Source organism: Alcanivorax sp. 97CO-5 (genome assembly GCF_000524665.1).
Lineage (GTDB): Bacteria > Pseudomonadota > Gammaproteobacteria > Pseudomonadales > Alcanivoracaceae > Alcanivorax > Alcanivorax borkumensis.
The window spans coordinates 57,672-115,342 of sequence record NZ_KI965905.1; the positions used below are offsets into that span (position 1 = coordinate 57,672).

The following is a 57,671-nucleotide window of genomic DNA, read 5'->3' on the forward strand; positions in this document are numbered from 1 at the left end:
CACCGCAGAGTAGCTCACTGTGGGGCGACTATGCTTTTCCAGCAATGTATTGAGTGCCGTATAAAAGTCCGGGGCGGTATCGATAAGGGTGCCATCCAAATCGAAATAAACGGCTTCAAGGCGTTCCATTATTGGCTCCCGCAGGCAATCAGTCGCCCTTGCGGGCGTGCATCAAGTAATTCACCGATACATCCCGATTCAGTTTGTAAACCTGGGTGAGCGGGTTATAAACCATCCCGGCGGTGTCTTGTACATCCAGCCCCGCATCGCGGGCCCAGCCAGCCAGCTCGGAGGGTTTAATCAGTTTGGCGTATTCGTGGGTGCCGCGCGGTAGCAGGCGCAGCACATATTCCGCGCCGACAATGGCAAACATGAACGCCTTGGGATTGCGGTTGATGGTGCTGAAAAAGACTTGCCCGCCGGGTTTCACCAGGGTGGCGCAGGCGCGAATCACCGAGGAAGGATCCGGTACGTGTTCGAGCATTTCCAGGCAGGTGACCACGTCATACTGGCCGGCGCGCTGTTCGGCGATCTGTTCCGCCGGGGTTTGCAGGTATTCCACCGCTACGCCGGCGTGTTCTGCGTGAATGCGGGCGACCGCCAGCGGGGCTTCGCCCATGTCGATGCCGGTTACTTCTGCGCCGCGTCGGGCCATGCCTTCGGAAAGCAGGCCGCCACCGCAGCCGATATCAATGACTTTTTTGCCCGGCAGGCTGACGCGCTCGTCGATATAGTTCAGGCGCAACGGATTAATGTCGTGCAGCGGGCGGAATTGGGAATTGGGGTCCCACCACTGCTCAGCCAGGGCGTTGAACTTGGCGATTTCGCCGGCGTCTACGTTCGGGGTGTGGGTTTGCTGTTCAGTCACGGTCGGCTCCGGCGATTTTTTCTTGCCACTGCTGGGCATTCTTGAGGATCAGGGCTTCGTTGAGTGTGGTTAGCTGGCGGTTATCCATCAGGCAGCGCCCGCCCACCCACGTGTGGGTGATCTGGTCGCGGGTGGCAGCGTAAATCAACTGGGCCACTGGGTCATAGACCGGCTGGGTCTCCAGTCGGTTCAAATCCACAGCCACCATATCCGCCTGCTTACCGATTTCCAACGAGCCGATTTCGTTATCTCGACCCAATGCTTTGGCGCCATTCAGAGTGGCCATTTTGAGTGTTTCCATGGCCGGTTGCGCATCCGCCTGCAGGCTAACGCCCTTGGTTAAAAAAGCGGCGGTGCGGGCTTCACCCAGCATGTCCAGATCATTATTGCTGGCGGCCCCGTCGGTGCCTAGCGCTACGTTAATATTGGCTTTGCGTAGTTTCTCAACCGGCGCGAAGCCACTGGCCAGTTTCAGGTTGGATTCCGGGCAATGCACAACGTGGGTGCCGGTTTGTGCCACCAAAGCGATTTCTTCATCGGTGAGTTGGGTCATGTGAACGGCCAGCAGGCGCGGTGATAGCAAGCCCAGATTATGCAGCCGGGTCAGGGGGCGCTCGCCAGTGTTGCGCACCTCCATCTGGATCTCCCCGGCTGTTTCGTGCACGTGCATCATTATTGGTACGTCCAACTCTTCGGCGAGGGTGAGTACTTTCTGCAGAGGTCCATCGGACACCGTATAGGGGGCATGGGGGCCAAAGCCGATCTGGATGCGCGGCTCATGTTGCCATTCATCCATGGCGTCGGTGGCCAAGCGCAAATACTCCTCCGGCCCGGAGCCCATAGGGGTGGGGAAGTCCAGCAGCGGGCAGAACAGGCTGGCGCGCAGGCCGGCTTCAACCGTGGCGCGGGCGGCATGGGCGGGGAAGAAATACATATCGGCAAAGCAAGTGGTGCCGGAACGGATCATTTCTGCTGCGGCGAGCCGGGTACCGTCGTAGACAAAGGTTTCACTGACAAAGCGGCCTTCGGCGGGCCAGATATGTTTTTCCAGCCAAGTCATTAGCGGCAGGTCATCGGCGATGCCGCGTAGCAAGTTCATGGCCGCGTGGGTATGGGCATTGACCAAGCCTGGGATTAGCAGGTGATCACCCAGGTGCTGTTGCTCTTCGCTTTGCCACTTTACGTTAGCCAGGGCGCTGGGGAGCAGGTCGGCAATGCGACCGTCTTTGACCACCACGGCATGGTTCTCCAGCACCGCTTCCTGCGGGGCCACAGGGGCAATCCAGCGGGCGTGGACGATCAGGTCAGCCTGATTGTCGCTCATGCATAACTCCTTGCTCGAACTGGGGGCAGTAACCCCCGAATTGTGCGCCGCAGTATAGCGTGTCGCGGTGGATCTTGCCCTGACTGCGTGACGGTAAACTGTTTGCATGTTGGCAAGGGGCGCCATCTTGCGAGCTTCGACGCAGAGATGGCGCCGATACCCTCCAGCTGTGCTATCATCCCGGGCTTTTCCGGGCTTTATAGATCGGAATTCGCAATGGCAGTGGAGTCGGGCAGGGCGAATGTCCCCCGAAATACCTCGGCCTATAAGAACAGACTGCACGGGTGGCCATGGGCACCCCGTGAAATCGGCCCGAAAATGGGCCGGCTTGGGGAAGCCGCAGGGGCTTTCCCAACACCTTGTGGATAGTAAGGATCGCTATGACGGATCTCGCCAGAGAAGTTACCCCGGTCAACATCGAAGACGAACTCAAGCAGTCATACCTAGATTACGCCATGAGCGTAATCGTTGGGCGGGCGTTGCCGGATGTGCGCGATGGCCTCAAGCCGGTGCATCGCCGCGTGCTGTTCGCCATGCACGAGCTGAATAACGATTGGAATAAGGCCTACAAGAAATCGGCCCGTGTGGTTGGTGACGTGATTGGTAAATACCACCCCCACGGTGATTCAGCGGTATACGACACCATCGTGCGGATGGCGCAGCCTTTTTCCCTGCGCTACATGCTGGTGGATGGCCAAGGTAACTTTGGTTCCATCGATGGTGATTCCGCTGCTGCCATGCGTTACACCGAAGTGCGCATGGCCAAGATCGCCCATGAACTGCTGGCGGATCTGGACAAGGAAACCGTGGATTTCGTCGACAACTACGACGGCACGGAACGTATCCCCGATGTGATGCCCACCCGAGTGCCTAACCTGTTGGTCAACGGCTCTTCCGGTATTGCTGTGGGCATGGCCACCAACATTCCGCCCCATAACCTGGGCGAAGTGGTGGATGGCTGTTTGGCACTGATTGATGACGATAGCCTCACTCCGGATGACTTGATGGAATACATCAAGGGTCCAGACTTTCCCACTGCCGGCATTATTAATGGCCGTGCGGGAATCGTGCAGGCTTACCGTACCGGTCGGGGCCGCGTTTATATGCGCGCTCGTGCGGAAATTGAAGCCACCGACAAGAGCGGTAAAGAAGCCATTATCGTCACTGAGATCCCTTATCAGGTGAATAAGGCGCGGCTGATCGAGAAGATCGCCGAGCTGGTGAAAGACAAGAAAATCGAAGGCATCACTGAACTGCGCGACGAGTCTGATAAAGAAGGTATGCGCATCGTGATTGAGCTGCGCCGTGGCGAAAATGCCGAGGTAGTGCTTAATAATCTGTACCAACAGACCCAGATGGAGTCGGTATTCGGTATCAATACTGTGGCCTTGGTAGATGGCCAGCCGAAGATTCTTAACCTGCGTGAACTGCTGGATGCCTTTATCCGTCACCGCAGGGAAGTGGTGACTCGTCGAACCGTTTATGAATTACGTAAAGCCCGCGAAAAGGCTCACCTGCTGGAAGGCCTGGCGGTTGCCCTGAGCAATATTGATCCGGTTATCGAGCTGATCAAGGCCTCACCCAGCGGCGCTGAAGCCAAGGCCAAGCTGTTGGACAAGGGCTGGAAGCCCGGTGACGTGCTGCAAATGTTGGAGCGTGCCGGTGGTGAAAACGCGGCGCGCCCGGATGGCCTGGATGAACAATATGGCCTGGTTGATGGCCTTTATCACCTGAGCCCGGAACAGGCCCAGGCGATTTTGGACCTGCGCTTGCAGAAGCTGACCGGTCTGGAACGGGAAAAACTGATCAATGACTATCAGGAGCTGCTGGAGCAGATCGCTGAACTGCTGAAGATTCTCGGTAACCCCGAGCGTCTCATGGAAGTGATCCGCGAAGAACTACAGGCGGTCCGTGAAGAATACGCTGACGAGCGCCGTTCCGAGATCGTTGCGTCCCGTCAGGACTTCAGCATGGAAGACCTGATTGCTGAAGAAACCGTGGTGGTGACCCTGTCCAACGGTGGTTATGCCAAAATGCAGCCCATCGACACCTACCGTGCTCAGAAGCGTGGTGGTCGTGGCAAGTCTGCGGGCCAGCTAAAAGATCAGGATTATGTGGAGCACCTGCTGGTAGCCGGCACCCACGATACCCTGTTGCTGTTTACCAATGCGGGCAAGGTGTTCTGGTTGCGTACCTTTGAGTTGCCTCAGGGGGGCCGGGCATCGCGTGGCAAACCAATTGTTAACCTGCTGCCGGCATTGGGTGCTGACGAACGTATTACCGCTATTTTGCGTCTGGATGCCGACATGGTGCGCCAGCAGAAAGCCGGTGGCGAAGAAGACATTGTTGATGTAGATGACGCCGCTGACGTAATCGAAGACGAGACAGATAGTGATGTTGAGGTTGAGGTTGAGGGTGAAGTCGAGGCGGTGACTGATACCGTTCCTGGACCCTTTATCTTCATGGCCACGTCCAGCGGTATCGTTAAGCGGACCGCCCTGGCCAACTTTGCCCGTCCACGCAGCTCCGGTTTGATTGCGGTGAAATTGCAGGAAGGCGAACATCTGGTGAACGTGGCCATTACTCAAGGCCACGAAGACATCATGCTGGTTGCCCGCAACGGTAAAGCCGTGCGTTTCCATCAGTCCAAAGTGCGTGTTATGAGCCGTCTGGCTCGTGGTGTGCGGGGTATCAAGCTGGCCGAAGGGGTGGACGTTATTTCCCTGATTGTGCCGGAAGAAAATGGCCAGATTCTTACCGCCTCTGAGCACGGTTATGGCAAGCGTACCCCGCTCACTGACTATCCCACCAAGGGGCGTGGCGGCCAAGGTGTGATTGCCATGGTGATCAACGAGCGAAACGGTGAGCTGGTGGGCGCCACTCAGGTGTTTGGCGAAGAAGACATCATGCTGATTTCTAACCAGGGCACCTTGGTGCGTACCGGTGTAAATCAGGTGAGTACGTCTGGTCGTAACACTCAGGGTGTTCGCTTGATTCGCTTGGCCGATGGCGAGGCATTGTGCGGTCTGGCTACTATTCCTGAGCTGGAAGGTGTCGAAGAAGAGGACGGCGAAGCCGATGAGGTGCTGGACGGTGAAGCAACCCCAGAAGCGCCGAAATCAGACGCTTCGGACGACGCCGAGGAATGAGTCTGTAGGAGCACCATTTGAGGCGCGAATCTTCTCATTCAAAGGAGGGTTTGCATCTTGAAAGGGGCTCTTGCGCGGCTTTAAACCTGCTTTGTTGTTATACCCAAGCCCGGTGTTACCGGGCTTCTTTGATTAACCGGTTTTGTACTTTTAATTCAGTCACGGAGAAATATGCATGTCCCGCGCCTATAACTTCTGCGCAGGTCCGGCGGCATTGCCGCAGGCAGTACTCGAACAAGCCCAGCAGGAAATGCTGGATTATCGGGGTCTGGGTCTTTCCATTATGGAAATGAGCCATCGCGATAACGTTTTTGTAGAGATTGCCGAGCAAGCCGAAAAAGACCTACGCGACCTGATGGGCATCAGCGATGATTACGCTGTGCTATTTCTGCAGGGCGGGGCGTCCAGTCAGTTCGCCATGGTGCCTATGAATTTGTTAGGCGATGGGGAAACGGCGGATTATATCAACACCGGACAGTGGTCCAAAAAGGCCATCAAGGAAGCTGGGCGCTACGGCAACATCAATGTGGCTGCCAGCAGCGAAGACACTAACTTCTCCACGGTGCCGCCCCAGGAAAGCTGGAATCTCTCTGATAATCCGGCCTATGTGCATTATTGCCCGAATGAAACGATCGGTGGTCTGGAATACAGCTTTGTACCGCAAGTGGGGGATACCCCACTGGTAGCGGACATGAGCTCCACTATCCTTTCTCGTCCGATAGATGTGAATCAATATGGGCTGATCTACGCTGGCGCGCAGAAGAATATTGGCCCCGCCGGCCTTACTCTGGTGGTTATTCGTAAGGATTTGCTTGGCAAGGCAGCAAACAATGTTCCGGCCATGCTCAATTACCAGACCCATGCGGACAATGACAGCATGTACAACACACCGCCGACCTTTGCTTGGTACTTGTCTGGCTTGGTGTTCTCCTGGCTTAAAAAGCAGGGCGGTGTGGGTAACATGGGCGAAATCAATCAGCGTAAGGCGGAAAAGCTGTACCATTTTATTGATCACAGCGGCCTTTATAGTAATCCGGTAGAGGTGATCAGCCGCAGTCGTATGAATGTGCCTTTTGTTCTGGCAGATGATCGCCTCGACAAGCCATTTTTGGATCAGGCTCAGGCGGCTGGGCTGTTGAACCTCAAAGGCCACCGTAGCGTGGGAGGCATGCGCGCCAGCATCTACAATGCAGTGCCCGAAGCGGCGGTGGATGCACTGATCGACTTCATGGCAGAGTTTGAAAAGAAGAACGCTTAAGCGCTTCATGTAGCACGCACCACGCCCTGCTTGATGTGTTGGTGCCGTCGCGAAGCACAGTGATTGTTTGGAAGGTGGGTAAAACAATGAATTTGAACGGTCGGCGCCAGATCGTAATCAACGCTCCCACGCTTATTCGCGTGTTGCGGGAAGGGCGCCGCGTGCTTGCGAGGTCAATATGACCAATACCTTGGACGACTTGCGTAACGAAATTGATGAGCTGGACCAGAAGCTTCAGGACCTGCTCAACCAACGCGCGGCCTTGGCCCATAAGGTGGCGGAAGTGAAGACGGCCACGGACCCGAACCCGGTTTTCTATCGCCCAGAGCGTGAAGCTCAGGTGCTGCGCCGGGTGAAAGAGCGTAATCAGGGGCCGCTGGATGGCGAAACCATGGCGCGTTTTTTCCGTGAAGTGATGAGCGCATGCTTGGCACTTGAACAACGCATGAAGGTCGCGTTTCTTGGACCGGAAGGCACGTTTACCCAGCAGGCGGCGCTTAAGCACTTTGGCCATGCGGTAGAAAGCCTCCCGCTGGCTGCCATCGATGAAGTGTTCCGCGAAGTGGAGTCCGGTGCGGCCAACTACGGTGTGGTGCCTGTGGAAAACTCCACCGAAGGGGTGGTGAATCACACCCTGGATACCTTCATGACCTCCAGCCTGAAAATCTGTGGTGAAGTGGAGTTACGCATTCATCATCACCTACTGGCCGGGGAGCATACCCGCCAGGATAAGGTGACGCGGGTCTATTCCCACCAGCAAACTTTAGCCCAGTGTCGCCAGTGGCTGGACGCCCATATGCCCGGCGTGGAGCGTATTGCTGTTAGCTCTAACGCAGAGGCTGCGCGCCGCTTGAAAGACGAGTGGAATGCCTTGGCCATCGCTGGGGAAATGGCGGAAGAGCTGTATGGGCTTACTGCGGTGCAGCGCAATATCGAAGATCGCCCGGACAACACTACCCGGTTCATCATCATTGGGCGTCAAGACACTCCGCCCTCAGGCTGTGACAAAACCAGCCTGATGATCAGTGGCAAGAATCGCCCAGGGCTGCTCTATGAGGTCTTGTCACCTTTCCGGGATGAGGGCATCAACCTGACTCGCCTGGAGTCTCGACCCTCTCGCACCGCCAACTGGAGCTATGTGTTCTTTGTGGATTGCGAAGGCCACAAAGAAGATGACACCTTGCAGGCGGTGCTGGATAAACTAGAAGCCGCCGGCAACACCATCAAGCTGCTGGGTTCGTACCCCAAGGCGGTGTTGTAACCTGCCCTTTGGCACCGTAATCCCGGTGGGAGCCGTCGTTCGCCCATGATTGTTGGCCTGGGTGCGCTTTCGTGGTCGGGCGACCGCTCCCACAGTTCAAGGAGTCAACAATGACCTGTGACTACATCAAACTCGCCAACAGCGGTGTTCAGCAACTCAAGCCCTATGAGCCCGGCAAGCCCATTGCCGAGCTGGAGCGGGAGCTGGGCGTGACCGATATCGTCAAGCTGGCGAGCAATGAAAATCCGCTGGGCCCTAGCCATAAAGCGCTGCATGCGCTGCGCCATCTGGATGATCTGCATCTGTATCCTGATGGAGCCGGGTTCTCCTTGAAAGCCGCGTTATCGGAAACGTTGGGTGTGGCGAGCAACCAGCTGACGCTGGGGAATGGTTCCAACGATATATTGGAGCTGATTGCCCGCGCCTATTTGCAGCCCGGTGATGAGGCGATTTTTTCCGAATATGCCTTTGCCATTTATCCTTTGGTAACGCTGGGCTGTAGCGCCAAACCGGTACAGGTCTGCTCGAATCTTTATGGCCATGATCTGGCGGCAATGGCTGACGCCGTCACTGAACGTACCCGCGTAATGTTCGTTGCGAATCCGAACAACCCCACCGGTACTTGGTTCAACGCCCATGCGCTGGATGAATTTTTATCGCGCATTCCTGAGCGTGTGATTGTGGTGTTGGATGAAGCGTATTTTGAATACGTGGAAGAAAGCCATTACCCAAACGGCATCGATCGGTTGCAAAAATACCCAAACCTGGTGGTAACGCGAACCTTCTCTAAAATTCATGGCCTTGCGGGTTTGCGTGTGGGCTATGGGGTATCCAACCCGCAGATCGCCGATGTGCTCAATCGTATCCGTCAACCGTTCAACGTGAATACGCCGGCCATGGTGGCAGCGCAAGCGGCGTTGTCTGACGAAGATCATCTGGAAAACTCACGCAGTGAAAATACCAGTGGTTTGGTACAGATCGCGGAAGGCTTGTTGACACTGAATCTTGAGCGGATTCCTTCAGTGGCCAACTTTATTGCTTTTGATTGTGGGCGAGAAGCCATGCCGATCTATCAAGGTTTGCTCAAACAAGGCGTCATTGTGCGGCCCTTGGGTGGCTACGGCATGCCCAACCACCTTCGCGTCACCGTGGGTACCAGTCGTGAAAATGAGCGCTTCCTTGATGCGTTGAAACATGTGCTCAAGGAAATGGCGAATGAATAGGCCCCAACCTTTTTTGGGGTCCCTTGTAGAGGCGCCGTTCAGGACGCCAACCGTACCGGGCATGGCGGCTCACAACGTGGTTGGTACCCCGAAACGCGTTCCTGTAGAGAAACGGGAATGCCGTGATGCCTGAGCCTTTGTTTAATCGTATTGCGGTGATTGGCCTTGGCCTGATTGGTGGCTCCTTCGCCGCCGCAGCCCGGGAAAATGGCCTGGCGCGTTCCATTGTGGCGGGCTCTCGTTCTGCCCGTACCCTAGAGCAAGGCATTGCTTTGGGTATTGTCGATAGCGGCAGCCAGGATTTGGCAGAGGCTGTGGCCGGCGCCGATCTGGTGTTTGTTTCTACCCCAGTATCCGCCATGGGTACGGTGCTGTCGGCATTGAAGCCGGGGCTGTCGAACGGAGTTATCGTCACCGATGGGGGTAGCGTGAAAGGCAACGTGGTCAATGCGGCCCGCGATGCTCTGGGCGCCCACTACGCCCGCTTTGTGCCAGGACACCCCATTGCAGGCAAGGAAAAAAGCGGCGTAAGCGCGGCCGATGCGAAGTTGTACCGCGATCACCGGGTGATCCTGACCCCCACCGACGCCACCGACCCGGCAGCTACCGCCAGAGTGCGCGCCCTGTGGACGGGCATGGGGGCGGAAGTGTTGCAAATGGCTCCTGATTATCATGATCAGGTGTTGGCGGAAACTAGCCATCTACCGCATCTGCTGGCGTTTTCTCTGGTGGATACGCTGGCCAGGCAGGGAGATTCCACGGAGATCTTCCGCTATGCTGCCGGCGGTTTTCGCGACTTCACCCGTATTGCCAGCTCCGATCCGGTGATGTGGCATGACATTTTTCGTGAAAACAAGGCGGCTTTGCTGCAGGCGCTGGGACAGTTCAGCGATGGCATCGATCGCTTCCGTCAGGCAGTAGAAAACGAAGATTCTGATGCCCTGATGGGCATCATGACCCGGGCCAATACGGCGCGGGCCCATTTTTTGGCAATGAACGGGCGTACCTCTTATACCCGCGCCCATAGTGTTCAGAGTGTAGGTGACGACACAACCATGACAGACAATACTCACGCCACAACCAATCCCACTTTTGTGGTGGCCCCCGGTGGTCAATTGCAGGGGCGCCTGCGTGTGCCGGGCGATAAATCCATGTCCCATCGCTCCATCATGCTTGGTTCGCTGGCAGAAGGCGTTACTCAGGTGGAAGGGTTCCTGGAAGGGGAGGATGCGCTTGCCACCTTGCAAGCTTTCCGTGACATGGGGGTAGTGATTGAGGGGCCCCATAACGGCCAGGTCACTATCCATGGTGTGGGCCTGCATGGTCTCAAAGCCCCCGAGAAAGCCTTGTACATGGGTAACTCAGGCACCTCCATGCGGTTACTTACCGGCTTGCTGGCGGGGCAGTCCTTTGATGTGGAGTTGACCGGGGATGCGTCCCTGTCCAAGCGCCCCATGGAGAGAGTAGCCAAGCCATTACGCGAAATGGGGGCTCAGATTACCACTGGTACAGACGGTCGCCCGCCAGTGCGTATTCGTGGTGGCCAGTCCCTTAAAGGCTTCCATTACGACTTGCCCATGGCGTCTGCTCAAGTGAAATCAGCGGTGCTATTGGGCGGGCTCTATGCTGATGGCGAAACATCAGTAACGGAACCGGCGCCTACCCGTGATCACACTGAACGCATGCTGGGTGGTTTTGGTTATGAAGTGCGTCGAGACGGCGCCACCAGTGCACTGTCCGGTGGCGGCAAGCTCACTGCGGGCAAATTGGAGGTGCCCGCGGATATCTCCTCTGCCGCCTTTTTCCTGGTGGGCGCTTCCATTGCCGCTAATAGTGAAGTGACGCTACCGCACGTGGGGATCAACCCTACCCGGACCGGTGTAATCGATATTCTCAAGCTGATGGGCGCGGATATTCGCTTGGAAAACCAGCGCGATGCAGGTGGTGAGCCGGTGGCCGACCTGGTGGTTAATGCTGCTCCGCTTAAGGGTATTGAGATCCCCGAGGCGCTGGTGCCTTTGGCCATTGATGAATTTCCGGCCATTTTCATCGCCGCGGCCTGCGCTCAGGGCGACACCATTTTGCGCGGAGCAGAAGAGCTGCGGGTGAAAGAATCCGATCGTATTCAGGTGATGGCCGATGGCCTTGCTGCGTTGGGTGTGAGTCACCAAGTGTTTGATGACGGTATTCGTATTACCGGTGGTGAGTTTGGCGGTGGGGAGGTGCAGTCCCATGGTGACCACCGCATCGCCATGAGCTTTGCCATGGCGGCTCTACGCGCCACTGGCCCCATTACTATTCATGATTGTGCCAACGTGGCCACCAGCTTCCCCGGGTTCGCCCAGTTGGCGACCCATGCAGGCCTGAAGCTGGAGGTGAAATGACCCCGATTTTAACCATTGATGGGCCGGTATCCTCCGGCAAAGGCACGGTGGCCCGGCGGGTGGCAATCCGCTTGGGGTGGCATCTTTTGGATTCCGGTGCGCTGTACCGTGTGCTTGGCTATCATGCAAGAAATCAAGGGGTTGCCCTAGACGACGAGCCTGCATTAATTGCTCTTGCGCAAGATCTGCCAGTACGGTTTGTGGAGCAGCAAGGCAATACTGCGGTGATTCTTGCTGGCGAAGATGTATCCAATATCATCCGCCAGGAAAGTGTCGGCGAATTGGCCAGCCAGGTGGCGGTATTGCAGCCTGTGCGAGACGCTCTATTGGCCCGTCAGCGGGTTTTTGCGGAATCGCCCGGCCTGGTGGCCGATGGCCGTGACATGGGAACCGTGGTGTTCACCTCCGCACCGCTCAAAATTTACCTGACTGCCAGTGCTGAAGAGCGCGCCAGACGGCGTTTTGAGCAGTTGAAGGAAAAGGGCTTTGGTGCTACCCTCGCGACCCTCGTCGAGGACATCCGCACCCGGGATGACCGTGACATGAACCGGGAGGTGGCGCCGTTGCGCCCGGCAGACGATGCCGTGGTGATCGATTCCACCACCCTGACGGTTGATGAAGTGGTAAACCGGATTCTTGATGAGGCTGCCGCACGCCAGCTGGTGTAACGGTAGCGCACATTTCGTTAGCGCCCTTCGGTGGACCGCCCCGTGGGGTAACTCTGTGTTAAGCGGCCGATCTGCTCAACCCTGAAAAAGTAAGCCAGCTGGGGAAGGGCGGATCTCATCTATTGACTAACCCATGTCTGCTGGTTGGCATGTGCGAAAACTGAGTGAATTTCATGACTGAATCTTTTGCTGATCTCTTTGAAGAAAGCCTAAAGGACCTGGACGTTGCCCGTGGCTCCATTATCAAGGGTACGGTTGTATCCATCGATAGCGACTGGGTAACCGTTAACGCAGGCCTGAAATCTGAAGGCATTATTGCCCGTGAAGAATTCCTTAACGAGGCAGGCGAGCTGGAAATTGTCGAAGGCGATGAAGTAGATGTTGCCGTAGACGCCATCGACGATGGTATGGGCTTCACCCGTCTGTCCCGTGAAAAAGCCAAGCGCGCCGAAGTTTGGGGCGAGCTGGAAAAAGCTTTCGACGAAGACGAGATCGTAAAAGGTATGATTTCCGGCAAGGTGAAGGGTGGCTTCACTGTGGACATCGGCCCGATCCGCGCTTTCTTGCCCGGTTCACTGGTTGATATTCGTCCGGTTCGCGATGTTGCGCACCTGGAAGGCAAAGAGTTGGACTTCAAGGTCATCAAACTCGATCCTAAGCGTAATAACGTAGTGGTTTCCCGTCGTGCCGTGATGGAAGCAGAGCACAGCGCAGAGCGCGAGCAACTGCTGGAATCCCTGCAGGAAGGCATGGAAGTCAAAGGTATCGTGAAGAACCTGACCGACTACGGTGCGTTCGTAGATCTGGGTGGTATCGACGGCCTGCTGCACATTACCGACATGGCTTGGAAGCGTATCAAGCACCCGAGCGAGATCGTGGAAGTGGGTCAGGAAATCGACGTTAAGGTTCTCAAGTTTGATCGCGAGAAGATGCGTGTTTCCCTGGGTCTCAAGCAGCTGGGCGAAGATCCGTGGCACGATATCGTGGGCAAGTACCCAGAAGGCACCCGCGTGAAAGCCAAGGTAACCAACCTGACCGATTACGGCTGCTTTGCTGAAATCGAAGAAGGTGTGGAAGGCCTGGTTCACGTTTCCGAAATGGATTGGACCAACAAAAACATTCACCCGTCCAAGGTTGTAGAGATTGGCGACGAAGTGGAAGTGATGATCCTTGACATCGACGAAGACCGTCGTCGTATCTCCTTGGGCATCAAGCAGTGTCAGTCCAACCCGTGGGATGCCTTCGAAGAGAAGTATCAGAAAGGCGAGCGCATTAGCGGCAAAATCAAGTCCATCACCGACTTCGGCATCTTCATTGGCTTGGAAGGTGGCATCGATGGCCTGGTGCACCTATCCGACATTTCCTGGGAAGAGCAAGGCGAAGACGCCGTGCGTAACTTCAACAAGGGCGATGAGCTGGAAACCGTGGTACTGTCTATTGATGCAGAGCGCGAAAGAATTTCCTTGGGTATCAAGCAGTTGACAGATGATCCGTTTGCTCAGTATGTTGCTGCAAACGACAAGGGAACTATCGTTAAGGGTGTAGTGAAAGCAGTAGACGCGAAAGCGGCCATTGTTGAGCTGGCTGAGAACGTTGAAGCTACCTTGCGCGCCAGCGAAATCAGCCGCGACCGCGTTAACGATGCGACCGAGGTGCTTAAGGTCGGTGACGAGGTGGAAGCCAAGATCACCAACGTTGACCGTAAGAACCGTGTTCTCAGCTTGTCCATTAAGTCCAAGGACCAAGCTGATGAGCGTGAAGCCATCGAAGGCCATCAGGAGCAGCAAGACGCCAACGCTCCGAAGACCATTGGTGACTTGATCAAGAAGCAAATGGAAAGCAGCAACGAGTCATAAACGGCTCCTCCCAGGGGCCGGCATCGCGCCGGCCCCACTGGGCTAGGAGCCCAGGGAGTAAGCTGTAATGGCATTAACCAAGTCAGAATTGATTGAGCGCATCGCCGACCGGCAAGCGCAGCTGTCGCCCAAGGATGTGGAACTGGCAGTAAAAACATTGATTGAACAAATGGCCGATTCTTTGGCCGGTGGTGGTCGCATTGAAATTCGCGGCTTCGGCAGTTTTTCCCTCCATTTCCGTGCCCCCCGAGTGGGTCGCAATCCTAAAACCGGTGCCAGTGTTGAGCTGCACGGTAAGTACGTTCCTCACTTCAAACCTGGTAAAGAGCTGCGTGAGCGGGTCAACGAATCGCTAAGTGCAGATTCCGGCGAAGATGTTGATAATAACGGCAGTAACGGTAATCAAGCTGCCGCCAGTTAGTGTTGCCTGGCTTTCGAGCCTGGCCAGAAAAGGACGTTTCTGATGCGAAACCTTTACCGAATTTTGGTGATCTTGGCCGTTGTGGCCATTTTCCTTATCGCTTTTCTTTTTGTTACCAGCAATCGTGACCTAGTAATGATCGACCTGTTAGTAGACTCCTGGCAATGGCAGGTGTCCTTGGGTGTGCTGGTGATCTCTGTGTTGGCCATCGGCCTGTTGGTTGGGCTGTTGGCGGGGGTTGGCCTGCGAGGTATCAAGGGCCTGTTTTCATGAGTGAATCGTTGTGGCTGATTCCGCTATTTTTTGTAGCGATTTCTGCCGGTTTTTTTATGGGCCGGCGCGAAAGCAAGCGCCGCCAGCGCCGCCGCATGGCGTCCTTGTCCAAGGATTATGTGGCCGGCATCAATTTCTTTCTCAATGAAGAGCCGGACAAGGGTATTGAGACCTTGCTCAATGGCTTAGATGTGAGTGAAGAAGGGCTGGAAACCCATCTGGCACTGGGCAAGCTGTTTCGCAAGCGAGGTGAGTTTGACCGCGCTGCGCAGCTGCATACCCACTTGCTTGAACATGGCGACTATGGTCGTACAGTACAGGAAGAAATTCAGTTGGAGCTGGCCCAGGATTATCTGGCCAGTGGCATTTTTGATCTGGCTGAACAAGTATTGCTGGAAATGCTAGACCAGGACTGCCAAGCAAAGGATGACGTTTGCGAGCAGTTGATGGGCCTGTATGAACAGGAGCGTGACTGGATCAATGCCATCAGCATGGGCGAGCGTTTGCTCAAGAGCCGTGCGAACTTGGCGCCAGTGCTGGCGCAGTTCTGTTGTGAGCAGGCGGACAACCTGCGCCGTGATGGTGATACTAACCCGGCCCGCCGGATGCTCCGTCGAGCGCTCTCGTTCGATAATCAGTGCGTGCGCGCGAGTCTGGCCGAAGGTGATCTGGAAATGGCCGAGTCGCATTGGCAGGCAGCCATCGATGCCTTCCAGCGGGTGTGGACCCAAGACAGTGATTTCTTCGATGAAACCCTAGAGCGTTTGCGGCAGTGTTTTCAGCATTTGGAGAAAGAAGAAGACTTTATTCAGATGCTGGCCGATTACAGCGCTGAGAAACCCAGCACCACGCGGATATTGCTGCTCTCGGAAACGCTTAAAGAGCGTTATGGCGACAAGGAAGCGGCAGACTTTATTCGTGAATACATGAAGGCCAACCCGTCAGTGCGTGGGCTTAACCGCATTATCGACATGAGCCTAGCCAGCATTGCGGAGGGCGAAGCCCGTGAGCATCTGGATATGCTCAAGCAGGTGTCGGAGAAGTTACTCAACGACAAGAGTCTTTATAAGTGCCGTCGTTGTGGTTTTGAAACACCGCTGATGCAGTGGCGCTGCCCAAGCTGCAAACGCTGGGGCACCATTAAGCCGGTGGTGAAGGAAGCATAGCCCGCTACAATGCGAAACAGAGTGTCGCTCGGCTTAAAGCTTTTGGCCGTGAATACTTTGTGCCCTAATTGCGCGACCAACAGACAATTCGGTTTCGATATATTTTTTCGCGTTGCGCCGTGCTGCCCCGAATTCTTGAACCACTGTCTCGCAACGCCTAACATACCCGCGCTCCCACACCTGAGGATTCCCCTATGACGATTTCCAGCCCCGTTATTGTTGCTTTGGATTATCCGGATGCCGCTCAGGCTCTGGCGATGGCGCAACAGCTGGATCCGGCCAAGGTGCGGGTAAAAGTGGGCAAGGAAATCTTCACTCGCAGTGGCCCGGCGGTGGTCGACTCCTTGCACAAGCTAGGGTTCGAGGTGTTTCTGGATCTGAAATTCCACGACATTCCCAACACCGTGGCAGGGGCTGTGGCGGCAGCCGCAGACATGGGGGTGTGGATGGTGAACGTGCACGCCAGTGGCGGCCAGCGGATGATGGAAGGTGCAGCTAATGCCATTGCCAACCATGCCCAGCGCCCACATCTGATTGCGGTGACGGTACTCACTAGTATGGATGATAGCGACCTGCAGCAGGTGGGCGTTGTCGATGTGCCCAAAGTACAGGTGCAGCGGCTGGCAGAATTGGCGAAAGCGTCGGGAATGGATGGTGTGGTTTGTTCAGCCCAAGAGGCGGGGCTGTTAAAGCAAGCCTGTGGCGCCGCCTTTGAACTGGTAACCCCGGGTATTAGACCGCAAGGAACGGCGGCGGGGGATCAGCGCCGGGTACTTACGCCGGTACAGGCTCGTGATGCGGGTGTGGATTATATGGTGATCGGTCGGCCTATTACTCAGTCGGAAACGCCTACGGACGTAGTCGACACTATACTACGCAGCTTGGCATAACTGGCTTACAGCACTATTTGCCGTTGACGGATAACAGCGGTATTTCTGCCTCTTTAAGGTGAGATCTCCATTCAGAATAAAATTAAGGAGATTCCACATGAAAAAATATTACATTGCTATTCTCCCTCTGCTGATGGCGTTGGTGATGCCCGCTTGGGCTGCCGATCTGCAGGCTGCTTTCGGCACGGATGCTGCCAAAACTGCCACCGCCTCCAAAGCGAAAAGTCACACCATCAACCTGAATACTGCGGACATTACCGAACTGGAAAAACTCAACGGGGTCGGCCCGAAAACGGCCCAAGCGATCATTGATTTCCGTAACGCACAGGGTGGCTTTACTAGCCCGGATCAGTTGTTGGCGATTAAAGGTATTGGCGAGAAAACACTGGAAAAAATGCGCGATCAAATTGTGGTGAAATAACACTTGGAGCAAACAACCGGGCCGAGTTGCCGCAGCCAGGGGCTAGGTTCCAGGCTGCGGCTGAGCAGGTTCATCAGGGGTGCGGTTCGTTGCCCCCATCGTTCTGAGGATCGAGGGAGCTGATATCTTCAGCACGATCCACGTCACGCTCAGGCGGTGGCGCCTTGGGAGGCACAGGTTCACTTTCAAGTTCTGATTTATCTCCGTTGTTTTCCTTTTGTTCTTTTTTCTTGCTGGCTTTTTCAGCCTGGGCTTCGACTTCCTCGGTGCTCTTCACTTCACCGATTCTAAACGCGGCGAACCCGGCGTGAACCACTTGGTTCACCGCCATGCCCAGCACTCGCCCGTTATAGGGGGCGATAATGGCACTGCCAGTATTGCTGATCGGGTCGGTTACGGTGCCCAGTATCTGCCCTTTTTTCACTTTGTCGTTCAGTTCCACCTCAGACAACAGAATTCCACCTTGGCTTGCGCGGATCCATTCTGATTCGAAAAATACCGGTTGTGGTGCGCTCCAAAATCGGCTGGCTTTGCGCATTTCCAGGTTTTCCAGCAGGGTTTCTATGGCCTGCACACCATAGCTTACCGCCTGGGTTTCTAACCGGTTTGGGCCGCCGGCTTCCATGGTTACAGCGACAATACCTTCTTTTACCGCCGCATCACGGAGCATGCCGGTCACCCCGGGGCTGTGCAGTACGGTCATGCCGCCAAAGTGTTTCGCGAAAGCAACTACGTCCTGATTGTCTAAATCGGCACGTAGTTGGGGTTGGTTAATCCGCTTCTGGGAGCCTGTATGCAGGTCTACCAAGTAATCGCAGTGGCTGACGATATTTCCAAACAACGAGTGGGCGACACGGCTGGCTGCGCTGCCATCCTTATTGCCGGGGAAGTAGCGGTTGAGGTCGCGGCGGTCGCTTAGGTAGCGGCTGCCGCTGCGAAAACCGTCTAGGTTAACAATGGGAACGCCGATCACAGTACCGGCCAGTTCGTTAGGCTCCAGTTCGTACATGAGCCGCCGAACCATTTCTATGCCGTTTAATTCGTCACCGTGAATAGCGGCGGTGAGGCACAGCTTTGGACCAGGTTTTAAGCCATGGGCGACGAGTACTGGGACTGGAGTGGCAATGGAGGCGAACGACTGATCCGGCGTCCAGTGTAGGGTTGCGAAGGTACCGGGCTGTACTCTCTGGCCAAGCAGAGGTAGCGGGTCTGGCCCCGCAGGTTCAGCTTCGCCTGTTGCCTCGTTGGTATCCGAGTGATCGGTGTTTGAGCTCTCTATTCGATGAGGGGGTTTATTCGGCGCGTCCGCATCGGTTTCTTGCTGTCGTTCTAGTGCTCTCTCTTCATCTTCCACCTCGGTGGCCCAAACGGGTTGGGCCAGAGTGGCGAGTAATGACAGGGTGCCCAGCGTTATCCATGACAGAGGTTTGTGCACAATGGCTCCTTGCATATTGTTGTCCGTGTTTAGGGGGCCGCTGCGCTGCGTCAGTGCTAGCCGAGCTGGTCCAGTTCATCCCAGCGGGCAAAAGCTTCTGCCAGCTGCTGTTCCAGCTCGCTTTGTTGCGTTTGTGCAGCGCTGATTTGCGCCGCGTCACCCTTGTAAAAATCTGGGTCAGACATGCGGGTTTGTACCGCATCTAAGTCTGTTTCCAATTGTTCAATACGAGCGGGTAATTCTTCCAGCTCCCGTTGATCCTTGTATGACCGTTTTTTGCGCGGCGCAGCAGGTTTGTCCGCCATCACCTGCTTGGCAGCTTTGACGGCTTTTTCCCGTTTGGGTTCCGGGCGCTGCCGTAACCAATCCTGATAACCGCCCACATAGTTGTTCAACCCACCGTGTTCGAAAACCAGAGTGGAGGTCACCACATTGTCGATGAACTCACGGTCGTGGCTGACGAGCAGCAGAGTGCCTTGGTAATTGATCAGCTGTTCTTCTAGGAGTTCCAGAGTTTCTGCATCCAGATCGTTGGTGGGCTCATCGAGCACCAAAAGATTGAATGGCTTGGTGAATAGTTTGGCCAGTAAAAGGCGGTTGCGTTCGCCGCCTGAGAGCGATTTCACTGGTTGGCGGACCCGAGCGGGGTCGAATAGAAAATCTTGTAAATAGCCGATTACATGTTTGCTTTGGCCATTCAGGTTAATGACATCGGAGCCTTCCGCCACGTTGTCGATAACGCTTTTTTCTTCGTCCAAGGTATCGCGTAGCTGATCGAAATAGGCCACCTGTAACTGGGTGCCCTGTTTAACGGTGCCACTGTCCGGGGTCAGCTTGTCCAGTAGCAGGCGAATCAGGGTGGACTTGCCACAGCCGTTGGGGCCGAGAATTCCCACCCGGTCGCCGCGCATCAAGGCCACGGAAAAATCCCGCACAATTTGTTTGCCGCCCACGGCATAGCTGATGCTATCGGCCTCCACCACAATCTTGCCGGAGTTATCGCTGCTTTGGATGGTCAGGCTGGCGGTGCCCGTGCGGCTGCGACGCTGGGAAAATTCATCGCGCATAGCTTTCAGGGCCCGTACCCGGCCTTCATTACGGGTGCGGCGTGCCTTGATACCCTGGCGAATCCATTTCTCTTCCTGGCTAAGTTTTTTATCAAACTCGGCGTTGGCCCTTTCTTCCGCATCCAATGCTGCCTGCTTGCCGCTTAGGTACTTTTCGTAACTGCCGGGCCAGCTGGTCAGCTTGCCCCGATCCAGCTCGATAATACGAGTGGCCAGGGAGCGAATGAAGGCCCGGTCGTGTGAAATAAAGACCAGAGTGGTGCCGACGTTTTTCAGAAACTCTTCAAGCCACTGGATGGATTCCATATCCAGATGGTTAGTGGGTTCGTCCAGAAGCAGGATGTCCGGGTCTTGCACCAGTGCACGGGCGAGCAGTACACGCCGCTTCATACCACCAGAGAGGCCAGCGAAAGACATGTCGCCGTCCAGGTTGAGCTTGGATAGCACCGTATCCACTCGTTGGGATAGCTGCCAGGCACCACGGGCCTCAATTTCGCTGCTCAGCTCTTCAAAACGGGCCAGTACCTTGTCGTCTCCGTCGCCCAGATGGTGCACCAGTTCTGCGTGCTCGCTAAGCAGGGCGCCTTGTTCACCCAGCCCTTCGGCCACCATAAAATGCACACTGTGTTCTTGGTCGTCTGGCACTTCCTGTTCCAAACGAGCCACACTTAGCCCCTGAGTCTTCTCGATCTGGCCGTCATCGGCCTGGATTTCCTCGGCGATGACCTTCATCAGGGTGGACTTGCCGGCACCGTTTCGGCCGATTAAACACAGTCGCTCCCCTGTGTCGATGGATAGGTTAACGTGGTCCAGCAGCGGTTGTTGTCCGTAACTGAGTTGAATGTCGCGAAGCGTGAGTAAAGGCATACAGTCGGTTGGTCAAATATGTGAGTATTATGGGGCCAAGCTGCAAGCGACCAGCCACAAATCATAGGCCGCGATCACGCATCTATATCATTCTGCGTTTGTCTGCGCGCACGGATAGGGTGCGCAGAACGGGGCGATGATGAAGGCACGACATATTTGTGTGCTTTGTCGCTTGAGGCTGGTCGCTTGCAGCGCCTTATTGAACGCACAGTGTAGCAGCTTGTTACGGGCGTGTACTGGTCGTTGGGCCTTGGCCTGGGCAGTATGGCGGGGTGAAAAATAGCAGGTGGCTATGGCGTGCCACTGAGCAAGAAAGACCAAAAAAGGGAAGGGGAATGTCGGAATTTCTGCGTGAACGCTACGAAGAAGTGGACCTGACGCCGGGGCAGGGCAAAATCACAGCGACGATTTCCATCGGCCTAGGGTCGCTGGCGTTGTTAGGCAGCTTCTGTTTTCTTTATCCGGAACTGTTCACTACCCCGGAGTTTCGGGCTTTCTATAATGCCGATGTGCTGCGCATTGCCCTGTTTATTGGCATCGGGATTGGTTTTACTTGCGGTTTTTTCAGCGTTTTCCGGCATCAGGAACGGCGTTACGGCATCATCGGTATGGTGCTGGCCTGCATGGCTGCATTGATCGGCTCCGGGCGGCTGGATATGCCGCCGGTGGATGGCCGCAGCCTGTATGCCGGGCTGGATTATTTTATCTTGACCCTGCTGGTACTGGGGCTGGTGTTTATTCCGCTGGAACGCGCCTACCCGAAAAACCAGGAGCAGAAAACCTTGCGCGGTGGCTGGGTCACCGACATGAAGTATTTCCTGTTTAGCCATGTGGGGTTGCAGTTGATCAGCTTCTTTACCGTTATCCCGATTCAGGTATTTCTGCATGACAAGGTGAATATCGGTTTTCAGCAGACCATTGCGAGCCAGCCCTTGTGGTTACAGTTCATCGAAATCCTGATCGTAATCGATTTGGGCAGCTACTGGATTCACCGTGCCTTCCACGAGGTGCCCTGGTTATGGAAGTTCCATGCGGTGCATCATTCCACTACCCAGATGGACTGGCTGGCATCCTCGCGTTTGCATGTAGTGGAAATTCTCGCTAATCGTTTTGTGGGCTACCTGCCAATTTTTATTCTCGGTTTTTCGCCCTCGGCCGTGTATGCCTACTTGGTGTTTGTGTCGTTCCACGCCATCTTTATTCATGCCAATGTGCGCTTCCGTTTCCCGGGCGTGCGCTGGCTGATAGCCACCCCGGAATTTCATCATTGGCATCATTCTTCAGAAGACGAAGCGGTGGACAAAAACTACGCCGCCTTCCTGCCCATCTACGATAAACTGTTCGGCACCCTGATCATGCCGGATCGGCTCGCCGGTGAGTACGGTACCCGTGCCAGCACTCAAGTACCTGAAGGGGTGGTCAAACAGTTCCTGTTCCCGTTTCGCCGGGGGTAAAACAATTTCACCCAAAGGGCATAGGGAGCGCACAAAGAAAACGTTCTAAGTGCGCTCTGTACCCTCTGTGGTTAGCAAGGGTTTGATATGGATGACATCGTAGACATGCTGCGCGAACGCCATGACGGCGGCCTAATCGCCTTGGAGCTACCAGACGAAGACCGGCTGGTAGAGATTGAAGAACAGCTGTTGATTTCATTGCCGGCGGACTACAAAGCGTTCCTGCTTAGTGCCAGTGATATCGTGTGTGGCAGCCTGGAACCTGCCACAGTGATGGACGATTACGCCCACAACTTCCTCCCGGAAATGGCCGCTAATAGTTGGAATCAGGGCTTGCCGCGCTACTTGATTCCCGTCTGTGAGACTCCCAATGGCATCTACGCCATGTCACAGGAAGGTGAAGTGGTGCTGTGGCAGCCCGAGCAGGGGATCAACGAAGACGAGGTATGGGGTAGCATTTGGCAATGGGCCAGAGAGGTCTGGCTGGAAAGTTAAGCTCGCGCCATCAAAACGCGCCCGGTAGGTATTTCCTTCCAGAGACGAGCCCCATTAAGCGAAGAAAAAAGGGGCTGCTCTCTGCCTACCAAGATAACTGCCCGCCAAGATAAAAAGCTTTTCTTTACACGGTGCGCACCTCGAGGGGGCTCTTACAGTAGGCTGTGAAGATTTCTCAGAACCCCGCCAAGTCCAGTTCATTATTAATGAGCACCACGCACTGCGACGCAAACAACATGGTTGGCCCCAAACTGATTTTCTCCGTGCCCAGCCGCTTTAAACTATTAAAGCTCTTCTTGGGCATGGGAATATGGTCAGTGAGCAAAAAACAGGGTTTCTGCGCAAAGTCTAGTTCGCGAATGTTCTCGCCTTTCGGGTCCATCATGTATAACTGATGCCCATCCTCGGCCAGTTCCTTCACTACCTTCTCAAAACTCTGTGTGCGCACGGTAATGCCGCTTTCCACGGCCTTCATCTGCTCCTTGCCCATGCCGGCAGAGGCGTCCAGAGCTCGTACCACCTTGGCCAGCAATGCCTGCTCATGGAAGCCTCCAATATCTCGCATCTCCGCCGCCACAAAGGTGATGGTGCGTGAATAGTCCTGGGTGCTTTCCAGCACCAAATGCACCACCACGTCATCACGATGGGACTGAGCCACAAAGATCGCATTCATTAAAGTATGCGCAAGAATCTCGCTATGGGCATCGCCCCCTACATTGGCGAGCAGGGTTTGGCTGTGGGTAGAAGCGGCACGGGCGCGGAGAACGAAGGTACGCATGATCAGTGGCTCAAGAAAATGTGCAGGGGATTGTACATCACAGGAGGCCCGCCCGTGATGGCCCGCCCGTGAAGCAACGAGCCTAGCCCGTTTTCAACAGAACCTTCCTTTCAACCCCGTGTAAGACATTTGTCGTTCAGCCACTTTAGTGGACACCTTCTCTTAACCTGAGGAGGTGGCTAGCGCTCCGATACACTATCCGAGAAAGGCCTGACAATATTCTACAGACTTGCAAGTAAAGGCTGTTGAGCTTAGTTATCAGGAAGACATTCAGGTTCAGCGCATTGCGGCTGAGCTGGATATCCTCCCGATAATGCTTTCGAGGTGGTGTAGTGGCGCAAGGAATATCGAGACCGCAAGATCAAGCCAGATGTCCCCGCCGCCTCTTTATACCGGCTTAATTACTGGTCAGATCTAATCCACCAATGATGTACAGCCGGTTTCCGTCGATGGTGTTGGTGTCGAGCATTTTCTGCTCTAACTCACCGTCAGTGGACCAAGTGGCAAAATCGTCATCATTCAGAACACCAAGGTGGTTGTCGTCAATGACCCACAGACCTTCCATCTTGTCGTGGGGAAAATTCACTGCAGCGACCATATCGACGACCAGGCTCTTTTCCGCCGCTACAATGCCTGCGCTGGTCAACGTACTCCAGTCGCCGTCTGCAAGAACCACCTGCTCCAGGGTCTTGCTGTCGATGGTCAGGCCTAGCTGGTCGTCCTGTGCTATGTCTGTGGTGGCGGCTACCTTCTCAAGGTTGGTGGCGTTGGACAGGTCGATGCGGTAGACATGCTTCTGGGCGCTGGGGGTGACAGCACTTGCACCCTCGGGGCCACCATAAAGGAAGCTGCCGTCACGCTCGATGACCAGAAATTCGGTGTCGCTTAGGGCGACAATTTCTGAGTTGGAATTTTGAGTTTTTTCTTGTTTGTACAGGTACTGCCCTACCTCTTTTGTCTCCAGGTTAACCGTGACGATACGGGTGATGTTTAGATCTTTGACGCTACTGTCCGGGTTGTACAGAGTCGATTGCATAATGCCGACGAGGGTCTTTTCGTCCGGAGTGATCGCCAATCCTTCCATCCCGCGGTTGGCGCGGCGGTTAGCGAACTCCGCTGGCAGGTTGATGCTGGTGCGTGTGTCGTCGGCAAAGGCGTTGATACGGTCGATCTCTACGCCGTTGGCATTGTAGTGGACAATGTGCGGTCCATACTCGTCGCTTACCCAGAAGGTTCCATCGCTTAGCGCGACGAGACCCTCGCCATCGAGCCCGTAATTATCCAGTTTGAATGGGTTGGTGGTCTCGTTGTAGGGCTTGGTGTTGTCGATCACGATGGGATCGCCGTTATCGTCGTAGGGGGTCTCACCAGTGCCGCCCAGGGCGGCGCTATTGGGCAGGCCGCTGATGTTATTCCCGTCGCGGTCTTTGAGCAAAAGGGTGCTGACGTGGTTTATCTGGCCGTTCTGCATAACCTCGAATAAACCAATACGCGGGGTGTAGTCCGGGCTTGGAAACTTCTTTCCCTTGCCGTAGTCGCCGGTGAAAACGGCGTTGGGACCTCGGTCGGTAAGGGCGTAGAAGTGGGTGGGCTTGCTGGGATGGGCTGTCATTGCGGAGCCGAAACCCCCGTTACGTACTTCAAATGTTTGTTGGGTTTTGGCATCGATCAGGTCGCTGCGCAGCACATCATAGGATAAGAATACCCCTGCCGCCGGATAGCTTTCCAAGACCGCTGCAGTTTTTACACTGCCTGTTTCATCGTCACTGTCATTATCGCCACCGCAGCCGACGAGCACGGAAGTGGCCAACAGCGAGGTAAGCAACGCTTTTCTCTTAAACATCCGTTTTATTCCTTTTTTTTCAAAAAAATCGCTGAAATTATTCCGGCATAAGGCCACGGGGCACGAGCAGTGCTCGCGCTACTGACAAAATGTTGGGATATATTCGTAAACAAAGGTGGTCTTGGTTTTGGAGTCGGAATCAACCCACCCGCTGAGGCTCTTGAGTGCCTCGAAGGAGTCCTTGGCGCGGTTGACCACTTTGCGTGTGTAGTCCGCCGATACGTCTTCATACTTGAACGAGATTTCGGCGACTAGCGGTTTTTGGCTGCCCGAGGGGATGCCTTGGTACCAGAGGGTGACGCTGATTTGCGCATCGTGCTGCCCCAGGTCTATTTCGACACCGCGGTAGACATGTTCGCGCACGCTCAGGTTGCCGACTAAAGATAAAGCGAGGTCATCATCGAGCCCGTAGTGGGAATGAAATTCAGGGAAGTGGACGTTAACATCCTCTATTTTATTAATAGTGCGCGCGTTGGGGGCTTTGGTGGAGTGGCTATAGACGACCTTGAAGGGTTCGTTGGCATTGGCGCTCACGTCGGACTCAAGTTTCGTCTCGGCACCTGGAGTGTCGGAGGAGACATCCTCGAAATCTGAAAGATAACGGTCTGGGGAACGAAACTTCAGCGCGACCTCGGAGGCGCCGTTTTCAACTCGCTCTCGCAAAGAGTAGCCGCGGCGACGAAGCTCACAGCTGCCCTGCGTGTCGAAAAAACTGATGTCGCGTTGCTTTTCTAGCCACGGCAAGCCGCTCACGCTGCGGTTAATAGCGTGCTCTATTGCGTTGTGCGCATCATCGAGCAGCGAGGTGACGGTGGCGCTTTCAGTGCTATAGCTGAAGGGGGCGACATGTAGCATTAGCTTGTATTCGCGGGAGGTCACATCAGGGTTGGCCAGCGCACTGCCGACGGGCAACAACAGGAAGAGGGCAAGTAGCCGATAGCGATTTCTCATTGCCGTAATCCTTGTGTCTTGTTGTGCCTGATGAGGGAGAGCATTTTCTATGTCCACTGAAGGACTATCGGCATGCACTGAGTGGTGCAAACTGCTAAGTGACAACCGGACGGCGGTGAAACGCGTATTAATTTAGGCGCAAAAAATTACAGTACAGTGACGCTGGCTGAGAGTTTGCTAGCAGAGCTTGCGATTGAAGGACGGGGGGCTGGTCATGCTAAGGGGCATAGCCCGTTATCGACACACTGTGCATCGCTTTTAGTTCACATTCGTTATGCGTGTAGCGGGCTCTGCAAAAGGCTGTATCCAGAAAACCAGTAACTCAGGGGGCTTGGTTTATTTATTCGTTAGCGGCGCAGAGCGCCGCGTGTATTTTGTCGTCACAAGCGCCCCGGCAGAACGTTCGGGACATCCTGCTATCGCTGTTCGGATGGCCGATGATGGGCTCGCTACTGTTTTGTCGGTGTTGCTGATCAGGGTGGGCATTTACCCTTGCCGATACACACGACTTCCGGTTCGTGCAGACGGTTTCAGGGTTAATTGCCGTCTTCCAGAAAGCGATCAGGACAGGATGATGGTGTTAGCCGCTAATTAGCGCTCTCTCCTTTAGCAAACCCTCAATTTCCGGAATACTCGCTGGATCATCAATGGTGGATGGAATGTTGTATTGCTCGCCATTGGCTATCTGGCGCAGTAATTTACGCAGGATCTTGCCGGAACGGGTTTTGGGTAGGCGCTGGGTGATGAGAGTGTCTTTCAAGCAGGCGACAGCGCCGATCTCTTGGCGGATACGGGCGACCAGCTCTTGGTTGAGGGTGGCGGCGTTCACGTCTGTACCATCTTTGAGTAATACCAGCCCTAGGGGGACTTGGCCCTTCAGGTCGTCAGCAATACCGATTACGGCGCATTCGGCCACGGCGGGGTGGCCGGCGAGCACCTCTTCCATTTCGCCGGTGGAAAGGCGGTGGCCGGCTACGTTAATCACGTCGTCGGTGCGGCCCATGATGAACACGTAGCCGTCTGCATCTTTGTAGCCACCATCTCCGGAGGTGTAATAGCCGGGGAACTGTTCTAGGTAGCCTGCGAGGAAGCGAGAATGATTGCCCCAGATGGAGGGTAGGCAGCTGGGAGGTAGTGGCAGTTTGATCGCCACGTTGCCCTGCTGGTTGGGGCCTAGTTCGTTGCCGTTGTCATCTAGGATGCGTATATCGTAGCCGGGGGCGGGCAAGGTAGCGGAGCCGGGCTTGCAGGGCTTGGGATCAATGCCCATGAGGTTGGCGCAGATGCCCCAGCCGGTTTCAGTTTGCCACCAGTGGTCTACGACTGGCAAGCCGGTGATCCCCTTAACCCATTCGTAGGTGGGCGGGTCCAGGCGCTCGCCGGCCATGAAAATTGTTTCCAAGGCCGATAGATCATGTTGCTTGATGCCTTCGGCGTTAGGGTCTTCTTTCTTAATCGCGCGAAATGCTGTGGGCGCGGAGAACAGGGCTTTTACCTTGTATTCTTCTGCTACCCGCCAGAAAGCGGCGGCGTCGGGTGTGCGTACCGGTTTGCCTTCATAGAGCACGCTGGATAAGCCTGCGAGCAGAGGGGCATAGACAATGTAGGAGTGGCCGACTACCCAGCCCACGTCTGAAGCGGCCCAGAAAGTGTCACCTGGGTCCATATTGTAGATGGCTTTCATACTGTAATGCATGGCCACGGCGTGGCTGCCATTGTCGCGGATAACCCCTTTAGGTTTGCCGGTGGTGCCGGAGGTATAGAGGATATACAGCGGATCGGTGGCCAGAACCGGGGTGCACTCTACGGGGCTAGCGGCGGAAACAACCGCTTGCCAGTCCAGATCCCGATCGACCTTCAGTTCGGCTTTGGCCTGGGGGCGTTGGTAAATAATGTTGTGTTCCGGTTTGTGCTCTGCCTGCTCAATAGCAGCATCCACCAGCGGCTTGTAATGGATGAGCTTGTTCACTTCCACTCCGCAAGAAGCCGAGACAATGACCTTGGGTTGTGCGTCATCAATACGCACGGCCAGTTCATGGGCAGCAAACCCGCCAAATACTACGGAGTGAATGGCGCCAAGGCGTGCAGTGGCGAGCATGGCCACGGCGGCTTCGGGAATCATGGGCATGTAGATCAGCACCCGATCGCCTTTTTTCACCCCTTGTTGCTGTAGTGCGCCGGCGAAGATGGCCACCCGGTCGGTGAGCTCGGCATAGCTGATGGCTTGTTTGCTGTTGGTGACGGGCGAGTCGTAATAGATGGCCACCTGGTCACCACGGCCTGCGGCCACGTTGGCGTCTAGTGCCATGTGGGCGGTGTTCAGCACGCCATCGGTAAACCAGCGATCAATGCCGTTTTCATCTTTGCCGAGAATGGTAGAGGGAAAGCTGAACCAGTCCAGTTGGCGGGCCTTGGCGGCCCAGAATGCTTCCGGTGTGGTAATGGATGCGGAATATTCTTGTTGGTAGCTCATGCTGGACCTCTTTTTGTAGCCAGTTTCTCCCCCCGTTCTTATTGGGTAACGGGGGAGTCAATCTGGCGGGCATCGGGGCATTGTTGGGCAACTGTCGGTCAGAACACAGGGTTGCGTTGTGTGATCTTATGCTAGACGAGGGTGGACCTGTAAAAAATTAGACTTAAGTTCAAAATTGAGGGCTACGGTGGGCGGGCTCGTGAAAAAGTAGTGCGTGTTTACGTCAATGCACTTTTTGCGCGAGTGCGTCACCATGGGGCCACATTCACAATGACGGAGGGTGAGATGTATATCGCCATGAACCGCTTCAAGATCAAACTGGGCTGTGAGCAGGATTTTGTAGAGATTTGGAAAGGGCGCGACACTTTCCTGAAAGAGGTGCCGGGTTTCAAGAGTTTTCACCTTCTGCAGGGCGCGAGCAATGAGGAGTACACATTATTCTCATCCCACGCCACTTGGGAATCGCGTGAAGCATTTGAAGGCTGGACTAAGTCCGAGGCGTTCCGCAAGGCCCATGTCAACGCGGGTGCACGCCGGGATATCTACCTGGGGCCGCCGCAGTTGGAATGTTTTGAGGTGGTGCTGTAAAGCTGACTCCGCCGTAGGCGGCGCGATCCCCCTTGCAGTGAACTCAGCCAGCCATCGCGCCGCCAGCGACGCGCCTATGCTACGGTGATTATTTCGGATCCTTGGTCTGATTGGATTTGCCGTCGTTGGCATCCGAGGGGCGCGCGGTGGTGTCCCCACTGTCTTCAGCCGAATGGGTTTCCAGGTTTAGTTGCTCGCCGTTGCCGTTGCGGATATGAATATCCAGCTGGCTGAAGGCAATTTCCACGCCATGTTCGTTGCACATAGCATCAATGTGGCGGTTAATCTCATCGGTGGCGGCCAAGCGGTCGTTGATATTATCCACATGGACGCGCAGTTCGTGGTCCAGCGTGCTGGCACCGAAGCCCATAAACAGCACTACCGGTTCAGGGTCGTGTAACACTCGGCCATTTTCTTTGGCCGCTTGTAGCAGGATGTCGCGGCACTTCTGTAAGTCGGAACCGTAGGCAAAGCCCACCTTGAGGATGATCCGAGTCACGGTGTCGGATAGAGACCAGTTAATTAGCCGCTCGGTGACGAACACCTTGTTAGGAACCAGGATTTCTTTGCGGTCGAAATCAATCAGCGTGGTGGCGCGAATGCGAATGCGGCTGACCGTGCCGTCCAAGTTGTTAATGGTAATCACGTCACCAATGCGGATGGGCCGTTCGAATAGCAGGATGATGCCGGAAATAAAATTGGCGAAGATTTCCTGCAGGCCAAAGCCCAGACCCACGCCTAATGCCGCTACTAGCCATTGCATTTTGTCCCAACTGAGCCCTAGGGCGCCAAGGGTGAGTATGATGCCGCTGGCCACAATGACGTAGGAGAGCAGGGTGGTGGTGGCATAACTGGTGCCTTGGCGCAGGTCTAGCCGTGATAGCACTAACACTTCCAGGAGCCCAGGTAGATTACTGGCCAGCAGAAAGGTCACTACACCGATGATCAGAGAGGTCATCACATCGCCAAGGCTGATGGGCGAGGTGGTGGTGGCTTGGCCTGTGCCTTCCGCGGTTTCCCACAGGACAATGTTGTCGGTATAAGCTAAAGCATATAGCACATCTGACCAGACCCAGTAGACCAATAAACCAATAACAGCGACTAGTGCTAAGCGGATAAGACGCAGAGACTGCTCGTTGACTTGTTTTAGGTCCAATTGCGGCTCTTCGACTTCTACAGCTTCAGCGCTGCTGGTCTCTTCTTTTTGTTCCGCTTCGCGCTGGGCCACGGCCCGCTTATAGGATAGCCGCTGCGCAGCCACGGCGAGCCCGCGTACAGCGGTAGCATCTAGGATGATCCACAACGCAATCAGATAAAGGCTGTAAATCATGTGTCCGGTGAGCCGTACTGATGTGTAGTAGTAACCCACGCCAGTGAGCACGATGAGAGTGAGTGGGGCAAGAATACATAGCCCCGTGGCGAGGGTGCGCATGGTGCGGCTGTAATGACGGCCGGGGTATGACTGGGCCACCCAAGGCAAGCTCACCATGATGGTGATCATGGCCACCATCATAATCACTAGACCTAGCCGATCGTTGCTGAGTTGGGCAGGCCACTGATCGCCGAACGCGACCAGTAACGTGAGGGGGATTAACGCCAAGCCGGTTACTAGCAGGCGCCGGCGCATTTGTTGGTTGTATTCCCTACTCCAGCGGAACTGGCGTTGTGCGATGCCATTGTTCTTGAGTAGACGATAGAGCACTTCAAAAACTAGCCACAGCAAGGCGACTTGGGCCATGGCGGCGCCCATGACGCTAGTGAACGTGCCGGGCTGTACCCATAGGCCAGCAGCCAGCAAGACAAGGAAAAGCGGGAATGGGGCAGCAATTAAAAAAGTATAAAGCAAACTCAGGGGCGTATGGGCCTGGCTGTCACGGCGCAGGAAACCCACATCCTTATTCATTGTATCAATGCGCGTTTTCAGTTTATTGCGAATCAGCATCAACAACGCCGCCGGGAGAATTAGGCCGATCAACCAGGCCCATTTGCGAGTGAGCAGCTCGCTGGTGCCCTCCTGCAGATCAGCCCAGGGAATGGCTTTAAGTTGTTCCATTAACTCCTTAGGTAGCTTGCCGAGCCATTCGAAACTGAGAGGTTGGTTGCTGGGCATCCAGAAGGTTTGTTCGGAAATGGTGTTGTGTAAGCTGCGGGTGATTTTACGTAGTTGTTCATGGCTAAGCTGGGTACGCGTCAGGATCGCCAATTGGCGGCTCAGTTCTTGATCCAGTTGATCGTAAATGGCCAAGCGCTCTTCGCGCAGAAGGGCAAAGGCTTCCTCTAGGGCCGGGCTCAAGGGGGCGTCTATTTTAGCCTGTGAGGGCAGGGGCGCATCATTTAGATCTTGCATGGCCTGTTGGATTTCGAACTGATTCAGGCGGGTATTGGAAATCTCCTTTTCCAGGTTCAGCTCACCCTGATCCTGAGGCAGGCTTTTTTGTTGTTCGTAAAGAATACGCGATAACAGCAGGCTGCCATCGAGCATGCGGATTTGGTCGTTAACGGTGGATGAGAGAGAGCGGGCCTTGTCCAGTTCGGTTTTGGTCGTGACCGCCTCGCGTAACCGGCTGTTTACGCGTTCGCTGACGCGGGCCAATTGCTCGCGCAGCTGGCTATTTTTTGCCATGGCTTGCTTGACTTGCGGGTGGTCCAGCACGCTTGTGGGAAGGTCTGTATCCGGTGATTTAGCGGTCAGCTCCAGTTGGTTTAGGCGCCGTTCATTAATCAGTGGCTGCAGGGCATCCAGTTTTGCCTCGATGATGAGTTGTTTTTGTTTGTCGCTCTGTTGTCTCAGCCGGGCAATGTCCTGTTGCTTGTCGACGATAGCCAATTCCTGGTTGTAACGCTCGATGCGTGATTCCAGGGCGCTGATCTCCGTGTTTAGGCTGCGTGTCTGCAATTCAGATAAGGGCTCGCCATCTTCATCTATACCCTGATTGAGGCGTGAGCGGATGGTGTCGAGCCTGTCCATAGCTTTGCTGATTACGTTTTGAGCCTGCTCCGGAAGGGTCTGGGTACGGGTCAGGTCGCTGTTGGCGTCGGCTAGATCTTCTTGGTTCGTTTCCAGAGCGTTTAATTCATTGACCAGCGTTTGTACCAGTGTTTCAAGTGTTTCGCCGGCGTAATGCTTGCTCCAATCGGTTTCTCTCTGTTGACGCAGGCGTATAAGTTCCGCGTTTAGTTGCCGGCGCTCGCTAGCTGCTTTATTGGAAAAGCGTTTTAGCTCCTCGATTTTTTTCTGGTTGCTATCGATTTCCTCTCGGAATTTCAGTGTTTGCTTGAGCTGTTCCTTTTCAGGGTTTTGCGTGCCGTCGGATTGCTTGTCGTTGGTTTCAGTAAGCTGTTTTTGTAGGTCGCCAACACCGGGCAAGGTGAAGCTGGCGGACTGTGCCATGGCGAGAACGGGCAGCAATATCAGCAAGACGAGAGGCAGGCGTCGATCCATAATAAGGAGGGCTCTTGGAAAGTATGGGTATCTTTGTATCACAGGGTCGGGGCTATTGCTTTCCCTGCGATGATAATCGGCGAAGTAATTGGCGAACCAGGCCCAGTTCCCGGTCGTTAGCCAGCGGTAGTAATTCATCTACCCATTGGTGCAGGTTTTCATTGGGTTGTATGTGCAACGAGGCAAGCTGCTGATGCACGGCCTGACGCGTATGGGAAAAAGTGGCCGGGTCCGGTTCTGTTATTTTTACAGCGGGTTGCTTGCGCAATTCCCAAGCGTAGATCATTACCGCCTGCGCGAGATTCAGCGATGGCTGCTGCTGCGCCAGTGGAATACTGCTAGCCAAGTCGCAAAGGCCCAGCTCGTCGCCGGTGAGACCGCTGGCTTCCCGGCCAAAAACGATAGCCACCCGCTGTACGCTGTTTCCCTTGCCGGCCACCAGTGCGGCACAGTGATCTGCATCCACGTAGCGATCTTTTTGCAAGCGGTGCCGGGCGGTGCAGGCGATGCTTAGGTCTACATCAACCAGGGCCTGCGCCAAGGAATCCACGATCATGGCTTGTTCCAGCACGTCGTTGCTGTGGTGCGCCACCCAGTGGGCGGCGGTCATATCGCCGGGGTTTACCAGCCGTAACTGGGAGAAGCCCATGGTTTTAATAGCACGGGCTGCGGCGCCAATGTTTTCCCCGCGAGCGGGTTCCACCAGAATAAAAACAATATCCATTTATAGTCACTTGTTCAGGCTGTGTGTAACGCGAACCATTCTATACGAGCCGTTGGTACGGTTTGCAGAAAAGAGGGTTGTAGATAGAGGGGGGATAAAGCCCATGCTCAGACGGGGATTGTTATACGCATCTATTTTTGTGCGTAAATAATAGGGGGAGGGCTTCCACGGCGACGCTGGCACTCACTGGCCACGAATATAGCAACCGGCCGAAATCCTGCATGAACGGCGTGATCAGGGCGTGACACAGCAGCCAGAACCTTCGTTTTAAGGCGCCGCCGAAGAGGAGGGCGGCTCGCTGGTCTTTGGGCAGGGCTGGTTGCCGATTTCGCGGGCACTCGCCTGGATCTCTGGATCGTCCGGAGCCAGCGCTAAGGCCTGGCAGAGACTTTTGCTAGCCTCTTGTTTCTCTCCCATTGCCAACTGAGCATAGGCCAAGTTATTCCAAGCAGCGGCCAATTCAGGTTCATTGTGCACGGCCTTTTCAAAGGCTGCTCGCGCCTGCGCTTGTTTATTTTGTGCCCACAGGGCATTGCCATAGCCAAACCATAATGGGCCGTTTTGTGGAAATGCCTCTACGGCCGCTGGCCAGAAGTCGATGCTATTTGGTAATGCAGAGATGGCGCGCAATAGCGCATCCGGTTCGGCGCTGGCGGGGAGCTGGCCGGGGGCGACCAAGGTGAATCCCCATTGATCGGCTCTTGCCCAAGTGCGGATAAAGCGGTTCCAGTGGCTGGTGTCGCTCTGCGTTGCACCGCTGTGCAATACTACAGTATCGCCCTGGTTACGGTAGCCGGTAACCACCGCGAAGTGCCACTTTGGCCAGTTTGGCAGCGCCAAATTCTGCATCACCAGCACCGGCCGGTTAGCCTGCAACTCCTGGAACAGGTGGTCGGCAGATTCCACCGGGTAAGCCATTAAACCGCGGCTGCGGGCGGCGGCACGCAGTTCAATACCCAGCGATCCTTTGCGCTCCGGTAGCCAGACTTCGTCCACTAGGGCGTCGGCGCTGACAGGCTTACCCGCCCATTGCAGCATCATTGCCAGTGCGGCCGGGCCACATTGATAGGCGTCTTGGGGGACAAAGGGAACCACGACCTGCTGGGAGGTTTGCACTGTGGCACTTTGCGGAGGCGGCACACTCTGACAGCCACCCAAAGCGAGCAGGGCGGCTGTCAATAGAATGGCGAGAGATCTGGGCAGCGCTGTAGTTATCATCAGCTTGCCGGTCGCTTAATTAACCGGGTCGATTACAGGGAAGACATCGGTAGCGCCGAGCAAATCCAAAATCACCAGCACTAGAATGATAGCAAGCACGACGCCGAATACGCCTTGGCCGGCGGGTAACGCTTCGGATTTCTGGGCTAGCTGTTGCAGTTCAGTATGGGTGAGGCGATCCAGTCGCTGGCTCACTTGTTCTTGGTTGACGCCGTATTCGCTCAACGCCTGGGCGGCCACTTTATGATCCATTAACCGCATGACCTGCTGCTTCATGGCGGCGCGATCCTGTTGCTGGATTACAGTGTCATTACCAATCATGGCGGCCTGCGAGGCGGGTACAATGAGCACCTGCATAAATAGCAAAACAAAGGCACTAAGCATTCCGGTAACGCGTTTGGATGGGGTCATGAAGCAATCTCCTCAATGGTTGATGGCTATACTTTACCAGTGTGGCCGCTATTCAAAAGAATGGCGGCATCATTAGAAGGTTTTTTTACAAGAACTTTACCGATCTCCGCCGCTGCAATGCCTTTGCTATCAAGCCGTTGCAGTGCCTGTTTGGCATAGTCAGCGTGCAGGCAAAATAACAACCCCCCAGCGGTTTGCGGGTCGCACAGCGCGGTGAGTAATGCTTCGGCCACTGGTTGTTGCTGTTGGCAGTGCACCAGTATTTGGCGATTGGCGTCACTAAGAGTGCTGGCCACACCCTGCTCAATTAACGAGAGCGTGCCGGGTAGCAAGGGGACCTTGTGGCAGTCCACGGACAGACTAACTTGGCTTTGCTGGCTGATTTCATAGAGATGACCCAGCAGCCCAAAGCCGGTGATGTCGGTGCAGGCATTTACCGGTATCCCCTGTAGCGCTTGCTGAGCAAGATGGTTGCTGATCAGAAGATGGCGCAGGGTGGTGTCCAGCCAGGGGCCGTGGAACGCGGAGCTCGGCTCGCGGCTAACCTGCATCAAGGCGGCCAATTGCACCCCGCTACCCAGCGGCTTGGTGAGGATAAGGCGGTCGCCGTCACGGGCGCCGTGTTTGTGCCAGAGCTGTGCTGGGTCTGCCTGGCCATTGACGGTGAACCCGGCGGCCATCTGTGGCCCTTCGATGGTGTGCCCACCTACCAGGGTGCAGCCTGCGGCATTCAGCTCGCGAACCGCGCCTGCCATCATCCGTTGCAGGTCCCGGCTCTGCAGTCGCGGGTGGTGCCAGGGCAGGGTGATGTTGGCCAGAGCCGAATGGGGTTGGGCATTCATGGCGTACACGTCGCTGAGGCTGTGCAGCGCGGCGATACGGCCGAACAGGTAAGGCTCATCGATAAAGGCGGGAAAGAAATCCAGGCTCTGCACCAGTCGCTGCCCGGCAGGCCAATCAATAATGGCCGCGTCATCGGCGGCATCCACCCCGGCTTCGATGCCGGGGTTCACCACCGGTTGCAGCTCGGCCAGTGCTTCATGCAAGGCGTCACTGCCCACCTTGGCGCCGCAACCGGCGCAATGCAATGTATCTGGATCAGCGGGACCAGGGGGCATGCTCGGAAGCTGCTGATCGAACTTGGCCATGAACGCCCGGTCGATGTGATCCTTCCAGCGCCATACCCAGTGCCCGGCCACAGACAGCCTGCCGCCACGGCTGGCAATGGCGTCTTTGCCGCCGGTGGACAGCAGCGACAGGAAACGGGATTGCGGGCGATAGGCGACTAGCGGTTGCCCTTGAATGACGGCGCGTAGGTTGGTGGCCAGGGTGCGAGCCTGGCGAACAGCATAGACCCCGGCCTTGGGCAGCGGCGTAGGGAAGGCGGCACAATCACCTGCGGCAAAAATGCGTTTATCAGTGGCCGTTTGCAGGGTTTCCGTGACCCGCACAAAACCTCGTTCGTCGCACTCAAGGCCGCTGTTTTCCAGTATCGGTAAGCCCCGTACCCCGGTGCACCAGAGCACCCATTGGGCGGTGAGTGGCTGATCTCCCATATGCAGTTGCTGATGAGCATCACAATGAACGCGACTGTCGGTATGCAGGGTGACGTTGTGGGCTTGCAGCCGCTTGTGCATTTTCTCGCGCACGCTGGCAGGAAAGCCCGGCAGTAGATTGCCGCTGGTGATCAATTGAATCTGTGCCGGTTGCTGGTGGCGCTGGAAATGTTGGGCCATGGCCAGGGTCATCTCGGTACCGCCGGCCCCGGCGCCGATCACTGCCAACGAGGGCGATTGCCGTTCGGCGTGTTGGCAGAGTTGCTGCCAGCGGGCATAGAAACTGGCCACTGGCTTCACCGGGACCACACGGGGGTGGCTGCCGCCCAGAGGGCTCAAATCCGGGGTGGCGCCCACGTCCAGGCTTAACCAATCGTAGGCCAGTTGGCTGCCATCGCTGAGCTGTAATTGTCGCTGTTGCGGGTCCAGCTGGGTGACGCTGGCTTGAATAAAACGGCAGCCGCTAGCCTGGCACAACCGGTACACATCCACGTGGGTGTCATCCAGGGTGTAGTGGCCGGCGATCAGCCCTGGCAACATGCCGGAGTAGGCGCTAAGGCTGTCCGGTGAAACCAGAGTCAGGCGCACGCCGGGAATCGGCTTCATGGCCAGCATGCGCAGGGCCAGCGCGTGGCTATGGCCAGCACCGACAAAGACCAGGTCGTAGTGGGCGGAGGGACTTATCACAGTGGCATCATCACAGTTGCAGTTCACCTTGCAGGTAGCAGCGTGCGGTGCCGCTAAGTGTGACGCGGTCGCCTTTTAACTGACAGTGCAATTCTCCGCCCCGGGCAGATAGCTGGCGGGCATGAAGATGTGTTTTGCCGAGTTTTTCCGCCCAGTACGGCACCAGAGTGCAATGGGCAGAACCGGTGACCGGGTCTTCCGGAACGCCTTTGGCCGGGGCAAAAAAACGGCTGACAAAATCACAGTCGTTGCCGGGGGCGGAAATCATTACTGCGAAGGTATCCAGTGCCGCGATGGCGGTGAAGTCGGGCTGAAAATGACGCACCTGATCGGCGTTGTCCACGATAACCAGCGTGTCACGAGCCTGTAGCACCTCGCGAAGGGGTAAATCCAGCGCTTGGGAGAATGGGGTGAGATCGGTGAGCGCATGGGCCGGCCGGGACGGAAAGTCCAGGCTCAGTGTTTGCCCACTGCGGGTGACGAACAAGGGGCCGGAGGCTGTGGAAAAGCGTACCCGTTCACCGGGAAATCCCAGAGCATGGAAGACCACCCAAGCAGCAGCGAGCGTGGCGTGGCCGCACAGATCCACTTCGACTGTTGGGGTAAACCAGCGCAGCGCGTAGCCCTGTTCGTCGGGCACCAGAAAGGCGGTTTCCGAGAGGTTGTTTTCCAGTGCGATGTTCTGCAGTAGGGCGTCATCTAGCCAGTGTGTCAGCGGCACCACGGCGGCGGGGTTGCCGGCAAACAACGCATCGGTAAAGGCGTCCACTTGGTACAGTTTCATAGTGTGACTCGTGTTTGCATGTTCCGAGTGTGTTTTGGTTAGCGGCGTGCCGGGGCATTGCTTGCTGAAACACCGTGGCCCGGCTGCAGCCTCAGGCGCCGTCGCAGTGTTCGCGACAGAGTATCTACGCCTAGATTGAGCAACACCGTGGCCAGGATCAACAGGGCGGTTCGGTCAAAGCGGAATTCCGCCACGCTAGAGTCAATATAAAAACCCAGAGTGTGAATGCCAAGAATCCCCAGCACCGCCGTTTCACGCATGATCACCTCCCAACGATAGAGCAAGAACGCGAGCAGATTAGGGCTGATGCGTGGCAACACTTCGTAGGCGTAGCGGTTGATGCCGGTGGGAGCATCTGCGCGCAAGCGCAGTGTCTCACTGAAGCGGCCGGTCAGGTGAGCGACGATGGCGCCGGTATGCAAAGCAAGAGCGAGAATGCCGGGCAGCATGGAAGGGCCGAGCAGGATAAGGAAGAAGAAGGCGAGAAAGAATTCCGGGGTAGTGCGTAGTACCACCAGAATGCCCTGGCCCAGAGAGCGGCTGGCTCGGTTGCCGAATAGCGGTGAGGTGAGCGGGAACAATAACAGCGCAAGGATGCCGGTGAGCAGGAGCGCGGCGAGACCCAGCACCACTGTTTGCCATAGGCCGGGCCACAGCTGTTGCTGCCAAAGCATGGCAAACCATTGGCTCAGTTCCAAGAGGCCACCACTTTGACGTAGAGGGGCGGGCACCAGATCTACGGTGATGAAGCGTACCAAGGTATCCAGGTTGCCGGTAAAAAGGGGCGGCGCCCAGGCCACGGCAGCAATTAGGTAAAGCGGAATTAAGCCAGGGCGTAGCCACCAGCGCAGGGTGAAAATCAGGGCAAAGAAGAGGTAGAGCAGGGCGGCGCCCTGGTCGTAGACGCCTTCACGAAACGCGGTTTCCAGGTGGAAGCCCAGGGTAGGCAAACCGATAAAACCCAGAATGGCGGAGGCGCGCAGGGCGCATTCTAGCCGGTAGCTGCCATAGGCTTTGAAGGCCTGCCAGACCAGTGGCAGGCGCGCGAAGAAAAAGCGGCTGATCGTGGTGGTGCTGGCGGGTAATGCATGGGAGGGGGCTGGGTCTGCCTCTTCGAGAAATTCCCCAAATACTTTGGCAAAGATGCCCGCATAGGGAATGGCGATGGCCAGTACCCCGGTAAGCGTGCTCAGCCCGGCAACCTGCAATAGCAGCAGGCCCCAGAATAATTCATGGATGGCGCGGATGCTGGCGGCGAAACCGCGCACGGCACGTGAAGACCAGCAGATCGCCATAAAGAAGCCGAACAGGGCGGCCAGCGCCGTGCCTTGCCAGGCAAAGGCCAGTGTATTGGCCAGTGCTTTGCCCAGTTGTTCGGTGGCAAAGAAGTCCGGGGCGAGAAACCCCTTGCCCATGCGCAACAGTTCTTGGCCGGGGCTGGAACGGGCGATTTCCATATCGGCCAGCAACAGTGCCAGCAGGCCGGCCAGGGCGAGGCCACCGGTGGTGCGTCGCCAGCGACTGGCGGTGGTGTTCAATGGGGCGCTGGCCGGTTTCATGGTGGGGTGTTCACTGATACGAGAGGTGTTGGTATGAAGCGTCCTGATATAACGCATCCAGATCGCTGAGTGACAGCGAATGGGTGGCGGCATCGAGTACGACTTTGCCGTGGTTCAGGCCAATGATTCTATCGCTGCAGGCCAGCGCCAGCGCTCGATCGTGCAGGGCGATTACGGCACTGTCATGGCGGGCCAGCGACAGGGTCAGCAAGGCAAGGCCTTGATGTTCGTCCAGGCTGGATACCGGTTCATCGGCCAGTAGAATCGGGCGTTGGGTATAGAGCGCCCGGCCCAGTGCGGCGCGTTGCGCCTGGCCGCCGGAGAGCTGGTCGATACTGGTGAACAGTTTGTCGTGCAGAGACAGATCGGTGGCCAAGGCGCCAATTTGTTCACGCTCATGGCGACTAGGAGCAATCAGATTTCGCAGATTAGTGAGAGTGCTATTGCGTGACAGGGCGCCCATGTAGATGTTGTGGAACACGCTAAGCATGGGCACCAGGGCGCCAGCCTGAGGGCACCAGGCACAGGCGCTCTCCTGCTGGTTGCGCAGGGCATTAAGCAGGGTGGATTTGCCGGCACCAGAGGGGCCGAGCAGGGCGACTTTCTCGCCTTGCTCGATGGTTAGCGTCAGGTTAGAAAAGACAACCTGATCGCCATGCCCCAGCTGAGCCTGCTGAAAATGGAACACGTCAGTGCTGACCGTGGCCGTTAGTCCAACAGACCAATGGCGCTGGCGGTTTCCTCGATGGGGGCGTAGTCCGCATTGGACGCGGGTACAAACTTCTCACGGGGGAACGCTTTCAGCAGCACCGGATCGTCGATGGCCAGTAATACCTCGGTAACGCGCTGGCTAAAGCCGTCGCCAAAACGCTCATTCAGATCACCACGTACTGTCCAGTGGTAGTCGGGGTAGCTGGGAGTTTCCCAGATGACACTGACTTTGCTGGTGTCAATTTTGCCTTCCGCCAGCTCACGCTCCCAAACCTTGAAGTTCACCGCGCCAGTGGCGTAGGCGCCGCTTTGTACCAGTGCAATGGTGCGGCTGTGGTCGCCGGAGAAACCGACTTTTTCGAACAGCGTGTCCGGCGCTTCATTGAACGTATCGCGCAGATAGAATTCCGGCATCAGGCGGCCCGAGGTGCTGCCTTTGGAACCGAAGGTAAATGACGGTTGTGCAATGAAGTCTTCACCCAGTGTCTCTACAGGCTTGAGCCCGGTGCTGCTGTTGGCGATGAAGTAAGACTTGAAGGCAGTGTCTTCCTGGCCCTGTGCAATGGCCTGGGAGCCGGGGACAAGACGACGAGCCTGAACACCGGATAAACCGCCAAACCAGGCCATTTGTACCTCATCGTTGCGAAAGGCGGTAACGGCGGCAGCGTAGGATTTCACCGGAACGTATTTCACCGGTACGCCCAGTTGGTCTTCCAGATAAAGGGCGATGGTGCCGAACCGTTTTTCCAGCTGAGACTCATCCTGGTCGGGGATGGCGGTAAAGATGAAGGTGCCGGTGTGGGGGTCATTGCAGGCAGAGAGCAGCAGGGCAGCAACCAGTGCAACAAGAAGTTTCAAACGCATCGTTGTCTCCGTTCAATAGGGAGGCTTAAGGAATGTTGGATTCGGCAAGGAACGCTTATGCAGTATAGCGGCCTGCCGGTGATATTGCTCAGCGACTGTTAAGGAAAGCACTGACTTCAGCTCGGCTGCCCTGGAACAGGATAGTGCCCGCCCGGCGTGACAACATGTAGTCGTACATGGGGTCGTAATAATCGGCGAGCAGGCTGTGGATCCATTCGCGGTGCAGCTCGGTATTGCCGCAGTTTGCTTGCACGGCCAAGGCTTCCTGAAGCTGTTGACGAAGTTGCTGGTGGCGAATGCCACCCAGGCGGCGGCGAATGCGATCCATGGACGCCAGTAATTCGTCACCGAGTTGTTTGAGAGCGTCGTGTTCACCGAAGTAGCGGGCATATTCCTGCAGTGGGCCAATGACGTAATCTTCCAGCGTTACCTGAACGCGGGACTCCAGCGATTCTTCAATGATGATACGTGGTTGCGACTTGATCTGGTCTTGGAGGGAAAAAGGCAGGTGGCAGCGCCCGATCAGTTTGCTTTCGTCTTCCACCAGAATGCTTACAGGCTGTGCGGCACGTTGTTTGATCAGAGTAATGGACAGGCTATTTTCGAAATCAATTTGGCTGGGCTGGCCACCTGGGCGACGACCAAAGGATGAACCACGATGGTGGGCAAGGCCTTCCAGATCGATAGCGTTGGGTTGTTGCTCAATGACTCGTGTTTTGGCGCAGCCGGTGCGGCCACACAGGACCTCCAGCGGTAGGTTGGCGATGCAGGCTTCCATTTCATCGATCAGAAAACGGCGCAGCGCCTTGTAGCCACCAGTCACTAGCGGGGCATCGATGCCGATTTCGCGCAGCCACGCCTGGGTCGTCTGGCTACGCAGCCCGCCACGAAAGCAATATAAGTAGCCGTTGGGATTGGCTTGCCACCATTGCTGCCATGCGTATAGGCGCCGCTCTCGCTCCTCGCCACAAACCAGCGTGTTGCCCAGATCAATCGCCGCCTGTTGACCATGCTGCTTATAGCAGATGCCTATGCGGTGGCGTTCTTCATCGTTGATCAGAGCGAGATTGGTGGTACCAGGAAAGGCGCCTTTGGCAAATTCCACGGGGGCACGCACGTCCAGCAAGGGTGTGTCATTGAGGAACAGGGACAGGTAATCACAGGTATCGTCGCGCATGGTTGGCGAGTGTAATCCAGCGACACGCTACACGCTACACGCGAGGAAACTGGATGTGGAACCGAGGATGGTCGCCAGTTTTCCTTTTCAACGGTTCACTCAGAACATTCAGCTGACTTTCGTGGGCAGGGCGGTCCGTGTGGCGCCGCGCCAACCCACGTTGCAGCTTGAGGGTTGTAGCTCTCTGCTACTTTACTTTGCCGGGCGGATCTGGCCGGCCAGGTGCGGCTTGATGCCGTCTTTGGCGAGCAGGCGGAAGTCGCTGCCACCGTTGGCGGGCTTGTTCTCGAACTTCACGGTGGCAGGCACGAACATAGGTAGCTTGAATTGCACATTCACGGTGAAGGCGTTTTCCGGCAGCTGGTACTGCAGCTCGGCCAAGCAGCGGGCTTTAGACCACATGCCGTGGGCGATCTGGCGTTTGAAACCGAACAGTTTGGCCGACAGCGGGTATAAATGAATCGGATTACGATCACCGGAGACAGCACCATAGCGACGACCGATATCGCCAGGCACCTTCCATTCCACGGTGTCGGTGGCCGGCTGTGGTTTGGGGGCGTTTTTCTTTTTGCTGCTGTTACCGCCACCGCTGCGGAAAAAGTTCACGGATTCACTTTCCCAGACCCGTTCGCCGCCGGTGCTAACACTGGTGAAAATGGAAAATTCGTAGCCCTTGTCCACTTTTTGCAGGTTGCCCAGGAAGCATTTCACGTTAAGTTGTTCACGCTCGGCAATGGGGCGGTATTGGGTGATGCTGTTGCGTACATGCACCAGACCCATGGCAGGGAAAGGAAAGCCATCGGTAAGAATCAGCGCCATATGTAATGGGAAGGCGTGCATGTGCGGATAGGTCACGGGCAGCTTGCCGTCGGCGGCAAACCCACACACTTTTCGGTAAGCGGCCAAATGCTTTTCATCAAGGGAGACATCATTCAGGCGTAGACCCACGTCCGGCAGGGTGGGGTTACTGCCCGGTTTAACTGTGGCACGTAATACGGCCTTGGCAAAGTTGACCACCATGGGCGGTGTATTACGTAGCTCGCGAAATTTGACCTCACTCATGACTCAATCCTTTCCCGTTGATAGCGTTGCAATGAAAGGCAACGGTGACAGTGAAAAAGAGTATAGAGCAGGGCAGCCGGGTCGCTATTGGCCGTATAGACAGGGTGGCTGGTGAGTTAAGCACAGGGTGCTCGACACAGTGCCAGAAAGGATGAAACTTGTTCAGGAACGGTTTTTGTCTGAACGCCACATGCCCACGCCGAAGTAAATAAGGCGTAGTTGCTTCTCTGCGGTAATCAGCACTTCTTGCTGGCCCGTTTCATCCGTTTCTTCCAGTTCCAACATTTCCTGTGTCAATGCGGTGACATTGTTAACAACCAAGCCTGCCATCATTTGTAGGTCTTCGGCATTAACGTGATCGAGGAAGGGGAAGCGTGCCATGTCCATCGCCAGTTCGTTGGTGAACATGCGGATTTCGCGGCGAATGGCATTGCGCATGGTGGGGGTGCCACTAGCCAGTTCCTTGGATACGAACAGGAAGTGGGCGCGGTTGTTACGCACATAGGTGAAGTAAGTTTCCATGGAGCTGCGCAACATGTGCTCGTTGGGTAATTCCTGCTGGCGTACTTGGCGCATCATCTGACGCAGAGTACGGAAGGATTCGTCCAGCAAGGTGAGGCCCATGGCACTCATGTCCGAGAAATGGCGATAAAAGGCAGTCGGTACTACCCCGGCTTTTTTGGTGACTTCCCGCAGACTCAGGGCAGAAAAGGGGGCCTTTTTGACCACCAGCTCCAACGCAGCCGTCATCAGTGCTTCCCGGGTCTGTCCCCGTTTAGGCTTGCGAGTTCTGCTGGTGCTTTCCTTTGTCATCGTTTTTTGCCTCCAAAATCAGCTGCTTATTCTCTTCTGTGCGGGCTTGTGATGCAACCAATTCCCTATGGCGGGTTGTAACACTATGATAAAAAAAGACTTTATCTTTTTTGTGAACACGTGTTGACTGTGGGTCAGGCGGTGTGAATAATGCCTACAACTGTTCACTTGAAGGGCCTGACCCATGAGCTCGATAACACAAACATCCAATCGTTTTCAGCAAGGCGTTAACCGTCTTCTGCAATCCCGTGTGGCCACCATTCTGGCTACTCCTCACGGTGTGGATCGTTATCTGGAAGTATTGAATCCGATGTGGTCGGTCGATGAAGTGCGCGCTGAAGTGGAGCGCGTGGACTATCTCACCGACGACAGTACCACCGTGACACTACGCCCCAACAGTAATTGGCAGGGGTTTATTCCCGGGCAGTTTGTGCAACTTACCGTGACAATCGATGGCAAGCGTCAAACACGTTGCTACTCCCCGGCAAACTCTGTGCACCGCGCAGATGGCCGCATTGAGTTAACCGTGAAGGCTCATGCCAACGGTTTTGTTTCGCGCTACCTGCGTGAGCAGATGTCAGTGGGGGAAGTGGTGACCTTGTCTCAGGCGGCGGGCGAATTTGCGCTCCCGGCAGAGCGACCTAAACGGGTGTTGTTGATCAGCGGTGGCAGCGGCATTACCCCGGTAATGTCCATGCTACGGACACTCTGTGATGAAGGGTTTTCTGGCCCAGTGACGTTCTTACACTATGCCAACAGCGCGGCTGACATGATCTATGCCTCCGAGCTGGAGAGCATTGCTGAGCGTCATGACAATGTGACTCTGTTGCGTTGCTTCAATGACGAAAGTGAACACGGAGAATTAACGGGCTTGTTTAGCCGTGAACATTTATTCCGTTCCGTGCCGGACTATGCCGAGGCAACGGTTTTCCTGTGTGGCCCGCCGCCGATGATGGCCACAGTTGAAAAAATATGGGAGGAAGACGGACTTGGCGACCGGCTGCATAAAGAGCAATTCACCTTGGCCTCACCGGATCTGCAAAGCGACAACGTTGCAGGCGAAGTGCGCTTCCTACAGAGCGAACGAGTAGAAGTAAACAGTGGTGCGACTCTGCTTGAGCAAGCAGAAGAGGCCGGGCTAACTCCCCAATCCGGTTGCCGCATGGGTATCTGCCATACCTGCTCTTGCCGCAAGACGGCGGGCAAGGTCCGCGACATTCGTACTGGTGAAATCAGCGATGCCAGTGAAGAAATCATCCAAATCTGTGTGACCGTGCCGGTGGGCACGGTCACACTGGATATCTAAATCGATCAAGGAAGGCGAGACATTATATGAGCATTTTTAGCAACCTTACCGCCGAACAATTCGAGACGATTGGCCAGCAATTAGACGAGATCCGTAACCGCGAGCTGGCGGACTTGGGTGAGAAAGACGAAAAGTACATCCGTAGCGTAGTGAAGCGTCAGCGTCAGCTGGAAGTGGCTGGCCGTGGCTTGTTAATGTTGGGTTTCTTGCCACCAGCATGGTTGGCCGGGGTGGCTTGCCTGTCCGCCTCAAAGATCATTGATAATATGGAAGTCGGTCATAATGTGATGCATGGCCAGTATGACTGGATGGGTGACCCGAACCTGAACTCCAGGACATTCGACTGGGATAACACCTGTACTAATAAAAACTGGAAACACACGCATAACTTCGAGCACCACACTTATACCAACGTGCTCGATATGGACCACGATATTGGTTATGGCCTGCTGCGCATGTCTGAAGATCAGAAGTGGGAGCCCCGTTTTCTGTTTAACCCGGTGTTGTCGGTGATTCTTGCCGTGTTTTTCCAGCACTTTGTGGCCGTTCAAAGTCTTAAGTTAGAAGACTATTTGATCAACAAAACCAAGAGCAAAGAAGACATTAAGGCTGAGTTTAAGCCGATTTGGAAAAAAATGCGTAAGCAGTTGGCTAAGGATTATCTGCTCTTTCCCGCATTGGCAGGCCCGTTTGCGCCGCTGGTGTTTGCCGGAAACCTGGCCGCAAACGTGACGCGTAATCTATGGTCCTGCGTGGTGATTTTTAACGGTCATTTCCCTGAAGCGGTAGAGCAATTCGCCGAGTCCGTGGTGGAAAATGAAACTCGCGGCCAATGGTATGTGCGACAGATGCTAGGCTCTGCCAACTTTGAAGGTAGCCGCTTGATGCACTTGATGAGTGGTAACTTGAGCTTTCAGATTGAACACCATTTGTTCCCCGATATTCCGGCGCATCGCTATGCTCGAATTTCCCTTGAAGTACAAGCCATCTGTGAAAAACATGGGTTGCCTTACAATACGGGCTCTTTTATTGGCCAATCGATCAGTACTTGGAAGAGGATTCTCAAGCTGAGCCTGCCAGGCAAGCGCAAAAAAGATGGGCAAGGCCCTGGTTTGCTGAAAGGGTGGCAAGCCAAGGCAGAATCACTGACTTCAACGCCAGAAGCAAAAAACCGTAGCGCGGCCTGAGCCAATACGATTTCTTGGGTAGGCCGGAATGCTGTTCTGGGCCTGCGTCCTTATGCTACTCTCAGGCCCTCTGAGGCTAGTTTTTTTGTTTGGAGACAAGCAAGCGCATGGCAGAAATGACGGATTCCGGTGTGCTGTTACGAATGGCGTACAAAGCCATGGTAAAAGCCGGTATTGATGCTGATGCCGTGTTGGCGGAGGTCGGGCTGGATAAGTCCATTTTGCAGGTTCCGGACCTGCGCACTCCCCACGATGCCCAAGAATGGTTCTGGCAGGCGCTGGAAAAAGTGTCCGGTGATGAGTACGTCGGATTACATTTGGGCGAACATATTCCCGTCTACAAGGGCCAGGTGCTTGAGTACTTGTTCCTTTCCAGCCCGACCTTTGGTGAAGGGCTGAAACGGGCCTTGGACTATCAGCGCTTGCTTTCTGATGCCGCTCAGGGCGAATTGTTTGAGGAAGGTGACCGAGTTTTTCTTAAGCAAAAAATCTGGAGTGTTCGTCTCAGCCATCTCAATGAATGCATGATCATGGGTTTGATCAAGTTCTTCCGCTTCGTCACCGATGATGCATTTGAGCCATTAGAAGTGCATTTCGGCCATCCCCGCCACGCGGATCAACGTGAATACGAGCGCCTGTTTGATTGCCCGGTGAAATTCGACATGTCCAGTGTGGGTCTGTATTTCGATGCCAAACTCATGAACTTGCCTTCCGCGCATCACGAGCCAGAGCTCTTGTACTTGCACGAACAGCTTGCCAGTGAACAGGTGGCCCGGCTTGAGAAGCAGGACTTGGTGGCGCAGGTAAACCGGTTAATTGGTGAATTGCTGGAATCCGGTCATGCCAACCTAGAAGAAGTGGCGGAACGGTTGGGTATTAAGGCACGCCAACTTCGCACCCGGCTGGCGGATGCGGGCACCAACTTTAATCAGTTGGTGGCTGACTACCGTTGCCGTCTGGCAAAACGATTGTTAGCTGGCACCGACGAATCCATCGACGAAATTGTCTATCTCACTGGGTTCTCAGAACCGTCCACCTTTTATCGTGCATTCAAACGCTGGGTCGGGATGACCCCTATCGAATACCGTAAACTGAAGGCGGAAGAGGATGCGATGGGGTAAAAGCCCCCGTGTCCTTGTAAATACAAAACTGAAAAAGCGTAGCTGGCCATTACTGCTACACGGTTGGCGGCGTGATAAAGCGAATCTCATCTGAGCTTCGCTTTTTTTATGTTTGTTTAGATGCTATGGATTAAGCGTTTTTCCGGGCTTTGCGCCCCGTAAGCCGGTTGGGTGTGTAACACGCGAATGATGTTCTAGACTGCCCCGCCTTCACGGGAAAAGCGATCAGCAGGTGAGTGATTATTGCAATCCAGACGTGGGGGCGCATTGCATGAGGTGCCCATATGATTCTTAATCTGTAGGTTCTGTTTGATCTCTTTAGAATTAAGAAGCATCCGCTCTACCGGATAACGGAAGAGCTGACGATGGGCGCTTCCGGTTGCTATTGGTCGGTGCGGTGGGATTCGCCCTCAATGGTGTCGCCGCCGGTAATGGTGCGATCATCATTGCTGGTTGGGCGTTGCTGAAATGGATTGCTTCCCCCGTTTGTATAGTGGGTGCGGGTGTAGGCAAACCCGGCGCCTTTGACGGTGGTGAAACTTTGCAAGGATCCTTTTTGAATCACCTTGTTTGCCATCCAGCGGCGTGAGGCGGGTAACAGTAGGGCAAACCCCACGGTATCGGTAATAAATCCGGGGGTGATCAGCAGTGCGCCGCCGAGTAGCAGCATCATACCTTCGACCATTTCTTGGCCGGGCATTTCACCCTGTTGCATACGCTGATTCAGTCGCACCCAAGTATCCAGCCCCTGGCGACGAAATAGATAACTACCCAGCAAGGCTGTTATCACCGTAGCGAGGATGGTAATGGGCCAGCCAATAGTGCCGGCCACCTGTGCCAGCACCAAGACTTCCAGTAGGGCGAAACCGAAGATAAAGAAGAAGACGCGACCAAAACCCATGGGGTGTCCTGTTTGCTGTTAATAATCAATATGTGGTTATGCTTAGCTCGGAATTCAAGGGGCGGGTTCTTCCGGCAGCCTTTCTTTGCGCTGCTAGAGCGAAAGCCGCGCTCTTTAGGCTATTACCCATATGAGATCAATCACAAAAAAACCGCACCCTAAGGCGCGGCTCTTTTGTTGATATGTGGCTCGGCGTCACACGGGCTGCGTGAAACGTGTCGCCTACCGCGGACGTTTACGCCCCCAAGAGCATCTGCCCACACACACGTACTACGTTGCCGGTCAGGCCTTGAGATGCCGGGCTAGCAAAGAAGGCGATGGTTTCTGCCACATCTACTGGCTGACCGCCCTGGTTCATGGCGTTCATACGACGGCCTGCTTCACGGATGGTGAAGGGGATAGCGGCGGTCATCTGAGTTTCGATGAAGCCCGGCGCCACGGCATTGATGGTGATGCCTTTCTCGGCGTACTCATCTTTAAAAGCATCGACCATGCCAATTACTGCTGCTTTGGAACAGCCGTAGTTGGTCTGGCCCAGGTTGCCGGCAATGCCCGCGATGGAGCTGATGGAGATGATGCTGGCGCCTTTGCCCAAGCCGCCGCTGGAGAGCAGGGCCTCGTTAATGCGTAGTTGGCTGGCAATATTGATGTTCAATACCATGTCCCAGAATTTTTCCGACATGTTGCCCAGCATTTTATCGCGGGTTACACCGGCATTGTGGACAATCACGTCATAGCCGCCAATGGCCTTCGCTTTTGCGGCGATGGCTGCAGGGGCTTCGTCAGCGGTGATATCCATTTCAAGGGTGTCACCACCGATCTGCGCGGCTACCGTATTTAGGTCATCGGCCATGGGAGGGATGTCCAGCACGGTGACAGAAGCGCCGTCGCGGGACAGAACTTCAGCAATGGCGGCGCCAATACCGCGGGAACCACCGGTAACCAAGGCTTTCTTGCCTGCCAATGGCTTGTCCCAGTTGAAGTTGGCGGCTTTGAAGCCTGCGTCTGAAACACGCACCACCTGGCCGGACACATAAGCAGATTTGGGTGATAGGAAGAAATGCAGTGGGGACGCCAGCTGCGCCTCAGCGCCTTCATCTACATAGATTAGCTGGGCAGTGGCGCCTTTCTTGATTTCCTTGCCCACGGAGCGAGTGAAGCCTTCTAGGGCGCGCTGGGCAACACGCACTGCGCCAGCCTGTTTTTCTGGAGTGCGACCAATAACGACAACGCGGGCGCATTTATCCAGCTTGCGGATCACCGGGTGGAAGAACTCCCACAGAGCTTTTAGCTCATCTGGGCTCTGGATGCCGGTGGCATCAAATACCAGACCTTTGAATTTAGCATTGTCTTCACGGTTAGCAGTGTAGTTGCCCGCATCAACACCCAGCTTCCCGGCTTTCTTCTGCAATTCGGTGGCGTTGGCGGTGTTGGCAAGAACGGCAACCTGCGCGTCGGGGGCACCTTTAAGGGTTTTCAGTACATTGTCGATGGCTGTGGAGCCCTGGGCGGCACCTACCAGCACGCGTCCTTTGATAAAGGATGCCTGGCCCGGCTGCCAGCGCTCCAGAATAATCGGGATCGGCAAGTTGATGGCACCGAATAGCGCCTTGCCCATGGGAGAGTTGGCAATCGTCTGATAGGTATCGCTCATGGTCCTGTCCTTTTTCCATCAAATGATGAATGTGTTCATTTACCTTAGGGTAAACGAAACGGGTTTAAAGGGGTGCCGCGCAAAGACGGGGTGAAAATACGCCGTCTTTCGTAGGGCAGGAAATCTGCCCCTATCGCACACTGGCGCGTATTGAATCACTGCAGTGTGACGGGTGTATTGACCGGCCCTGACCGTCAAACAGTCGTTTGAGCCAATGAGGCCGGCACGGTAGGGGGTAGACTGCGCCCTGTCGAGTGAATACCGTGGCTAAATTCGCCACCGTTGTCATCGTTGATGACCGTCCATCTCTAGAGGAAAAGATTATGCTGGCAGGTAAAGCCGTTCGTAAGGTCGCCATTATTGGTGGTAACCGTATCCCGTTTGCCCGTTCCAACAGCGCCTACATCGACATCAGCAACCAGGACATGCTGACCGCAGCACTGGATGGTTTGGTGGATCGCTTCAAACTGCATGGTGAGAAAATTGACGAAGTCGCCGCTGGCGCCGTGATGAAGCATGCCCGCGATTTTAACCTGGTCCGCGAATCCGTATTGGGCTCCAAGCTGGCTCCGGAAACCCCGGCCTACGATCTGCAACAAGCCTGCGGAACCGGCCTGGAAGCCGCTATCCTGGTCGCCAACAAGATCGCTTTGGGACAGATCGACTGCGCCATCGCCGGTGGTGTGGACACTACTTCTGACGCGCCGTTGGGTGTGAACGAAGATGCCCGGAAGGTGTTCATGGCGTTGAACCGCGCCAAGACCAATGGCGAACGTGCCAAGCTGGGTTTGAAGCTGCTGAATCCGAAATCTCTGATGCCCGATGTTCCTAAAAACGGCGAGCCGCGTACCGGCCTGTCCATGGGTGAGCACCAGGCAATTACTGCCGCCGAGTGGGGCATTTCCCGTGAAGCGCAGGATGAGCTGGCATGGCGCTCTCACCAGAACTTAGCCAAGTCCTATGAGGATGGCTGGCAAAATGATTTGGTCACGCCTTTCAATGGCCTGGAACGCGACAACAATATGCGTGGCGATTCTACCTTAGAAAAGCTGGCGACTCTTAAGCCTTGCTTTGGTGGTCCTAACGGCACCATGACCCCGGCCAACTCCACCCCGCTAACTGACGGAGCGTCTGTTGTTTTGTTGGCTTCTGAAGAGTGGGCTAAAGAGCGTGGTTTGCCCGTGTTGGCTTACATGACTATCGGCGAAGCTGCAGCGGTAGACTTCATTGGTAAAAAAGAAGGCCTGTTGATGGCGCCGGCGTATGCGGTGCCAAGCATGCTAGACAAGCTTGACTTGAGCCTGCAGGACTTCGATTTCTATGAAATCCATGAAGCCTTCGCTTCTCAGGTACTGTCTACCCTGAAAGCATGGGAAGATGAAAGCTTCTGCAAAGAGCGCCTGGGCCGCAAGAAGGCATTGGGTAGTATCGATCGCAGCAAGCTGAACGTGAAAGGTTCCTCACTGGCTGCGGGCCACCCGTTCGCTGCCACCGGTGGCCGTATTATCGCCAACGCGGCCAAGTTGCTGAACGAAAAAGGCTCCGGCCGCGCACTGATCTCCGTGTGTGCTGCTGGTGGCCAGGGTGTGGTTGCGATTATCGAGAAGTAATCCTCCCTTTTGCTAATAAAAAAACCGGCCAAGTGGCCGGTTTTTTTATGCCGTTCTTTATACCGCCCTGCGGCTGCCTCAGGGTTCTCGTAACAGGAGAGTGCGATGACACTCGCCCTCTCTTTCTCTCGGCCCCGCGTTAATCCTCAATAGATCCCTCGTGTCGTTGTTTCAGGCGATCTGGCCGGTGTGGTGGTTATGTCGGGTTCTCCTCTGAGTTATTCATAGAGCGAGAGGTGTTAAGCGATAGAAGGGTATTGGTGGGTCAGGGAAGGCGTGTGCAAATCCTGCCGGTGGGTTCAGGTCGGTGTCAGCCTGCATTCAGGTTCCATTCAGCTTGGCCAGTTATGGTTCACCCGACCTCAACGAAAAGGAGAGTAAACATGACTTTGACCAAGACAACCTTGATTGCCGCCGTATTGGGTGTGGCTTCTGTCGGTGTGCTGCAAGCTGATGACGTGCCTCATAGCAAGATCGATTCGCTAGTGAAGGACGGGACTATCCAGTCGCTGGATAAACTCGATAAGGTAGCATTAGACAAGCACCCTGATGCGAAAATCACCGATACGGAGCTGGAAAACGAGTATGGCCGTTACCTCTACCAGGTTGAGCTGCGCGACCCGCAGGGCGTGGAGTGGGAACTGGACATTGATGCCAGCAACGGTGATGTGCTGGGCGAAGAGAAGGACTGAGTCCTTGCTTGTTCACACCTTGCCGGGTCAGCGGCCACGTAACAGCAGGGCGATACTTGTCGCCCTGCTTTGCGTGTGTTCATTGTCCAGTGCGGCTGATGACATTAGCCAGGATGAGGCCTTGCAGTTACGTCAGCAGGGCGAAATTGTGGCGTTTTCCTCTTTGTTGGAAACCCTGAAGCTGCGCTATCCACAAGGGCGTGTGCTGGAGGTTGAACTGGAGCGCGACGATGGCCAGTTGATCTATGAGATTGAATTACTGACCGGAGACCGGGTGGTCCGTGAGATTGAGATGGATGCCCGCACCGGCCAGGTTCTTGATGACGAGCGTGACGACTGATGCGCATCCTGTTGGTGGAAGACAGTATTCCGTTGGCGGATCAACTTATGCCCATGCTTCGCGAACATGGCTACGCGGTGGATTGGTTGGCGGATGGCCGTGATGCCTTGCCGGCACTCAATGATGATCCGTTCGATCTGGTGATTCTGGACCTGGGATTGCCGGGCCTGGATGGCCTGCAGGTGCTTGAGCAGTGGCGTGTAGAAGGGCAGGCGGTCCCTGTGCTAATTCTCACCGCCCGTGATAGCTGGGCTGAACGCATTGAAGGTTTGCAGAGCGGTGCCGATGACTACCTGGCCAAACCGTTTCATCCGGACGAGTTGTTATTACGGGTGCAGGCTTTGTTGCGACGCACTCATGGCCGCGCCAATACATCTCAGCTTACCGCGGGCACCTTTACGTTGGATGAAAATCGACACAGCGTCTGGTCAGGGGAAGAGGAAATTAGGTTGACTGGCGCGGAGTTTCGAATGCTTCGTTACTTCATGCATAACCCTGACCGGTTACTCTCGAAAGGGCAGCTGGCTTCTCACTTGTACGATAACGAAAGCGACCGCGATTCTAATGTGCTGGAAGTGCATGTGAATCGCCTGCGCCGCAAGCTGGGTAAAACTGTGATTGAAACCCGCCGTGGCCAAGGCTACGTTTTTACCGGTAAAGCACAATGAGATCCATGGGCCGCCGGCTGGGAATCAGCCTGTTCGTCAGCTTGCTGCTGGCAGGTGGTTTGATCATCCAAGGAACGCTGTGGTGGCTGGAGCGCGATCAACGCCAGACCCTGAGCCTGCAATTGCGCGATGACGCCGCTGGGGTGCTGGCGGCATTAGTGGCTGGCCCGCAAGGCCACTTGAGTTTGGATACGACACGTCTGCATCCCGCCTATCGGCGCCCCTTGTCTGGGCGTTATTTTGTGGTGTTGCTGGGCGAGCAGCGCTGGCGTTCCCGTTCGTTGTGGGATCAGCAATTGGCAGCGCCTTCGCAAGTGGGCGTACACCCTGATTTGCAACCCGGGCCGGCGGATCAGCAACTATTGCGTTTTCGTGGTGAGTACCAAAAAGAAGGGCAGGCTGTCACCGTGGTGGTGGCTCAGGATTACACGCCGGTTCTGAAAACCTATAACCAGACGCGCACCGTGGTGTTGGTGGCCTGGGTGGTAGTGTTGCTGCTGCTGGCGGGTATTCAGCAGTGGCTATTACGCCGGGGGTTGGCTCCCCTGCGCCGGGCGCGGGATGAAATCGAACAGCTGCGCGGCGGTGAACGCCATGAGTTGAACGAACAGGTAGCGCTGGAATTGCATCCTTTGGTGGTGGAGATCAATCGCCTGCAGCGCCATACAGAGCAACAGCTACAGCGTTCCCGCCATGCCCTGGGCGACTTGGGGCATGCACTGAAAACCCCGCTCGCCATTCTCAAAAACCGCTGCACACAGGAGCTGGCCGCGTCTGATCCGGCGCTATACGCCATGCTGACCGAGCAGCTGGGGCAGATGGAAGCTAATATTCGTCGTGCTCTAGGGCGCGCTCGGGTCGCGGCCGGAGTGGCAACCCGTAACCGGTTTTGTCCGGCGGAGGATATTCCCTTGCTGCTTGGCACGCTGGAGCAGGCCCACCAGCGGGATCTGGACATCCATCTGGACATGGCGCCGCTGCCGGCCCAGCCGTTTGACCGTGATGACATGCTGGAAGTGTTGGGCAACCTGTTGGATAACGCCTTTAAATGGGCAAATCAACGTGTCAAGGTGATCGCGAAGAGCGACATGGGTGACGACGGACACAGACAGTTGATTCTGTGTGTGGAGGATGATGGCCCCGGCATTCAGGCGGAGCGTCAGGATCAGGTTTTGCAACGGGGGCTGCGCTTGGATGAGCGCGCCGCCGGCCACGGGCTGGGGCTATCCATTGTCAGTGATACAGTGGCGGCCTATGGCGGCTCATTGGTGCTGGATGATAGTTCACTGGGAGGCTTACGAGCTTGCTTACGCTTGCCTGCTCCGCACAGTGAAAGCACTGGTTTTCAGAGAGAACAGAAAGCGTGATGTGCATTCACCACGGGTGAATATTCAAATACATATCTGAGCAGGAGGGGTCATGAAGGGGGAGTCCATGCAGCGTCAATGGGGTAGGGGGCTGGCTGTGTTGCTTTGCCTGTTGTTGAGTTGTTTGGCCTTGGCAGAGCCTGTGGCTCTGGATGCACAGCTCAGCAAGTATGCCTATCCCTACCCGGTTCAGAGGTTAACCGTTGCCGATCAGCAGCAGCGCCTGGAGATGGCCTACATGGACGTGCAGCCGCAAAAAGCCAATGGCGAAACGGTCCTGTTATTGCACGGCAAGAACTTCTCCGGAGCGTATTGGAAGAGCACCATGGATGCGTTGCTGGAACAAGGGTATCGCGTGGTGGTGCCCGACCAGATCGGGTTTGGTAAATCATCTAAGCCGGACCGTTTTCAGTACAGCTTTCAGGTGCTGGCGGATCAGACTCGCCGGCTGCTGGATTCCCTCGAGATAGAGCGGGCCTCTGTTGTCGGTCACTCCATGGGTGGCATGCTTGCCACCCGTTTTGCACTGATGTTTGCGCAACGCACAGACTCGCTGACACTGGTCAATCCCATTGGCCTGGAAGACTGGAAACAAAAACAGGTGCCTTGGCAGTCCGTGGATGCTTGGTATGCAGGGGAGCTGAAGAAAACCCCCGAGAAGGTTAAAGCGTACATGACGCGCAGTTATTTTGATGGTCAGTGGAAAGCGGATTACGAGCCGTTACTGGCGTTGCAGCAAGGCTGGATTCGCGGCCCTGACTATCCGTTGATTGCCTGGAATTCAGCCCTGACCTACGACATGATTTATAGTCAGCCGGTGGTGCATGAATTTGACCGCCTGGCCGTGCCAACCCTGCTGATTATTGGTAATCGTGACCGCACCGCATTGGGTAGCAATCGCGCTCCTGAAGCAATGCAGGATAAGTTGGGGTTATATGGCGCGCTGGGTCGGCAAGCGGCACAGAGCATCCCGGAGGCAAGCTTGGTGGAACTGGACGGTATTGGCCATGTGCCACAGTACGAAGCGTTCGAAGATTACATCAAGGCACTGACAACGTTCTTGGCCAGTAATCGCTGATGCCAGAATCCAGCACCGTTTGCAGGCAAGCGTTCAGTGTTGCTTTAGGGCGGAGACCCTAGAAAGGGATCTCCGCTTGGCTTCTGGGGACCCTGATTCTTTACACGCCAGAGAGAAAGACGCTCCGTTTATACCTTTGCACTAATCTCGCGATAAACCTTATTTGAGCGCCGCCATAATCAGCGATACCGCCTGCTGGCTCACCGCTTCCATGTCGTCCCGGTTTACATAGACCCCATCAATGAACAACTTGCAGAGGCCGTGGATAGTCGCCCAGCTGGCCTGAGCCACCCGCAGCGGGTCTGTGTCAGTGGGCAGGCGCCCCTTAACCAGAGGCTGTAACCCTTCGGCATAGCGACGAAAGCTGCGGTAAGCCACCGCTTTCAGATCGTCTGTGGGGTTGCCGCTTTTCCAGATGGTGCGCCCGAACATCAGCTCATATTGTTCTGGGTTTTCGGTGGCGAAACGCAGGTATTCGACTACGAAAGCCTGGATGTCTGGTTTGCTGGCGGCGGCTTCTAGCTGGTGCTCAATAATGGTGTCCAGCTGCGCAAAGGCTTGGGCGGCAAGCGCGCAGAGTAGTGCATTCTTGTCGCGGAAATGATGGTAGGGCGCAGTACGCGAAACCCCGGCTCGTTCGGCCAGCTTGCGCAGTGACAACCCTTCTATGCCCTGCTCATTGAGCAGGGTGTTGGCTTCCTGCAGTAGGGTGTCATGCAGGTCTCCATGGTGGTAGCGAGCGCTTTGGGTCATGCGTGTCCTGTCTTTAGGCGATATATTGATTTTGTGTCTTATGCAGACGGCATAGAGATGCTTGTAGGCTGGGTAAGGTGAATTGTCTCTCGTGCCATCTTGACACTGTCAAAATAACGCCTAAGCTTGACACTGTCCAGATTAATCAACGCGTAGCCATCTGTGGTGCAGATGCCTTTGGAGACAACACCATGACAGCCAACCGCTATTCCAATCTGCTTTCCCCGCTGGATCTGGGGCATACCCAAATCAAGAATCGGGTGATCATGGGGTCTATGCATACGGGTCTTGAAGACCGTTTTTGGCAGTTCCCCAAGCTGGCGGCCTATTTTGCCGAGCGGGCCCGCGGGGGGGTTGGCTTGATCGTGACGGGCGGTTTTAACCCCAACAAAAAAGCGTGGTTCTATCCATTTGCCGGGTTGTTCAACAGCCGCTTCGATGTACGTAATCACCGCAAGGTGACCGATGCGGTACACCAGGAAGGAGGCAAAATTGCCCTGCAAATTCTCCATGCAGGCCGTTATAGCTATCATCCATTCTCCCGTTCGGCTTCGGCGATTAAAAGCCCGATCAACCCTTTCAAGCCCAAGGCTATGTCCACCAAGGAAGTGGAGCAGACGGTCAAGGATTTTGCTCACACGGCATTGTTGGCCAAGAAAGCCGGCTATGACGGTGTGGAAATCATGGGCTCCGAAGGCTATTTGATCAATCAGTTCACTGCGCCGTGTACCAACAAACGCACTGACAAATACGGTGGCAGTGCCGAAAACCGTCGCCGTTTCCCTGTGGAAATTGTTCGTGAAGTACGCAAGCAATGCGGTGACGATTTCATTGTGATGTTCCGTATTTCCGTAGTCGATCTGGTGCCGAACG

Annotated in this window: 49 protein-coding genes (2 of these 49 cut by a window edge); 25 read left to right on the top strand and 24 right to left on the bottom strand. The window is 55.5% G+C overall.

Features of this window, described 5'->3' with window-relative positions; genetic code table 11:
• The 3 genes in view from Y017_RS11930 to Y017_RS11940 are tightly spaced (at most 19 nt apart) and all read right to left on the bottom strand, a layout consistent with a single transcriptional unit that may run on beyond the window.
• Positions 1–129, bottom strand: the 5' portion of a protein-coding gene (locus tag Y017_RS11930) for an HAD-IA family hydrolase (protein WP_035461037.1). 540 nt of this gene lie to the left of the window's left edge; only the first 129 of its 669 coding nucleotides appear in the window; the start codon lies at positions 127–129; its stop codon lies off the left edge, out of view.
• Between the two features lie 19 nt (positions 130–148).
• Positions 149–868, bottom strand: coding sequence for a bifunctional 2-polyprenyl-6-hydroxyphenol methylase/3-demethylubiquinol 3-O-methyltransferase UbiG (gene ubiG / locus Y017_RS11935; RefSeq protein ID WP_035461039.1), 720 nt, complete (start codon positions 866–868; stop codon positions 149–151).
• Positions 861–2,192 carry a TRZ/ATZ family hydrolase gene (locus Y017_RS11940; protein WP_035461041.1) on the bottom strand — a complete coding sequence of 444 codons (1,332 nt, stop codon included), beginning with the start codon at positions 2,190–2,192 and terminating at the stop codon, positions 861–863. The genes ubiG and Y017_RS11940 overlap by 8 nt, the downstream gene beginning before the upstream one ends.
• Before the next feature lie 380 nt (positions 2,193–2,572).
• On the opposite strand from Y017_RS11940, the gene gyrA reads away from it, so the two are divergent.
• The 12 genes from gyrA to Y017_RS12000 all read left to right on the top strand — a co-directional run bounded on the left by gyrA (position 2,573) and on the right by Y017_RS12000 (position 17,162).
• Entirely contained in the window at positions 2,573–5,341 is a 2,769-nt protein-coding gene (gyrA, locus tag Y017_RS11945; RefSeq protein WP_035461043.1) for a DNA gyrase subunit A, read from the top strand.
• A 175-nt stretch (positions 5,342–5,516) separates the two neighbouring features.
• Positions 5,517–6,599 (top strand): 3-phosphoserine/phosphohydroxythreonine transaminase, encoded by a 1,083-nt coding sequence (gene serC, locus Y017_RS11950; RefSeq protein ID WP_035461045.1) that lies wholly within the window; start codon positions 5,517–5,519, stop codon positions 6,597–6,599.
• A 178-nt stretch (positions 6,600–6,777) separates the two neighbouring features.
• Positions 6,778–7,860 carry a prephenate dehydratase gene (gene pheA, locus Y017_RS11955; RefSeq protein ID WP_011589030.1) on the top strand — a complete coding sequence of 361 codons (1,083 nt, stop codon included), beginning with the start codon at positions 6,778–6,780 and terminating at the stop codon, positions 7,858–7,860.
• A 110-nt stretch (positions 7,861–7,970) separates the two neighbouring features.
• Positions 7,971–9,083, top strand: coding sequence for a histidinol-phosphate transaminase (hisC, locus tag Y017_RS11960; protein ID WP_035461047.1), 1,113 nt, complete (start codon positions 7,971–7,973; stop codon positions 9,081–9,083).
• A 125-nt stretch (positions 9,084–9,208) separates the two neighbouring features.
• Entirely contained in the window at positions 9,209–11,467 is a 2,259-nt protein-coding gene (locus Y017_RS11965; protein ID WP_035461049.1) for a bifunctional prephenate dehydrogenase/3-phosphoshikimate 1-carboxyvinyltransferase, read from the top strand.
• The gene (cmk, locus tag Y017_RS11970; RefSeq protein WP_011589027.1) at positions 11,464–12,135 is read left to right on the top strand and encodes a (d)CMP kinase; all 672 of its coding nucleotides are present in this window, start codon (positions 11,464–11,466) and stop codon (positions 12,133–12,135) included. Before Y017_RS11965 ends, cmk begins: the two co-directional genes overlap by 4 nt.
• Positions 12,136–12,308: 173 nt before the next feature.
• Positions 12,309–13,991 (top strand): 30S ribosomal protein S1, encoded by a 1,683-nt coding sequence (rpsA, locus tag Y017_RS11975; protein ID WP_011589026.1) that lies wholly within the window; start codon positions 12,309–12,311, stop codon positions 13,989–13,991.
• Between the two features lie 67 nt (positions 13,992–14,058).
• Positions 14,059–14,412, top strand: a complete 354-nt coding sequence (gene ihfB / locus Y017_RS11980) for an integration host factor subunit beta (RefSeq protein WP_011589025.1) — start codon at positions 14,059–14,061, stop codon at positions 14,410–14,412.
• A gap of 42 nt (positions 14,413–14,454) precedes the next feature.
• Complete coding sequence (locus Y017_RS11985; protein WP_011589024.1) at positions 14,455–14,685, top strand: lipopolysaccharide assembly protein LapA domain-containing protein; 231 nt, start codon at positions 14,455–14,457, stop codon at positions 14,683–14,685.
• Positions 14,682–15,851 (top strand): lipopolysaccharide assembly protein LapB, encoded by a 1,170-nt coding sequence (lapB, locus tag Y017_RS11990; RefSeq protein ID WP_035461051.1) that lies wholly within the window; start codon positions 14,682–14,684, stop codon positions 15,849–15,851. The genes Y017_RS11985 and lapB overlap by 4 nt, the downstream gene beginning before the upstream one ends.
• A 194-nt stretch (positions 15,852–16,045) precedes the next feature.
• On the top strand, positions 16,046–16,741 hold the full coding sequence (gene pyrF, locus Y017_RS11995) for an orotidine-5'-phosphate decarboxylase (protein WP_011589022.1): 696 nt from the start codon (positions 16,046–16,048) through the stop codon (positions 16,739–16,741).
• Between the two features lie 97 nt (positions 16,742–16,838).
• A complete protein-coding gene (locus tag Y017_RS12000) occupies positions 16,839–17,162 on the top strand; it encodes a helix-hairpin-helix domain-containing protein (RefSeq protein ID WP_035461053.1) in 324 nt (107 codons plus the stop codon).
• A gap of 73 nt (positions 17,163–17,235) precedes the next feature.
• Here Y017_RS12000 and Y017_RS12005 read toward each other — a convergent pair whose 3' ends face one another.
• Positions 17,236–18,597, bottom strand: a complete 1,362-nt coding sequence (locus Y017_RS12005; RefSeq protein ID WP_035461211.1) for a succinylglutamate desuccinylase/aspartoacylase family protein — start codon at positions 18,595–18,597, stop codon at positions 17,236–17,238.
• Positions 18,598–18,653: 56 nt separating this feature from the next.
• Entirely contained in the window at positions 18,654–20,531 is a 1,878-nt protein-coding gene (locus Y017_RS12010) for an ATP-binding cassette domain-containing protein (protein ID WP_035461055.1), read from the bottom strand.
• A gap of 335 nt (positions 20,532–20,866) precedes the next feature.
• Here Y017_RS12010 and Y017_RS12015 point away from each other — a divergent pair, with 335 nt between their 5' ends.
• Together Y017_RS12015 and Y017_RS12020 are read left to right on the top strand one after the other, a co-directional pair.
• Entirely contained in the window at positions 20,867–21,985 is a 1,119-nt protein-coding gene (locus Y017_RS12015) for a sterol desaturase family protein (RefSeq protein ID WP_035461057.1), read from the top strand.
• A gap of 87 nt (positions 21,986–22,072) precedes the next feature.
• Entirely contained in the window at positions 22,073–22,480 is a 408-nt protein-coding gene (locus Y017_RS12020) for an SMI1/KNR4 family protein (protein WP_011589016.1), read from the top strand.
• Positions 22,481–22,655: 175 nt separating this feature from the next.
• On the opposite strand, the gene trmY is transcribed toward Y017_RS12020, so the two are convergent.
• The 4 genes from trmY to Y017_RS12040 form a co-directional block, all read right to left on the bottom strand.
• Entirely contained in the window at positions 22,656–23,258 is a 603-nt protein-coding gene (gene trmY / locus Y017_RS12025) for a tRNA (pseudouridine(54)-N(1))-methyltransferase TrmY (RefSeq protein ID WP_011589015.1), read from the bottom strand.
• Between the two features lie 397 nt (positions 23,259–23,655).
• Positions 23,656–25,101: an esterase-like activity of phytase family protein gene (locus Y017_RS12030; protein WP_035461058.1), complete on the bottom strand. Its 1,446-nt coding sequence runs from the start codon at positions 25,099–25,101 to the stop codon at positions 23,656–23,658.
• A gap of 78 nt (positions 25,102–25,179) precedes the next feature.
• On the bottom strand, positions 25,180–26,052 hold the full coding sequence (locus Y017_RS12035) for a hypothetical protein (protein WP_011589013.1): 873 nt from the start codon (positions 26,050–26,052) through the stop codon (positions 25,180–25,182).
• A gap of 580 nt (positions 26,053–26,632) precedes the next feature.
• A complete protein-coding gene (locus Y017_RS12040; RefSeq protein WP_011589012.1) occupies positions 26,633–28,525 on the bottom strand; it encodes a propionyl-CoA synthetase in 1,893 nt (630 codons plus the stop codon).
• Positions 28,526–28,810: 285 nt separating this feature from the next.
• On the opposite strand from Y017_RS12040, the gene Y017_RS12045 reads away from it, so the two are divergent.
• The gene (locus Y017_RS12045; protein WP_035461060.1) at positions 28,811–29,113 is read left to right on the top strand and encodes an antibiotic biosynthesis monooxygenase; all 303 of its coding nucleotides are present in this window, start codon (positions 28,811–28,813) and stop codon (positions 29,111–29,113) included.
• A gap of 88 nt (positions 29,114–29,201) precedes the next feature.
• On the opposite strand, the gene mscK is transcribed toward Y017_RS12045, so the two are convergent.
• The 12 genes from mscK to Y017_RS12105 all read right to left on the bottom strand — a co-directional run bounded on the left by mscK (position 29,202) and on the right by Y017_RS12105 (position 44,058).
• Positions 29,202–32,555 carry a mechanosensitive channel MscK gene (gene mscK / locus Y017_RS12050; protein ID WP_035461062.1) on the bottom strand — a complete coding sequence of 1,118 codons (3,354 nt, stop codon included), beginning with the start codon at positions 32,553–32,555 and terminating at the stop codon, positions 29,202–29,204.
• Between the two features lie 52 nt (positions 32,556–32,607).
• Positions 32,608–33,279, bottom strand: a complete 672-nt coding sequence (locus Y017_RS12055) for a tRNA/rRNA methyltransferase (RefSeq protein ID WP_035461064.1) — start codon at positions 33,277–33,279, stop codon at positions 32,608–32,610.
• Between the two features lie 267 nt (positions 33,280–33,546).
• Positions 33,547–34,497: a PA2778 family cysteine peptidase gene (locus Y017_RS12060; protein ID WP_035461066.1), complete on the bottom strand. Its 951-nt coding sequence runs from the start codon at positions 34,495–34,497 to the stop codon at positions 33,547–33,549.
• 15 nt (positions 34,498–34,512) lie between these two features.
• Positions 34,513–34,908, bottom strand: a complete 396-nt coding sequence (locus Y017_RS12065; RefSeq protein ID WP_011589007.1) for a PA2779 family protein — start codon at positions 34,906–34,908, stop codon at positions 34,513–34,515.
• Between the two features lie 26 nt (positions 34,909–34,934).
• Positions 34,935–37,151, bottom strand: coding sequence for a selenide, water dikinase SelD (selD, locus tag Y017_RS12070; protein WP_035461213.1), 2,217 nt, complete (start codon positions 37,149–37,151; stop codon positions 34,935–34,937).
• A gap of 10 nt (positions 37,152–37,161) precedes the next feature.
• The gene (locus tag Y017_RS12075; protein ID WP_035461068.1) at positions 37,162–37,935 is read right to left on the bottom strand and encodes a PhzF family phenazine biosynthesis protein; all 774 of its coding nucleotides are present in this window, start codon (positions 37,933–37,935) and stop codon (positions 37,162–37,164) included.
• A gap of 38 nt (positions 37,936–37,973) precedes the next feature.
• Positions 37,974–39,551, bottom strand: a complete 1,578-nt coding sequence (locus Y017_RS12080; protein WP_231483495.1) for an ABC transporter permease — start codon at positions 39,549–39,551, stop codon at positions 37,974–37,976.
• Positions 39,505–40,182 carry an ATP-binding cassette domain-containing protein gene (locus Y017_RS12085; RefSeq protein WP_035461072.1) on the bottom strand — a complete coding sequence of 226 codons (678 nt, stop codon included), beginning with the start codon at positions 40,180–40,182 and terminating at the stop codon, positions 39,505–39,507. The genes Y017_RS12080 and Y017_RS12085 overlap by 47 nt, the downstream gene beginning before the upstream one ends.
• Before the next feature lie 20 nt (positions 40,183–40,202).
• Positions 40,203–41,069, bottom strand: a complete 867-nt coding sequence (locus Y017_RS12090) for a putative selenate ABC transporter substrate-binding protein (RefSeq protein WP_011589002.1) — start codon at positions 41,067–41,069, stop codon at positions 40,203–40,205.
• 88 nt (positions 41,070–41,157) lie between these two features.
• A complete protein-coding gene (gene mnmH / locus Y017_RS12095) occupies positions 41,158–42,246 on the bottom strand; it encodes a tRNA 2-selenouridine(34) synthase MnmH (protein ID WP_035461074.1) in 1,089 nt (362 codons plus the stop codon).
• A gap of 192 nt (positions 42,247–42,438) precedes the next feature.
• A complete protein-coding gene (locus Y017_RS12100; protein WP_035461076.1) occupies positions 42,439–43,308 on the bottom strand; it encodes a MaoC family dehydratase in 870 nt (289 codons plus the stop codon).
• Between the two features lie 162 nt (positions 43,309–43,470).
• Positions 43,471–44,058, bottom strand: coding sequence for a TetR family transcriptional regulator (locus Y017_RS12105; RefSeq protein WP_231483496.1), 588 nt, complete (start codon positions 44,056–44,058; stop codon positions 43,471–43,473).
• 247 nt (positions 44,059–44,305) lie between these two features.
• Between Y017_RS12105 and Y017_RS12110 the strand changes: the two genes are divergently transcribed.
• From Y017_RS12110 to Y017_RS12120, 3 genes are all read left to right on the top strand, one after another.
• Positions 44,306–45,427, top strand: a complete 1,122-nt coding sequence (locus Y017_RS12110) for a ferredoxin reductase (RefSeq protein WP_035461079.1) — start codon at positions 44,306–44,308, stop codon at positions 45,425–45,427.
• 26 nt (positions 45,428–45,453) lie between these two features.
• Positions 45,454–46,614: an acyl-CoA desaturase gene (locus Y017_RS12115; protein ID WP_011588997.1), complete on the top strand. Its 1,161-nt coding sequence runs from the start codon at positions 45,454–45,456 to the stop codon at positions 46,612–46,614.
• 107 nt (positions 46,615–46,721) lie between these two features.
• A complete protein-coding gene (locus tag Y017_RS12120; RefSeq protein ID WP_035461081.1) occupies positions 46,722–47,735 on the top strand; it encodes an AraC family transcriptional regulator in 1,014 nt (337 codons plus the stop codon).
• 382 nt (positions 47,736–48,117) lie between these two features.
• Here Y017_RS12120 and Y017_RS12125 read toward each other — a convergent pair whose 3' ends face one another.
• A complete protein-coding gene (locus Y017_RS12125; RefSeq protein ID WP_011588995.1) occupies positions 48,118–48,636 on the bottom strand; it encodes an FxsA family protein in 519 nt (172 codons plus the stop codon).
• A gap of 235 nt (positions 48,637–48,871) precedes the next feature.
• Positions 48,872–50,290 carry a 3-oxoacyl-ACP reductase gene (locus Y017_RS12130; protein WP_035461083.1) on the bottom strand — a complete coding sequence of 473 codons (1,419 nt, stop codon included), beginning with the start codon at positions 50,288–50,290 and terminating at the stop codon, positions 48,872–48,874.
• Positions 50,291–50,613: 323 nt separating this feature from the next.
• On the opposite strand from Y017_RS12130, the gene Y017_RS12135 reads away from it, so the two are divergent.
• The 6 genes from Y017_RS12135 to Y017_RS12160 all read left to right on the top strand — a co-directional run bounded on the left by Y017_RS12135 (position 50,614) and on the right by Y017_RS12160 (position 56,045).
• Entirely contained in the window at positions 50,614–51,900 is a 1,287-nt protein-coding gene (locus tag Y017_RS12135) for an acetyl-CoA C-acetyltransferase (protein ID WP_011588993.1), read from the top strand.
• Between the two features lie 383 nt (positions 51,901–52,283).
• Positions 52,284–52,592 (top strand): PepSY domain-containing protein, encoded by a 309-nt coding sequence (locus Y017_RS12140; RefSeq protein WP_035461086.1) that lies wholly within the window; start codon positions 52,284–52,286, stop codon positions 52,590–52,592.
• A gap of 4 nt (positions 52,593–52,596) precedes the next feature.
• Positions 52,597–52,932, top strand: coding sequence for a PepSY domain-containing protein (locus Y017_RS12145; protein ID WP_231483497.1), 336 nt, complete (start codon positions 52,597–52,599; stop codon positions 52,930–52,932).
• Positions 52,932–53,600: a response regulator transcription factor gene (locus tag Y017_RS12150; RefSeq protein ID WP_035461088.1), complete on the top strand. Its 669-nt coding sequence runs from the start codon at positions 52,932–52,934 to the stop codon at positions 53,598–53,600. The genes Y017_RS12145 and Y017_RS12150 overlap by 1 nt, the downstream gene beginning before the upstream one ends.
• Positions 53,601–53,605: 5 nt before the next feature.
• A complete protein-coding gene (locus Y017_RS12155) occupies positions 53,606–54,967 on the top strand; it encodes an ATP-binding protein (RefSeq protein WP_231483498.1) in 1,362 nt (453 codons plus the stop codon).
• A 67-nt stretch (positions 54,968–55,034) separates the two neighbouring features.
• The gene (locus Y017_RS12160; RefSeq protein WP_231483499.1) at positions 55,035–56,045 is read left to right on the top strand and encodes an alpha/beta fold hydrolase; all 1,011 of its coding nucleotides are present in this window, start codon (positions 55,035–55,037) and stop codon (positions 56,043–56,045) included.
• 159 nt (positions 56,046–56,204) lie between these two features.
• On the opposite strand, the gene Y017_RS12165 is transcribed toward Y017_RS12160, so the two are convergent.
• Positions 56,205–56,798, bottom strand: coding sequence for a TetR/AcrR family transcriptional regulator (locus Y017_RS12165; protein WP_035461096.1), 594 nt, complete (start codon positions 56,796–56,798; stop codon positions 56,205–56,207).
• Positions 56,799–56,989: 191 nt separating this feature from the next.
• Here Y017_RS12165 and Y017_RS12170 point away from each other — a divergent pair, with 191 nt between their 5' ends.
• Positions 56,990–57,671, top strand: partial view of an NADPH-dependent 2,4-dienoyl-CoA reductase gene (locus tag Y017_RS12170; RefSeq protein ID WP_035461098.1) — the beginning only. 1,337 nt of this gene lie beyond the right edge of the window; only the first 682 of its 2,019 coding nucleotides appear in the window; the start codon lies at positions 56,990–56,992; its stop codon lies off the right edge, out of view.

What these genes read in the sequence shown, in the direction of transcription:
- Y017_RS11940 (WP_035461041.1), bottom strand. Translation starts at nt 2,192, where the DNA reads ATGAGCGACAATCAGGCTGACCTGATCGTCCACGCCCGCTGGATTGCC.
- gyrA (WP_035461043.1), top strand. Translation starts at nt 2,573, where the DNA reads ATGACGGATCTCGCCAGAGAAGTTACCCCGGTCAACATCGAAGACGAA.
- serC (WP_035461045.1), top strand. Translation starts at nt 5,517, where the DNA reads ATGTCCCGCGCCTATAACTTCTGCGCAGGTCCGGCGGCATTGCCGCAG.
- pheA (WP_011589030.1), top strand. Translation starts at nt 6,778, where the DNA reads ATGACCAATACCTTGGACGACTTGCGTAACGAAATTGATGAGCTGGAC.
- hisC (WP_035461047.1), top strand. Translation starts at nt 7,971, where the DNA reads ATGACCTGTGACTACATCAAACTCGCCAACAGCGGTGTTCAGCAACTC.
- Y017_RS11965 (WP_035461049.1), top strand. Translation starts at nt 9,209, where the DNA reads ATGCCTGAGCCTTTGTTTAATCGTATTGCGGTGATTGGCCTTGGCCTG.
- cmk (WP_011589027.1), top strand. Translation starts at nt 11,464, where the DNA reads ATGACCCCGATTTTAACCATTGATGGGCCGGTATCCTCCGGCAAAGGC.
- rpsA (WP_011589026.1), top strand. Translation starts at nt 12,309, where the DNA reads ATGACTGAATCTTTTGCTGATCTCTTTGAAGAAAGCCTAAAGGACCTG.
- ihfB (WP_011589025.1), top strand. Translation starts at nt 14,059, where the DNA reads ATGGCATTAACCAAGTCAGAATTGATTGAGCGCATCGCCGACCGGCAA.
- Y017_RS11985 (WP_011589024.1), top strand. Translation starts at nt 14,455, where the DNA reads ATGCGAAACCTTTACCGAATTTTGGTGATCTTGGCCGTTGTGGCCATT.
- lapB (WP_035461051.1), top strand. Translation starts at nt 14,682, where the DNA reads ATGAGTGAATCGTTGTGGCTGATTCCGCTATTTTTTGTAGCGATTTCT.
- pyrF (WP_011589022.1), top strand. Translation starts at nt 16,046, where the DNA reads ATGACGATTTCCAGCCCCGTTATTGTTGCTTTGGATTATCCGGATGCC.
- Y017_RS12000 (WP_035461053.1), top strand. Translation starts at nt 16,839, where the DNA reads ATGAAAAAATATTACATTGCTATTCTCCCTCTGCTGATGGCGTTGGTG.
- Y017_RS12010 (WP_035461055.1), bottom strand. Translation starts at nt 20,531, where the DNA reads ATGCCTTTACTCACGCTTCGCGACATTCAACTCAGTTACGGACAACAA.
- Y017_RS12015 (WP_035461057.1), top strand. Translation starts at nt 20,867, where the DNA reads ATGTCGGAATTTCTGCGTGAACGCTACGAAGAAGTGGACCTGACGCCG.
- Y017_RS12020 (WP_011589016.1), top strand. Translation starts at nt 22,073, where the DNA reads ATGGATGACATCGTAGACATGCTGCGCGAACGCCATGACGGCGGCCTA.
- trmY (WP_011589015.1), bottom strand. Translation starts at nt 23,258, where the DNA reads ATGCGTACCTTCGTTCTCCGCGCCCGTGCCGCTTCTACCCACAGCCAA.
- Y017_RS12030 (WP_035461058.1), bottom strand. Translation starts at nt 25,101, where the DNA reads ATGTTTAAGAGAAAAGCGTTGCTTACCTCGCTGTTGGCCACTTCCGTG.
- Y017_RS12035 (WP_011589013.1), bottom strand. Translation starts at nt 26,052, where the DNA reads ATGAGAAATCGCTATCGGCTACTTGCCCTCTTCCTGTTGTTGCCCGTC.
- Y017_RS12040 (WP_011589012.1), bottom strand. Translation starts at nt 28,525, where the DNA reads ATGAGCTACCAACAAGAATATTCCGCATCCATTACCACACCGGAAGCA.
- Y017_RS12045 (WP_035461060.1), top strand. Translation starts at nt 28,811, where the DNA reads ATGTATATCGCCATGAACCGCTTCAAGATCAAACTGGGCTGTGAGCAG.
- mscK (WP_035461062.1), bottom strand. Translation starts at nt 32,555, where the DNA reads ATGGATCGACGCCTGCCTCTCGTCTTGCTGATATTGCTGCCCGTTCTC.
- Y017_RS12055 (WP_035461064.1), bottom strand. Translation starts at nt 33,279, where the DNA reads ATGGATATTGTTTTTATTCTGGTGGAACCCGCTCGCGGGGAAAACATT.
- Y017_RS12060 (WP_035461066.1), bottom strand. Translation starts at nt 34,497, where the DNA reads ATGATAACTACAGCGCTGCCCAGATCTCTCGCCATTCTATTGACAGCC.
- Y017_RS12065 (WP_011589007.1), bottom strand. Translation starts at nt 34,908, where the DNA reads ATGACCCCATCCAAACGCGTTACCGGAATGCTTAGTGCCTTTGTTTTG.
- Y017_RS12075 (WP_035461068.1), bottom strand. Translation starts at nt 37,935, where the DNA reads ATGAAACTGTACCAAGTGGACGCCTTTACCGATGCGTTGTTTGCCGGC.
- Y017_RS12080 (WP_231483495.1), bottom strand. Translation starts at nt 39,551, where the DNA reads ATGCGTTATATCAGGACGCTTCATACCAACACCTCTCGTATCAGTGAA.
- Y017_RS12090 (WP_011589002.1), bottom strand. Translation starts at nt 41,069, where the DNA reads ATGCGTTTGAAACTTCTTGTTGCACTGGTTGCTGCCCTGCTGCTCTCT.
- mnmH (WP_035461074.1), bottom strand. Translation starts at nt 42,246, where the DNA reads ATGCGCGACGATACCTGTGATTACCTGTCCCTGTTCCTCAATGACACA.
- Y017_RS12100 (WP_035461076.1), bottom strand. Translation starts at nt 43,308, where the DNA reads ATGAGTGAGGTCAAATTTCGCGAGCTACGTAATACACCGCCCATGGTG.
- Y017_RS12105 (WP_231483496.1), bottom strand. Translation starts at nt 44,058, where the DNA reads ATGACGGCTGCGTTGGAGCTGGTGGTCAAAAAGGCCCCCTTTTCTGCC.
- Y017_RS12110 (WP_035461079.1), top strand. Translation starts at nt 44,306, where the DNA reads ATGAGCTCGATAACACAAACATCCAATCGTTTTCAGCAAGGCGTTAAC.
- Y017_RS12115 (WP_011588997.1), top strand. Translation starts at nt 45,454, where the DNA reads ATGAGCATTTTTAGCAACCTTACCGCCGAACAATTCGAGACGATTGGC.
- Y017_RS12120 (WP_035461081.1), top strand. Translation starts at nt 46,722, where the DNA reads ATGGCAGAAATGACGGATTCCGGTGTGCTGTTACGAATGGCGTACAAA.
- Y017_RS12125 (WP_011588995.1), bottom strand. Translation starts at nt 48,636, where the DNA reads ATGGGTTTTGGTCGCGTCTTCTTCTTTATCTTCGGTTTCGCCCTACTG.
- Y017_RS12130 (WP_035461083.1), bottom strand. Translation starts at nt 50,290, where the DNA reads ATGAGCGATACCTATCAGACGATTGCCAACTCTCCCATGGGCAAGGCG.
- Y017_RS12135 (WP_011588993.1), top strand. Translation starts at nt 50,614, where the DNA reads ATGCTGGCAGGTAAAGCCGTTCGTAAGGTCGCCATTATTGGTGGTAAC.
- Y017_RS12140 (WP_035461086.1), top strand. Translation starts at nt 52,284, where the DNA reads ATGACTTTGACCAAGACAACCTTGATTGCCGCCGTATTGGGTGTGGCT.
- Y017_RS12150 (WP_035461088.1), top strand. Translation starts at nt 52,932, where the DNA reads ATGCGCATCCTGTTGGTGGAAGACAGTATTCCGTTGGCGGATCAACTT.
- Y017_RS12155 (WP_231483498.1), top strand. Translation starts at nt 53,606, where the DNA reads ATGGGCCGCCGGCTGGGAATCAGCCTGTTCGTCAGCTTGCTGCTGGCA.
- Y017_RS12160 (WP_231483499.1), top strand. Translation starts at nt 55,035, where the DNA reads ATGCAGCGTCAATGGGGTAGGGGGCTGGCTGTGTTGCTTTGCCTGTTG.
- Y017_RS12165 (WP_035461096.1), bottom strand. Translation starts at nt 56,798, where the DNA reads ATGACCCAAAGCGCTCGCTACCACCATGGAGACCTGCATGACACCCTA.